The 55,286-nt window shown below is 39.1% G+C and carries 66 protein-coding genes, 1 rRNA gene and 1 riboswitch; of the genes, 44 read left to right on the top strand and 23 right to left on the bottom strand.

Annotated elements, in window-relative coordinates; genetic code table 11:
* Window positions 1-136: 136 nt before the first annotated feature.
* The 4 genes from ACFPA1_RS13020 to ACFPA1_RS13005 all read left to right on the top strand — a co-directional run bounded on the left by ACFPA1_RS13020 (window position 137) and on the right by ACFPA1_RS13005 (window position 4,113).
* Complete coding sequence (locus ACFPA1_RS13020; protein ID WP_213145216.1) at window positions 137-814, top strand: M50 family metallopeptidase; 678 nt, start codon at window positions 137-139, stop codon at window positions 812-814.
* 113 nt (window positions 815-927) lie between these two features.
* On the top strand, window positions 928-2,181 hold the full coding sequence (locus ACFPA1_RS13015; RefSeq protein WP_213145217.1) for a DHH family phosphoesterase: 1,254 nt from the start codon (window positions 928-930) through the stop codon (window positions 2,179-2,181).
* A gap of 258 nt (window positions 2,182-2,439) precedes the next feature.
* The gene (locus ACFPA1_RS13010) at window positions 2,440-3,447 is read left to right on the top strand and encodes an acyltransferase family protein (protein WP_378583542.1); all 1,008 of its coding nucleotides are present in this window, start codon (window positions 2,440-2,442) and stop codon (window positions 3,445-3,447) included.
* Window positions 3,448-3,642: 195 nt separating this feature from the next.
* Entirely contained in the window at window positions 3,643-4,113 is a 471-nt protein-coding gene (locus tag ACFPA1_RS13005) for a GreA/GreB family elongation factor (protein ID WP_378583540.1), read from the top strand.
* 78 nt (window positions 4,114-4,191) lie between these two features.
* Here the strand turns inward: ACFPA1_RS13005 and ACFPA1_RS13000 are convergent, their stop codons facing one another.
* Together ACFPA1_RS13000 and ACFPA1_RS12995 are read right to left on the bottom strand one after the other, a co-directional pair.
* Window positions 4,192-4,713 carry a MerR family transcriptional regulator gene (locus ACFPA1_RS13000; RefSeq protein ID WP_213145220.1) on the bottom strand — a complete coding sequence of 174 codons (522 nt, stop codon included), beginning with the start codon at window positions 4,711-4,713 and terminating at the stop codon, window positions 4,192-4,194.
* Window positions 4,714-4,800: 87 nt separating this feature from the next.
* Window positions 4,801-5,718, bottom strand: a complete 918-nt coding sequence (locus ACFPA1_RS12995) for a MerR family transcriptional regulator (protein ID WP_213145221.1) — start codon at window positions 5,716-5,718, stop codon at window positions 4,801-4,803.
* Window positions 5,719-5,945: 227 nt separating this feature from the next.
* Here ACFPA1_RS12995 and ACFPA1_RS12990 point away from each other — a divergent pair, with 227 nt between their 5' ends.
* The 3 genes from ACFPA1_RS12990 to ACFPA1_RS12980 all read left to right on the top strand — a co-directional run bounded on the left by ACFPA1_RS12990 (window position 5,946) and on the right by ACFPA1_RS12980 (window position 9,412).
* Complete coding sequence (locus ACFPA1_RS12990; protein ID WP_213145222.1) at window positions 5,946-6,680, top strand: polysaccharide deacetylase family protein; 735 nt, start codon at window positions 5,946-5,948, stop codon at window positions 6,678-6,680.
* A gap of 127 nt (window positions 6,681-6,807) precedes the next feature.
* Complete coding sequence (locus ACFPA1_RS12985) at window positions 6,808-7,155, top strand: hypothetical protein (RefSeq protein ID WP_213120585.1); 348 nt, start codon at window positions 6,808-6,810, stop codon at window positions 7,153-7,155.
* Window positions 7,156-7,909: 754 nt separating this feature from the next.
* On the top strand, window positions 7,910-9,412 hold the full coding sequence (locus ACFPA1_RS12980) for an aminotransferase class V-fold PLP-dependent enzyme (RefSeq protein ID WP_378583536.1): 1,503 nt from the start codon (window positions 7,910-7,912) through the stop codon (window positions 9,410-9,412).
* Between the two features lie 60 nt (window positions 9,413-9,472).
* Here the strand turns inward: ACFPA1_RS12980 and ACFPA1_RS12975 are convergent, their stop codons facing one another.
* Window positions 9,473-10,006: a YceI family protein gene (locus ACFPA1_RS12975; protein ID WP_213120587.1), complete on the bottom strand. Its 534-nt coding sequence runs from the start codon at window positions 10,004-10,006 to the stop codon at window positions 9,473-9,475.
* A 373-nt stretch (window positions 10,007-10,379) separates the two neighbouring features.
* On the opposite strand from ACFPA1_RS12975, the gene helD reads away from it, so the two are divergent.
* A complete protein-coding gene (helD, locus tag ACFPA1_RS12970; RefSeq protein WP_378583533.1) occupies window positions 10,380-12,701 on the top strand; it encodes an RNA polymerase recycling motor HelD in 2,322 nt (773 codons plus the stop codon).
* A gap of 31 nt (window positions 12,702-12,732) precedes the next feature.
* Here helD and ACFPA1_RS12965 read toward each other — a convergent pair whose 3' ends face one another.
* Window positions 12,733-12,873: a BA3454 family stress response protein gene (locus ACFPA1_RS12965; RefSeq protein ID WP_378583530.1), complete on the bottom strand. Its 141-nt coding sequence runs from the start codon at window positions 12,871-12,873 to the stop codon at window positions 12,733-12,735.
* 162 nt (window positions 12,874-13,035) lie between these two features.
* Here ACFPA1_RS12965 and ACFPA1_RS12960 point away from each other — a divergent pair, with 162 nt between their 5' ends.
* Entirely contained in the window at window positions 13,036-13,503 is a 468-nt protein-coding gene (locus ACFPA1_RS12960; protein WP_378583528.1) for a GNAT family N-acetyltransferase, read from the top strand.
* 23 nt (window positions 13,504-13,526) lie between these two features.
* Here ACFPA1_RS12960 and ACFPA1_RS12955 read toward each other — a convergent pair whose 3' ends face one another.
* The gene (locus ACFPA1_RS12955) at window positions 13,527-13,757 is read right to left on the bottom strand and encodes a hypothetical protein (RefSeq protein WP_213120591.1); all 231 of its coding nucleotides are present in this window, start codon (window positions 13,755-13,757) and stop codon (window positions 13,527-13,529) included.
* Window positions 13,758-14,085: 328 nt separating this feature from the next.
* Here ACFPA1_RS12955 and asnS point away from each other — a divergent pair, with 328 nt between their 5' ends.
* Window positions 14,086-15,477 carry an asparagine--tRNA ligase gene (gene asnS / locus ACFPA1_RS12950; protein WP_378583524.1) on the top strand — a complete coding sequence of 464 codons (1,392 nt, stop codon included), beginning with the start codon at window positions 14,086-14,088 and terminating at the stop codon, window positions 15,475-15,477.
* Window positions 15,478-15,535: 58 nt separating this feature from the next.
* On the opposite strand, the gene ACFPA1_RS12945 is transcribed toward asnS, so the two are convergent.
* Window positions 15,536-15,709: a hypothetical protein gene (locus ACFPA1_RS12945; RefSeq protein ID WP_213145338.1), complete on the bottom strand. Its 174-nt coding sequence runs from the start codon at window positions 15,707-15,709 to the stop codon at window positions 15,536-15,538.
* A 222-nt stretch (window positions 15,710-15,931) separates the two neighbouring features.
* Between ACFPA1_RS12945 and ACFPA1_RS12940 the strand changes: the two genes are divergently transcribed.
* Genes ACFPA1_RS12940 through ACFPA1_RS12930 form a run of 3 tightly spaced genes read left to right on the top strand, consistent with a single transcriptional unit; the run spans window position 15,932 to window position 16,962 of the window.
* Complete coding sequence (locus ACFPA1_RS12940) at window positions 15,932-16,303, top strand: DUF2089 domain-containing protein (RefSeq protein ID WP_378583522.1); 372 nt, start codon at window positions 15,932-15,934, stop codon at window positions 16,301-16,303.
* On the top strand, window positions 16,304-16,690 hold the full coding sequence (locus ACFPA1_RS12935) for an SHOCT-like domain-containing protein (protein ID WP_378583519.1): 387 nt from the start codon (window positions 16,304-16,306) through the stop codon (window positions 16,688-16,690). It begins immediately after the preceding gene.
* Between the two features lie 2 nt (window positions 16,691-16,692).
* On the top strand, window positions 16,693-16,962 hold the full coding sequence (locus ACFPA1_RS12930) for a hypothetical protein (RefSeq protein ID WP_213145230.1): 270 nt from the start codon (window positions 16,693-16,695) through the stop codon (window positions 16,960-16,962).
* 30 nt (window positions 16,963-16,992) lie between these two features.
* Here ACFPA1_RS12930 and ACFPA1_RS12925 read toward each other — a convergent pair whose 3' ends face one another.
* On the bottom strand, window positions 16,993-18,474 hold the full coding sequence (locus ACFPA1_RS12925) for an amino acid permease (RefSeq protein WP_378583517.1): 1,482 nt from the start codon (window positions 18,472-18,474) through the stop codon (window positions 16,993-16,995).
* Window positions 18,475-18,575: 101 nt separating this feature from the next.
* A riboswitch (Lysine riboswitch) is annotated at window positions 18,576-18,765 on the bottom strand.
* Between the two features lie 270 nt (window positions 18,766-19,035).
* On the opposite strand from ACFPA1_RS12925, the gene ACFPA1_RS12920 reads away from it, so the two are divergent.
* The gene (locus ACFPA1_RS12920; protein ID WP_213145232.1) at window positions 19,036-19,851 is read left to right on the top strand and encodes a YitT family protein; all 816 of its coding nucleotides are present in this window, start codon (window positions 19,036-19,038) and stop codon (window positions 19,849-19,851) included.
* A gap of 76 nt (window positions 19,852-19,927) precedes the next feature.
* Here the strand turns inward: ACFPA1_RS12920 and ACFPA1_RS12915 are convergent, their stop codons facing one another.
* Entirely contained in the window at window positions 19,928-20,542 is a 615-nt protein-coding gene (locus tag ACFPA1_RS12915; protein WP_213145233.1) for a PH domain-containing protein, read from the bottom strand.
* A gap of 220 nt (window positions 20,543-20,762) precedes the next feature.
* On the opposite strand from ACFPA1_RS12915, the gene ACFPA1_RS12910 reads away from it, so the two are divergent.
* Window positions 20,763-21,731, top strand: a complete 969-nt coding sequence (locus ACFPA1_RS12910) for a multidrug resistance efflux transporter family protein (RefSeq protein ID WP_378583513.1) — start codon at window positions 20,763-20,765, stop codon at window positions 21,729-21,731.
* Between the two features lie 38 nt (window positions 21,732-21,769).
* Here ACFPA1_RS12910 and ACFPA1_RS12905 read toward each other — a convergent pair whose 3' ends face one another.
* From ACFPA1_RS12905 to ACFPA1_RS12895, 3 genes are read right to left on the bottom strand one after another with little or no spacing between them, the layout of a single operon-like run.
* Window positions 21,770-22,630, bottom strand: coding sequence for a DUF421 domain-containing protein (locus tag ACFPA1_RS12905; protein ID WP_213145235.1), 861 nt, complete (start codon window positions 22,628-22,630; stop codon window positions 21,770-21,772).
* Between the two features lie 16 nt (window positions 22,631-22,646).
* The gene (locus tag ACFPA1_RS12900; protein ID WP_213145236.1) at window positions 22,647-22,853 is read right to left on the bottom strand and encodes a DUF1657 domain-containing protein; all 207 of its coding nucleotides are present in this window, start codon (window positions 22,851-22,853) and stop codon (window positions 22,647-22,649) included.
* Between the two features lie 58 nt (window positions 22,854-22,911).
* Entirely contained in the window at window positions 22,912-23,115 is a 204-nt protein-coding gene (locus tag ACFPA1_RS12895; protein ID WP_213145237.1) for a DUF1657 domain-containing protein, read from the bottom strand.
* Between the two features lie 170 nt (window positions 23,116-23,285).
* Here ACFPA1_RS12895 and ACFPA1_RS12890 point away from each other — a divergent pair, with 170 nt between their 5' ends.
* Window positions 23,286-23,624 (top strand): YmaF family protein, encoded by a 339-nt coding sequence (locus ACFPA1_RS12890; RefSeq protein ID WP_213145331.1) that lies wholly within the window; start codon window positions 23,286-23,288, stop codon window positions 23,622-23,624.
* 112 nt (window positions 23,625-23,736) lie between these two features.
* Window positions 23,737-24,339: a hypothetical protein gene (locus tag ACFPA1_RS12885; RefSeq protein WP_213145238.1), complete on the top strand. Its 603-nt coding sequence runs from the start codon at window positions 23,737-23,739 to the stop codon at window positions 24,337-24,339.
* A gap of 142 nt (window positions 24,340-24,481) precedes the next feature.
* Here ACFPA1_RS12885 and ACFPA1_RS12880 read toward each other — a convergent pair whose 3' ends face one another.
* On the bottom strand, window positions 24,482-24,751 hold the full coding sequence (locus ACFPA1_RS12880) for a hypothetical protein (protein WP_378583508.1): 270 nt from the start codon (window positions 24,749-24,751) through the stop codon (window positions 24,482-24,484).
* Window positions 24,752-24,904: 153 nt separating this feature from the next.
* Between ACFPA1_RS12880 and ACFPA1_RS12875 the strand changes: the two genes are divergently transcribed.
* Window positions 24,905-25,831, top strand: coding sequence for a YitT family protein (locus tag ACFPA1_RS12875; protein ID WP_213145240.1), 927 nt, complete (start codon window positions 24,905-24,907; stop codon window positions 25,829-25,831).
* A 1,004-nt stretch (window positions 25,832-26,835) separates the two neighbouring features.
* Here the strand turns inward: ACFPA1_RS12875 and ACFPA1_RS12870 are convergent.
* From ACFPA1_RS12870 to ACFPA1_RS12860, 3 genes are all read right to left on the bottom strand, one after another.
* Window positions 26,836-27,087 (bottom strand): sigma-G-dependent sporulation-specific acid-soluble spore protein CsgA, encoded by a 252-nt coding sequence (locus ACFPA1_RS12870; protein ID WP_213120607.1) that lies wholly within the window; start codon window positions 27,085-27,087, stop codon window positions 26,836-26,838.
* A gap of 124 nt (window positions 27,088-27,211) precedes the next feature.
* Window positions 27,212-27,460, bottom strand: coding sequence for a hypothetical protein (locus tag ACFPA1_RS12865; protein ID WP_213145241.1), 249 nt, complete (start codon window positions 27,458-27,460; stop codon window positions 27,212-27,214).
* A 148-nt stretch (window positions 27,461-27,608) separates the two neighbouring features.
* Window positions 27,609-28,319: a class I SAM-dependent methyltransferase gene (locus ACFPA1_RS12860; RefSeq protein WP_378583504.1), complete on the bottom strand. Its 711-nt coding sequence runs from the start codon at window positions 28,317-28,319 to the stop codon at window positions 27,609-27,611.
* Between the two features lie 118 nt (window positions 28,320-28,437).
* Here ACFPA1_RS12860 and ACFPA1_RS12855 point away from each other — a divergent pair, with 118 nt between their 5' ends.
* Together ACFPA1_RS12855 and ACFPA1_RS12850 are read left to right on the top strand one after the other, a co-directional pair.
* Window positions 28,438-29,010 (top strand): YkoP family protein, encoded by a 573-nt coding sequence (locus tag ACFPA1_RS12855; RefSeq protein ID WP_378583502.1) that lies wholly within the window; start codon window positions 28,438-28,440, stop codon window positions 29,008-29,010.
* 106 nt (window positions 29,011-29,116) lie between these two features.
* Complete coding sequence (locus ACFPA1_RS12850; protein WP_213145244.1) at window positions 29,117-29,482, top strand: hypothetical protein; 366 nt, start codon at window positions 29,117-29,119, stop codon at window positions 29,480-29,482.
* A 39-nt stretch (window positions 29,483-29,521) separates the two neighbouring features.
* On the opposite strand, the gene ACFPA1_RS12845 is transcribed toward ACFPA1_RS12850, so the two are convergent.
* A complete protein-coding gene (locus ACFPA1_RS12845; RefSeq protein ID WP_378583500.1) occupies window positions 29,522-30,403 on the bottom strand; it encodes a VanW family protein in 882 nt (293 codons plus the stop codon).
* A gap of 171 nt (window positions 30,404-30,574) precedes the next feature.
* Here ACFPA1_RS12845 and ACFPA1_RS12840 point away from each other — a divergent pair, with 171 nt between their 5' ends.
* The 18 genes from ACFPA1_RS12840 to ACFPA1_RS12755 all read left to right on the top strand — a co-directional run bounded on the left by ACFPA1_RS12840 (window position 30,575) and on the right by ACFPA1_RS12755 (window position 46,282).
* Window positions 30,575-31,111, top strand: a complete 537-nt coding sequence (locus ACFPA1_RS12840) for a helix-turn-helix domain-containing protein (protein WP_213145246.1) — start codon at window positions 30,575-30,577, stop codon at window positions 31,109-31,111.
* Window positions 31,112-31,245: 134 nt separating this feature from the next.
* Window positions 31,246-31,440, top strand: a complete 195-nt coding sequence (locus ACFPA1_RS12835) for a hypothetical protein (protein ID WP_213120614.1) — start codon at window positions 31,246-31,248, stop codon at window positions 31,438-31,440.
* A gap of 244 nt (window positions 31,441-31,684) precedes the next feature.
* A complete protein-coding gene (locus ACFPA1_RS12830) occupies window positions 31,685-32,437 on the top strand; it encodes an SDR family NAD(P)-dependent oxidoreductase (protein ID WP_378583496.1) in 753 nt (250 codons plus the stop codon).
* Between the two features lie 78 nt (window positions 32,438-32,515).
* Window positions 32,516-34,129, top strand: a complete 1,614-nt coding sequence (locus tag ACFPA1_RS12825; protein WP_378583495.1) for a long-chain-fatty-acid--CoA ligase — start codon at window positions 32,516-32,518, stop codon at window positions 34,127-34,129.
* 109 nt (window positions 34,130-34,238) lie between these two features.
* Window positions 34,239-34,808, top strand: coding sequence for a TetR/AcrR family transcriptional regulator (locus tag ACFPA1_RS12820; RefSeq protein ID WP_213145249.1), 570 nt, complete (start codon window positions 34,239-34,241; stop codon window positions 34,806-34,808).
* A gap of 184 nt (window positions 34,809-34,992) precedes the next feature.
* Window positions 34,993-35,394, top strand: coding sequence for an acyl-CoA thioesterase (locus tag ACFPA1_RS12815; protein WP_213145250.1), 402 nt, complete (start codon window positions 34,993-34,995; stop codon window positions 35,392-35,394).
* Between the two features lie 55 nt (window positions 35,395-35,449).
* Window positions 35,450-36,526: a phosphotransferase family protein gene (locus ACFPA1_RS12810; protein ID WP_378583491.1), complete on the top strand. Its 1,077-nt coding sequence runs from the start codon at window positions 35,450-35,452 to the stop codon at window positions 36,524-36,526.
* A 17-nt stretch (window positions 36,527-36,543) separates the two neighbouring features.
* Entirely contained in the window at window positions 36,544-37,284 is a 741-nt protein-coding gene (locus tag ACFPA1_RS12805; protein WP_378583488.1) for a 2-phosphosulfolactate phosphatase, read from the top strand.
* Between the two features lie 30 nt (window positions 37,285-37,314).
* Window positions 37,315-38,085: an SDR family NAD(P)-dependent oxidoreductase gene (locus tag ACFPA1_RS12800; protein ID WP_213145253.1), complete on the top strand. Its 771-nt coding sequence runs from the start codon at window positions 37,315-37,317 to the stop codon at window positions 38,083-38,085.
* 42 nt (window positions 38,086-38,127) lie between these two features.
* On the top strand, window positions 38,128-38,910 hold the full coding sequence (locus ACFPA1_RS12795) for an enoyl-CoA hydratase/isomerase family protein (protein ID WP_213145254.1): 783 nt from the start codon (window positions 38,128-38,130) through the stop codon (window positions 38,908-38,910).
* A 175-nt stretch (window positions 38,911-39,085) separates the two neighbouring features.
* Window positions 39,086-39,781 carry a winged helix-turn-helix domain-containing protein gene (locus ACFPA1_RS12790; RefSeq protein WP_213145255.1) on the top strand — a complete coding sequence of 232 codons (696 nt, stop codon included), beginning with the start codon at window positions 39,086-39,088 and terminating at the stop codon, window positions 39,779-39,781.
* Window positions 39,759-41,183 carry a sensor histidine kinase gene (locus ACFPA1_RS12785; RefSeq protein ID WP_213145256.1) on the top strand — a complete coding sequence of 475 codons (1,425 nt, stop codon included), beginning with the start codon at window positions 39,759-39,761 and terminating at the stop codon, window positions 41,181-41,183. Before ACFPA1_RS12790 ends, ACFPA1_RS12785 begins: the two co-directional genes overlap by 23 nt.
* A 223-nt stretch (window positions 41,184-41,406) precedes the next feature.
* Window positions 41,407-42,621 carry a S1C family serine protease gene (locus tag ACFPA1_RS12780; protein WP_378583624.1) on the top strand — a complete coding sequence of 405 codons (1,215 nt, stop codon included), beginning with the start codon at window positions 41,407-41,409 and terminating at the stop codon, window positions 42,619-42,621.
* A gap of 42 nt (window positions 42,622-42,663) precedes the next feature.
* Entirely contained in the window at window positions 42,664-43,080 is a 417-nt protein-coding gene (locus tag ACFPA1_RS12775; protein ID WP_378583483.1) for a hypothetical protein, read from the top strand.
* Window positions 43,081-43,159: 79 nt separating this feature from the next.
* The gene (locus tag ACFPA1_RS12770) at window positions 43,160-43,588 is read left to right on the top strand and encodes a cell wall hydrolase (protein ID WP_378583482.1); all 429 of its coding nucleotides are present in this window, start codon (window positions 43,160-43,162) and stop codon (window positions 43,586-43,588) included.
* A 117-nt stretch (window positions 43,589-43,705) separates the two neighbouring features.
* Window positions 43,706-44,290 (top strand): YitT family protein, encoded by a 585-nt coding sequence (locus tag ACFPA1_RS12765; protein ID WP_378583479.1) that lies wholly within the window; start codon window positions 43,706-43,708, stop codon window positions 44,288-44,290.
* A gap of 98 nt (window positions 44,291-44,388) precedes the next feature.
* A complete protein-coding gene (locus ACFPA1_RS12760; protein ID WP_213145260.1) occupies window positions 44,389-45,066 on the top strand; it encodes a response regulator transcription factor in 678 nt (225 codons plus the stop codon).
* Window positions 45,059-46,282 carry a sensor histidine kinase gene (locus ACFPA1_RS12755; protein WP_213145261.1) on the top strand — a complete coding sequence of 408 codons (1,224 nt, stop codon included), beginning with the start codon at window positions 45,059-45,061 and terminating at the stop codon, window positions 46,280-46,282. The genes ACFPA1_RS12760 and ACFPA1_RS12755 overlap by 8 nt, the downstream gene beginning before the upstream one ends.
* 22 nt (window positions 46,283-46,304) lie before the next feature.
* Here the strand turns inward: ACFPA1_RS12755 and ACFPA1_RS12750 are convergent, their stop codons facing one another.
* Genes ACFPA1_RS12750 through ACFPA1_RS12730 form a run of 5 tightly spaced genes read right to left on the bottom strand, consistent with a single transcriptional unit; the run spans window position 46,305 to window position 48,686 of the window.
* Window positions 46,305-46,466 (bottom strand): hypothetical protein, encoded by a 162-nt coding sequence (locus ACFPA1_RS12750; RefSeq protein ID WP_378583476.1) that lies wholly within the window; start codon window positions 46,464-46,466, stop codon window positions 46,305-46,307.
* A 39-nt stretch (window positions 46,467-46,505) separates the two neighbouring features.
* Window positions 46,506-46,871, bottom strand: a complete 366-nt coding sequence (locus ACFPA1_RS12745; protein ID WP_378583473.1) for a hypothetical protein — start codon at window positions 46,869-46,871, stop codon at window positions 46,506-46,508.
* Window positions 46,872-46,875: 4 nt separating this feature from the next.
* Window positions 46,876-47,808: an FAD:protein FMN transferase gene (locus tag ACFPA1_RS12740; protein ID WP_241113992.1), complete on the bottom strand. Its 933-nt coding sequence runs from the start codon at window positions 47,806-47,808 to the stop codon at window positions 46,876-46,878.
* The gene (locus tag ACFPA1_RS12735; RefSeq protein ID WP_213145262.1) at window positions 47,783-48,031 is read right to left on the bottom strand and encodes a hypothetical protein; all 249 of its coding nucleotides are present in this window, start codon (window positions 48,029-48,031) and stop codon (window positions 47,783-47,785) included. The genes ACFPA1_RS12740 and ACFPA1_RS12735 overlap by 26 nt, the downstream gene beginning before the upstream one ends.
* A 16-nt stretch (window positions 48,032-48,047) precedes the next feature.
* Complete coding sequence (locus ACFPA1_RS12730) at window positions 48,048-48,686, bottom strand: copper amine oxidase N-terminal domain-containing protein (protein WP_213145263.1); 639 nt, start codon at window positions 48,684-48,686, stop codon at window positions 48,048-48,050.
* Between the two features lie 116 nt (window positions 48,687-48,802).
* Between ACFPA1_RS12730 and mug the strand changes: the two genes are divergently transcribed.
* Window positions 48,803-49,309, top strand: a complete 507-nt coding sequence (gene mug, locus ACFPA1_RS12725) for a G/U mismatch-specific DNA glycosylase (protein ID WP_213145264.1) — start codon at window positions 48,803-48,805, stop codon at window positions 49,307-49,309.
* A gap of 31 nt (window positions 49,310-49,340) precedes the next feature.
* Here the strand turns inward: mug and shc are convergent, their stop codons facing one another.
* Window positions 49,341-51,188 carry a squalene--hopene cyclase gene (shc, locus tag ACFPA1_RS12720; protein ID WP_378583469.1) on the bottom strand — a complete coding sequence of 616 codons (1,848 nt, stop codon included), beginning with the start codon at window positions 51,186-51,188 and terminating at the stop codon, window positions 49,341-49,343.
* A gap of 99 nt (window positions 51,189-51,287) precedes the next feature.
* Here shc and ACFPA1_RS12715 point away from each other — a divergent pair, with 99 nt between their 5' ends.
* The 4 genes from ACFPA1_RS12715 (at window position 51,288) to ACFPA1_RS12700 (ending at window position 54,552) form a co-directional block, all read left to right on the top strand.
* Window positions 51,288-52,406 carry a DUF2515 family protein gene (locus ACFPA1_RS12715; RefSeq protein WP_213145335.1) on the top strand — a complete coding sequence of 373 codons (1,119 nt, stop codon included), beginning with the start codon at window positions 51,288-51,290 and terminating at the stop codon, window positions 52,404-52,406.
* Entirely contained in the window at window positions 52,339-52,785 is a 447-nt protein-coding gene (locus ACFPA1_RS12710; protein WP_241114194.1) for a CBO0543 family protein, read from the top strand. The genes ACFPA1_RS12715 and ACFPA1_RS12710 overlap by 68 nt, the downstream gene beginning before the upstream one ends.
* A gap of 199 nt (window positions 52,786-52,984) precedes the next feature.
* Window positions 52,985-53,425, top strand: a complete 441-nt coding sequence (locus tag ACFPA1_RS12705) for a peptidylprolyl isomerase (RefSeq protein ID WP_378583465.1) — start codon at window positions 52,985-52,987, stop codon at window positions 53,423-53,425.
* A gap of 374 nt (window positions 53,426-53,799) precedes the next feature.
* Window positions 53,800-54,552, top strand: a complete 753-nt coding sequence (locus tag ACFPA1_RS12700) for an exodeoxyribonuclease III (protein WP_213145266.1) — start codon at window positions 53,800-53,802, stop codon at window positions 54,550-54,552.
* Between the two features lie 59 nt (window positions 54,553-54,611).
* Here the strand turns inward: ACFPA1_RS12700 and ACFPA1_RS12695 are convergent, their stop codons facing one another.
* Window positions 54,612-54,749 carry a hypothetical protein gene (locus ACFPA1_RS12695; RefSeq protein ID WP_213145267.1) on the bottom strand — a complete coding sequence of 46 codons (138 nt, stop codon included), beginning with the start codon at window positions 54,747-54,749 and terminating at the stop codon, window positions 54,612-54,614.
* A gap of 263 nt (window positions 54,750-55,012) precedes the next feature.
* On the opposite strand from ACFPA1_RS12695, the gene ACFPA1_RS12690 reads away from it, so the two are divergent.
* Window positions 55,013-55,286, top strand: a 16S ribosomal RNA gene (locus ACFPA1_RS12690); the annotation flags it as partial.

The following is a 55,286-nucleotide window of genomic DNA, read 5'->3' as shown; positions in this document are numbered from 1 at the left end:
TGGTTGTCGAATCCTTTCAAAAATTGTCCAAAAGATATGCGGCTTCAAAATGGCGTGGTTATTGTTATTCTTTTTTAATTAATAGTGGTAAAATATAGAAAATAATGAAAACTTTTAAAACAGAGGAGAATGCCAATTGAGCTTTGTTCGTGAAAAATTCAGTGCGAAGTTTTTTCTTTTCCTCGTGACTAGCGTTCTGTTAATTCATATTCCGTTTATGGGGAATTATTTTCGGATGATAAATACATTAATTCATGAGTCCGGACATGCATTCGTGGCTTTACTGAGCGGTAATGTAGAAAGAATTTCGTTATTTATGAATTCTGAAGGTGCCACGTATAGTAATCAGTCCACTTGGATTGGCAGTTTTTTTACCAGTTTGGCGGGTTATACATTTGCATCATTTTCAGCCTTCCTTTTCTTTTTATTACTTGGAAGGAAAAAGCAGATACTATTGATCGATATCATATTGGGATTCATTTTTATTAATCTCCTTTTCTGGGTACGTAACCCATATGGAATCTTTTGGCTCAGTTCATTTGCTGCGGGGTTCCTGTTCCTGCTCATTAAAGGGAGCCAAGGATTTAGAGATCATTTATTGATGCTAATCGCCTCCATATTACTGGTGGATTCGGTTCAAAGTGCATATGAAATATTTTATATAAGTTTACTAAGCCCGCAATCTGCGGGAGATGCGGCGAATTTGGCGAATTTGACGATAATTATTCCCGCCCCATTTTGGGGAGCACTCTTTTTCTTTCAGGCACTCTGGTTTTGTTATTACGGTCAAAAAAGAGGATATTACAAAACGTAAGCTTATACTGGGGAATGGAGCTGGCTCTAATCGGGTCAGCTTTTCTAATGAATAAGAAGATAAAATAAAAACCAAAATATACCTTATGGAAAAAATATAGGATGGTGTATGGAATGGTCAAACTTTTTACTGATGTTGATTTAGATGGCCTTGGCAGCGGGGTGTTGGCAAAGCTCGCTTTTGGGGAACAGGCAAAAGTATCCTATTGCTCTTATCGTAATTTAAATCAGCGGGTCGAAGCTTTTATAACTAACCAAGAAAATAATAATGAAGAAACGTTCATTACCGATTTAGCTGTAAATGAAGAAACTGAGAAAAAATTAGCCGAAAGATTTCAGGCTGGAAAACATATTCAGGTGATTGATCATCATGTGACAGCGTTGCATTTTAATAACTACAAATGGGGTAGTGTCAAAACAGAATATGAATCTGGAAAAAAAACCTGTGCCACATCGCTGTTTTACGACTATCTAATTGAGAAGGGAAGACTGGATAAAAGCAAAGCGCTCGATGAATTTGTAGACTTAATCAGGCAGTACGATACCTGGGAATGGGATGAAAATAACAATATCAAGGCCAAACGCTTAAATGATTTGTTCCATATTATGAACCGGGAACAGTTTGAAGAGGAAATGATAAAAAGGTTAACGGAGAACAGGGAATCATTTGATTTTACCGAAACAGAAAACATAATTTTGGATATCGAGGAACAAAAAATTAACCGATATATCCATTCTAAAAGCAGGCAAATGGTCCAAACCTTTGTGGAAGATTATTGTGTCGGTATCGTCCCTGCTGAACAAAACATGTCAGAGCTGGGGAATGCATTAAACACGCAAAATCCACATTTGGATATGATCGTCCTTCTTAATTTGGGTGGGAAAAAGATGGGCTTTAGGACCATTCATGATGAAGTGAATGTCGCGGAGTTTGCTAAAAGGTATGGAGGAGGGGGACATCCGAAAGCTTCAGGGGCAGATTTGACCAGAGCGGCCTTTGAAACATTTGTTATTAATGTATTTGATATCTTACCGCTTAAACCCGATGCTGACCGCAATGAATTTAATCTGAAGGAGTCGGAAACAGGGAGCAGCTACCAGAATCATAAAGGGGAGATTTCTTATATATTCCCTTCTGGTGACGGGGAGTTTTATGTCTTTCATAACGGTGAAAAGGTCCCGCCGATGTTCTCGACCTTTATGGAAGCTGAGCGATTTGTTAAAAGAAGCTTTTCCTCATGGCTGCGGTATGACCGGGAGTACCTTGTAGAACTTTCCAAATACTTAAAGATATCAGAGAATGAATTAAAGGAAAACTATGCAGAAATTATCAGCAATCGGTTGGTGGATATCGTTGGAGGAAAATGAGAGCTGGACGTCCAGCTCTTTTTTCGCGTGGAGTAAATTATAGGAAAATCAGCGCAGGAGTATTTTATCATTATCTTGAAATTGTAATTTTATTGAAAATGAAAAGTAAATTTATAAACATGTTCCTGTAATGAAAAAATGGTAAGTTTATAAAAAGGTATTTTTTATACACCAAATGGATATTTAATTTTTTAAGCAAAAGTTAATTTTACAATATTAATATACCTTTTGATTGAATCCATATGATGAGGTGATATTATGGCTAAATCAAAAAGGAGTAAGTATTTTGATAATGCAAAGTTTATCTTAATGTTCTTGGTCGTTTTTGGGCATTTAATCAGCCCGTTAAAGGATCAAGATGGGTTTCTCTTCACGTTGTATACAGTTATTTACTTGTTTCATATGCCAGCGTTCATTTTAATCTCTGGTTATTTTTCTAAGGGATTCCAAAAGCCGGGCTACTTTAAAAAACTGACCATAAAGCTATTAATCCCTTATCTCTTTTTTCAGACCATCTATTCTGTGTACTACTATATGAATGGCAAAGAAGCTGCCTTTCATGTTGATTTTTTCCATCCCCACTGGTCGCTTTGGTTTTTATTAAGCCTATTATTTTGGAACATCTTGCTGATTCCTTTTTCTAGAATGAAATGGCTGGGCTTGGTCCTTGCTATTGTTCTCGGTGTGGCCATTGGTTATTTTAATGAAGCCGGCAGCTATTTAAGCTTGTCGAGAACATTTGTCTTTTTTCCATATTTCTTGCTCGGCTTTCTATTAAACGAGGGGCATTTAAAAAGGATTCTGAGAGGGAAGTATTCACTGCCGACGGCAATGGTCGTCCTCCTGGCTGCTGTCATTTTCTTTGGCCATTCCTTTCCTCAAGATGCTGTTTCCTGGCTTTTGGGTGACAGTTCCTATGCAGCAATGGGGGTAGAACACATTTCAGCCGGAGTATATCGGACTTTGCAATATCTCTTAACCTTTCTAATGGTGTTTAGCTTTTTAACATTTATTCCATCGGCACAGTTCAAATTTACTGAAATTGGAGAAAGAACGCTTTATATTTATTTGTTCCACGGTTTTCTCATTAAACCGGTCCAATCCGTTTTTCCGGACCAAGGGTTTAGTTCCATCTCGGGAGTCTATTTATTTCTTATTGGTTTTTCATTTATTGTCTGCTTGCTATTGGGCAGCTTTTTGGTTAAAAAATATACAAAACCGCTTGTTGAACCCAAGCTGCCGCTTACAAATGCTGGCGGCAAATAGGCTTCAAAGCTAAAAAGGCTATTCTCCATGAATGGCCTTTTTATATTGCGACTTTCAAGTTGAAATATGGTAATATAGTGCTAAGATCTTCCAAAAATATTTTGGAGGGTTCATTTTTTATGTGGGAGGAAGATAACATGAAAAACGCAACAAAATTTTGCAGGAAGTTTAATCCGAGTATGGGGGCTATCTACTATGAACCATAGTGGTCAGGCCGACAAGCAGTACTTCCAAAGACAGCTAGAGTATATTGAGGAAAATATCAAGGATTTAACTAATCTTTACATTTCCTCGACGCCTATTCAGGAAAGACTGAAACATTTTTTCAGCCTTTATGTTTTGGAGTTGGAGGAGATATTAAAACAAAACCAAAAAAATAGCTTTATAGCATCAATTCCAAAGGTTTATATTGGGACAAAGGTTACCGTTATGTATCTCGATGATCAGGAAACAGAGGAATATGTTATTTGCTTTCCGGAGGAGTCTGACCCTGACAAAGGCTTTATATCCTTTTTATCCCCAGTCGGCAGACAGCTTCTTTTAAAAAATATCGGGGAAGAATTATCCTTGAAAATTCCGACAGGAGAACTTGGTGTCAGCATTAAGGAAATCTCGTACTTTGGGGGTCTGCTGGAATTCGATACACAGCAAACAAAAGAGGCTTAAACATGCATGCTTTTGAAAACGTTTTATAAGAGAACGACCGAACGTTTGAGGACCGCGTTCGGTCAGTTTAATTGATAATCAAAAGCCAAATAGGGAACTAACAAAATTCTTCTTTTTTCTTTTTACCTTACTGTTTTCTAAAACTAACGGTTTTTCGGCAGGTGCCGGTCCTTTTAATTTGGTTACCTCGTTTTGAAGCTGTGCAACCTGTTTCTCCAAGCTACTCACAAGATTTTGCAGTTCTTCAATCTCCCTGCGATGCTGGAGGAGTTGATAGGAGGCAACAGAATCCGCCTTCGAATGTAAACCAAGCTCTAATTCCTTTACCTTGGCATACAGCTTTTCCAATGCCTCACCGTTTTCGACCGCTTTCACTGTCCCTTTGCGTGGACTTTTCTTTTCCTTTTCTTGGCTGATATCTTGCAATAAGGTTCCGTTCTGGAGCTGTTCGTGGATATTTTTAAACAGTTCAATATCCTCATCTTTAAAATGATAGTGGCCACGCTCATTTCGTTCCATTGGCAGTTCAAGCTGTTTTACCCAGCGCTGAATTGTGCTAATTGAAACACCCAATAATTTTGCAGCCTCTGCTGTATTCATGACAATCCCTCCATTTTTAAAAATGACCGAAAACCTTGATATCCAACGAAAAGAATCAGCGTTAATGAAGATTCCCGTATCTTAAATTTAACTCCAAAATTTCCACCACTTTTTTTCCTTTGCCGCGGCAACCTCTCGATAGTTTGCCAGCATTTGTTGAAACGCGGCTTCCCTTTGCTGGACTTCATGACGGTATTGCTCACGGTCATCCATAAGGAATTCACGTTCCTTTGCGATTTCGTCAGCCAAATTGGAAATTTCATTATTGGTTTGGTCGATGTAATTTGATAGCTTATCTGAGGTTTCGACAACCTGTTTTGTGAGGGAATAAACTTCATCAGCAGTTTCGATGGTGACATTCTTGATGTTGGATGATAAATATCTCAACTTATCTGAGGTTTCCTCCGAAGCTTTCGAAATGGTCTCGGAGAGTTCCTGAATTTGCTCTTTTGTGTTTTCTGAAGATTTATAAATGGAATCCTGCACGGATTTAACGGTTCTAAGCGTACCGTTTGAAATCTCCTTTTTTACCTCAGTTAATATTTCTTTTCGTACAACACTTCTAATTTCCTCTTTAACCTCATTTAAGAAGTTTTTCTTATAGGCATCCATCACCTCGAAAAATAAATCAGCATTCGATAAGCTGTTTTCGTTATCAGGGATAGAAGGCTGTTTGGTTAAATGGGTAACCATTTCGAATGTGACTGGCTCCGGGGGAGATATAAACTCAATATCAGCATCAGCGGCTGTTTCCTCGGGCTCCGTATCATGATTGGCGATGGATTGTTTTAGCAGCGCATCCCGAACTGCTTCTTTCCCGATCTTTTTAGCAAATAGTTCCTTTACTTCGGTTAATTGGTTAATCTCAACATCTGTATAAATTCTTGCCCCTTGTTTTGATCTGGAAATATGGAGTATTCCTGTTAATTCCTTCTCCCATTGCCGGATGATGCCAGGTGCAGTATTTATTTTTTTGGAAACTTCTTTAAGTGTATAAGACTTCATGAGAATCATTCCTTTCTATTTATCTCGGAAAGAATTTTATGAGTTCGATACTAAGATATTCACCATCAGATATGGTTTTTTCCTGCCGCTTGACAAAAGCTATCAAAACAAGACGAAAATCTTGAAATAGTAACATATTATTGCAAATTGAGCGGTTTGATGAGAAAAGGATGAAGGAAGAAATGTGTGGAATAATAGTGAATAAACATTTTTTGAAGAGGGATTGTATGAAAAAATTTCTGTTAGCAGTTTCCTATTTATTACTATTAGTTTTTCCTGACCGGGCAATGGCAGCAAAAAAAGTGCCAATCCTAATTTATCACTCCATTGAGGAATATAGCGGTCATGGGCAAAAGGAGCTTTATGTAAGACCAGAGAATTTTGAAAAACAAATGACATATTTGAGAGATCACGGTTTTACATTGCTGACCTTTGAAAGATGGGCTGATCAGGAGAAGGTTGACAAGCCAATCTTTATCACCTTTGATGACGGCTATAAAAATAATCTTAATGTTTATTACATTTTCCAAAAATTGGAAACAGAAAGATTTAACCCAACAGGTACATTCTTTATTATTTCTGATTTTATTGAGCGTCCCAATCGATTATCCCCATCGGATTTAAAGATGCTAGCCAGTTCAGGGCTCATTTCTATTCAATCACATACAGCAACACATCCTGAATTATCTAAAATAGCTGATTACGAGTATGAATTAAACCACTCAAAGAAAAAAATCGAAAAAATTACGGGTAAATCGGTTATTGCTCTCTCATATCCATTTGGAGATTTCGATGAAAAAGTAGTGGAGGAAACAAAGAAGTATTACACCTATGGACTAACCACTACTCCAGGGCCTTATACAAAAACCGGAATAAAAAATGAACTATATCTACTGCCAAGGACGTATATTAAATATTCAACCACGCTAGAAGAGTTTGCGAAAATCGTGGAGGCTAAATAAACGGTTACGTGATTTCCTAGTAATCGTTTTTTTTTACGCTTGAAAAGGGTTTGTAATTTTTCCGAAACTTCCATGTAAACTAACATCGCTATAATAAATTAAATAAGGTAATAGAGAAGGTGTGTTTATGGAAGAGACAATGGTCAAGTCCTATCTGCAGAAATCATTGGAAGAGTGGAAGCAAGATATTTTAGTGGTGCTAGAAGAAATTGAAAAGGAATATGAGGAAGTATCTCAGGAATTAAAAGTCTATACCTATAAATACGGAATAACCAAGCAAGTGATTCAATCCACAGTAAACGAGGAGTTAATTGATAAAATCCGTGAAATGTATCATAAGCCGTTTGAAGAAAGCTATAATCAACTAAAAGAATACATACGTGACCTAGAGGAGAAAAAACGTGTCTTTCAAATGTTTACCCAAAAAATTGACGAAGTCAATCGGAAGGAATCCACAAAGGTCACTACTTATTAACAATAAACAAAGTAGCAAATACAGGCTGTTCAGATTGTCGAGAAAGGGTATTTTTCTCGGCAATTTTTTATGTTCTAACACCTATATTTTCGATTGTCCCTGCTAATGGGCCTGTTGATTTCCGCTCCGGGCACTCGCTTTCCGCGGGGAGGTCCTGAAGCCTCCTCGGCGCTGATAGCGCCTGTGGGGTCTCCAGTGACCTCTTTTTCCCGCAGGAGTCGAGTGCCCTCCGCTCCAATCAACAGGGAGGCAATTAACCTAAAGTATTGCAACAAACTATTTCTAACTTTGAAATTTGTACTTTAATCTTTAATAAATTTTGGCAAGTTGTAGAAAGGAGTTTGTTCATATGCAATAACATAACTAGACCCATTTGGTTTTAATAATTTATTCACCTTTTATTTTTATTTGCATTGTGAGTTGAAGGTCTGTATTGAATACACCTGTTGATTGGCGCGGAAGGCACGAAGACTCCTGCGGGAGTACGGGACAGGGGAGACCCCGCAGGAGCTTTAGCGACGAGGAGGCTTCCCGGCACGCCCGCGGAAAGCGAAGTGCATAGAGCGCCAATCAACAGACTTGTTGAAATAACGAAGTTGTTAAAAATCGTGAATAAGATAAAAATTTATCGATAGTTATTAGACAGCCTGAGCAGCCAAAATAGGCTGCTTTTAATATAGAACGAAACCAAGACCCATGAAAAAGCTTCTCGCATATACTGGTTATCAAGACTTTGTGTTGAGGTGGAATTGACATGATTACCGGTAAAATTGGCAGCAAAACCTTTCGCATTCCTGATAACCTCGAAACCTATTTTCAAAGCTTCCGTGACCACGTAATTGGAATTGATCATGAATTTGACTCTCCATATGGCAAAAAGAAGATTATTTATGGTGACTGGACAGCAAGTGGACGTCTTTACCGGAAAATTGAGGAGAAAATTACAGAAGTTTTTGGTCCTTATATGGCCAATACCCATACAGAATCAAACATAACTAGTTTAATGATGACAGGGATGTATAAACAAGCAAAGAAAATCATCAAGGAGCATGTCCGTGCTGATAAATATGATGTGGTTCTCTTAGACGGTTTTGGGATGACCTCTGTGATTAATAAATTTCAAAGAATGCTGGGGCTGCGAATACATGAACAGTGGAAAAAACGCTTAAACCTGCCTGAAAAAGAGAGGCCGATTATTTTTCTAACCCATATGGAGCATCATTCGAATCAAACGTCTTGGCTTGAAACAATTGCGGATGTTGTCATGATACAGCCTGACAGAAATGGAAATGTTGATATTTCCCATTTAGAACAGCTTCTAAAGCGATATGAAGACCGTCCGTTAAAAATTGGTTCGTTTTCAGCCTGCTCCAATGTAACGGGTATTCAAACGCCGTTTCATCAATTAGCCAAAATCATGCACGAACATGGCGGCCTATGTTTTGTTGATTTTGCCGCATCTGCCCCTTATGTCTTTATTAACATGCATCCAACTGATCCAATGGAAAAATTAGATGCTGTTTTTTTCTCGCCACATAAGTTTTTAGGAGGGCCGGGAACAAGCGGTGTGATAATATTTGATTCAAGGTTATATAAGAACAGGATTCCCGACCATCCTGGCGGAGGGACAGTTACATGGACTAACCCATGGGGAGAACATCACTATTATGATGACATTGAAACAAAGGAGGATGGAGGTACGCCCGGAATTCTTCAAGGTATTCGAACGGCTTTATGCATAAATCTAAAAGAACAGATGGGGATTGAAAATATTTTAAAGAGAGAGAAAGAAATGCTGCAGCTGCTGCTGCCGCGGTTAGAGGAAATCCCTGGGCTCCATATTTTAGAAGGTCATGTGAAAGACCGGTTAGGAATCGTTTCCTTTTACGTCGAAAATGTTCATTATAATTTAATTGTCCGCCTCCTAAATGACCGTTTTGGGGTTCAGGTTCGCGGCGGCTGTTCCTGTGCAGGAACATATGGGCATTACTTGTTTAATATTGACAAAAAATCCTCACAGCAAATAACGGACAAAATAGACCAAGGAAATTTATCAACAAAGCCTGGCTGGGTGCGATTTTCATTGCATCCGATTATGTCTAATGAAGAAATTCTAACGTTTGTTGCGGCAATGCAGGAGATTGTTGCCAATATAGAAATGTGGAAACAAGATTATTTATATGATGCAGCCAGTAATGATTATTTTTATATGGATTTTATTCGCGAAGATTTGTCGCCGCTTTTTGATATGGAATGATGATAATAAACAGGTAAAAAAAGCTCTCCCAATACCAGGAGAGCTTTTTTTGCGGCTAGATTATTCAGCTTTTGCTGCTTGAATTTGCAGATTGATTTTTACTTTATCGCCAACAAGCACCCCGCCAGTTTCAAGTGCCGCATTCCAAACCAAACCATAATCAGAGCGGTTTAAAGTGCCTGCTGCACTGAAACCAACTTTTTCATTTCCCCAAGGATCTTTGCCTTGACCTTCAAAGGAAACAGCGAAAGTTTCTTGTTTTGTCACGCCACGAAGCGTTAAATCGCCGGTTACATTGTACTCGCCATCATCAGTTTTTTCAATATTTGTTGCTTTGAAAGTCATAGCAGGATAATTGGCAGCATCGAAGAAATCCGCAGAAACTAAGTGGCCATCACGATCTTGGTTGCGTGTATCCACACTTGAAGTTTCAACCGAGAACTCGATGTTTGCGGTTGTTAAATCTGCAGGATCTGCTTCGATATTGGCACTGAAGCTGTTGAATGTTCCTTTTACGTTTGCAATCATCATGTGACGAACAGAAAAGTCTACACTGCTGTGTGCAGGGTCTAATGCCCATTTAGTTTTAGTCATGTTAAAATCTCTCCCTTTTTAGTTTGAAATAATTTATCTTGATTTTGAAATAACTTAATTCAAGATAAATTATATGATTAGGTCATGCTGATTGTCAATTGTTTTTTTATAAATTATTTATAGGATTTTTCAAATACTACAAAGGGATTTAAATGGAGTTTGATATTGAGGAAAAGAGCGTCATAAAATGAAAAAAACGCCAAAGCGGCGTTTTAAAAAAATATACTTGAAAATAGACAAAAATACATGTTAAAATGGATTTTGGCAAGAAAATCTAATTGTAATTAGGATTAAAAATATCCTATTATAACATTACCACATTCGTTCGCTGTTGTCAACTAATGCAGCCAAAATTTATTTGGGGAGTGGTTGAATGAAGGCTTTACAAGATAATGACTGGGAATTGGAGCAGGAAAGAGTTAATTCGGTAGTGCATGAAGTGGATAAAAAGATAGCCAAATTACAAAAAAATACCGGCAGGGTTAGCTCTGATGTTCTGGAAATCCGCAAGACTTTTTGGGAGGATGTTACAGTTAATCTGGATGAACCGGATGACGTCATCGAAACAGCGGCTAGTATTAAACAGCAGGCAGAACTTCTCTCAGAACGGGAACGGACACACAGTCAGCTGGACAGAACCCTCAAAACCTTGGATAAATTAAAATTTTCTCCTTACTTTGGTCGTATCGATTTTTGGGAGGATGGTGAAAAGTCGACCGATCAAGTATATTTGGGAATTGCTTCATTAATGGATGAGCAGGATGAAAACTTCTTAATTTATGACTGGCGTGCCCCTATTTCAAGTCTTTATTATGATTATTCACCCGGCCCGGCACATTATCAAACCCCAGAAGGGACCATCTACGGTGAAATGGAGTTAAAAAGACAATTTATCATCCGGTTTTCGGAAATTAAAGGAATGTTCGATACAGGTGTCACCATTGGTGATGAAATGCTGCAGGAGGTTCTGGGGAACAATGCCAGTACACAAATGAAAAGCATTGTCGCAACGATTCAGCGCGAGCAAAATGCGATTATCCGCAATGAACGAAGCAAATTGCTGATTGTCCAAGGTGTGGCAGGGAGCGGCAAGACCTCAGCGGCGATGCAGCGGGTGGCTTATCTTTTGTATCGATATCGTGGTACGTTGAAATCGGAAAATATTTTGTTGTTTTCTCCAAATCCTTTATTCAACAGCTATGTCGCAACAGTATTGCCTGAGCTGGGAGAAGAGAATATGCAGCAATCTACCTTCCAGGAATACTTAAATCAAAGATTAGGACGGGAATTTGACGTTGAGGATCCTTTTAACCAGATTGAATACCTGCTGAGTGCAAAGGATAATGAACATTATCAATCAAGGTTGAATGGTATTCGCTTTAAGGCTAGTCTCGAGTTTAAGCGATTAATAGATGAATATGCAGCGAGGTTATCAAATCAAGGTTTAATTTTTAAGGATATAAGCTTTAGAGGAAATGTTTTAATCTCGAAAAAAGAAATTCACGATTATTTTTATACCTTAAATACCAATTTTTCAATTCCAAACAGGATGCAGCTTCTCATGGGGTGGCTTAAAAAAGAATTAAAGAAATGGGTCAAACGGGAACAGTCCCGAAGCTGGGTTGAGGAAGAGATTCAATATTTGGAGAAAGAGGATTATTTAGAGGTTTATAAAAAACTCCAGGAAAAGAAACGGTTTATGGAGAATTCCTTTGATGATTTCGAACAGGAACAGAAGCTGTTAGCAGAAATGGTTGTGAAAGAAAAATTCAAGCCAATATTTGCGGCCGTTAAAAATCTAAAATTTATCAATCTGCCGTTAATTTATCTTGGGTTATTTAACAAGGAAAATAATCCTGAGGAACTGCCGTTAATGTGGGATACAATCTGCTCTCAAACAAAGGCACAATTAAGCAGTATGGTAATTCCTTATGAAGATGCCACGCCATATGTGTACTTGCAGGATTTAATTGAGGGGAGAAAGTCAAATTCCTCCATTCGTCATATATTTATTGACGAGGCCCAGGATTACACTCCTTTTCAGTTCGCTTTTATAAAAATGTTGTTTCCTTACAGTAAGGTGACCTTACTTGGAGACTTTAACCAAGCTATTTTCTCAGGGGCGACGGGAATGCAATCAGTTTTCGCTGATTTCCAGTCAGAAGAGGGAGAGGTTGAAACATTTGTTTTAACGAAAACATATCGTTCGACTAAGGAGATTGTTGAATTCACAAGGGAGTTTATTGAGAATGGCGACAAAATTGAGCCTTTTAACCGGAGCGGTATCAAGCCTTCGCTGAATGTAGTTGAAAGTAATTTGCTCAATAAACAGGTTTTGGAGAAAATTAAAGAACTTCAAACAAGGCATCGAACGATTGCGGTTATTTGCAGAACTGGCGAGGAAAGCAAACGGGTAAATGATGCTTTAAAAGAAGATGTTCCCCTTCATTTTATTGAAAAAGGAACAACTTCCTATGAAAGCGGGGTGTCGGTGATTCCCTCATATCTATCAAAAGGAATTGAATTTGATGCAGTCATCCTTTATGATAGTTCCCAATATCAAAAAGAAAGCGACCGGAAGTTATTCTATACAGTCTGTACCAGGGCGATGCACGAATTGCATTTATTTGCAACAGATGGAATAAGTCCCCTTATGGTTGATGTTCCAAAAAACACATATGAAATAAATGGCTAAAAAACAAAAAGGCAGCGAATTTGCTGCCTTTTCAAACTTTATTTTTCCATTGCTTTTGAACCTGTTCAAAAGCAAGGCGGAGTATTTCTTCATCAGATGTATTTTGGTCGGCAATGACATTTGTCCAATAGTTTCTTCCTTCGAAAGAAATATTTACCTCGATTTGTACCATATTAAATCACCTTTCTTTACAAAAATATTTGAGTAGAAAATCTAATTTTTCACAACGGTTTAAGCTTATTCGAAGAACTGATTTTTATGACATAATTTTAAAATGTTAATAACTGATTATTTGATAAAATATCCTAAGTATGAATAAAAAAGGAGAAAAACGATGTCGATACAATTTGAAGAGATTAGGAAAGAAACACTCTATATTGCGCTTGAGATTGTGAATTCGAATCCCGAATACAATGTTTTGGAAAATGACTTGGCGGCAAGGGAGCTTGCCGATTTGGAAAAGGAATTTTTAAACCCTAAAACGATCAGTGTTTTTATCAAACTTGATGATACTTATATTGGTGTTATGGATTACGTGTTGGAAAATCCCAACGATCATTTTCCTTGGCTTGGACTGCTGATGATTCATGCTGACTATCAAGGATATGGTTTTGGTGCACAAGCTTATGCACACATTGAAAATGAGATGGACAAGCGGGGTTTGGACAGAGTCCGAATTGGTGTTATAAAAGAAAATGCAAAAGCAAGACATTTTTGGGAATTATTAGGGTTTAAATATTATAACACGGTTGGCTGGGAAAACGGAAGAGTTATTTTTTGTTATGAAAAACTTATTGGATAAAAAGCCTCCGGTTTGGAAGCTTTTTATACTTCAACGCTCAGGAACTCCTCGGCGAACTGCTGGACAAGATTTTTGTCTAGATTATTTTTCTTTAATGTGGATTCTGCTAGAACTAAATGGGCTTGTATGGAAACATTTCTTTTTAAATCGCGGATTGATACATCCCCATTTAATAATTGAATAGCTTTCTCACGGATGTCTTGATTCTTAGATGAATTGTAAAGAAGATAGGCAATACAAGTGATTTTGTCCATAACCAACACTCCTAACCAATCAAGAATCGAACATTTGTTTACTAATTCGACCTCGATTTTTATTTTCCTGCTATTTTTTCAGAAAATTATTGAAAATCCTGTCATGGATTAGGCTAACTTAACAAAAACGAAGGCTTAATTATCGATTTTGTTGAATATTGCTTATTTGTGAGGTTTTTAATATAATATGGAAGGGATAAACACTAACGGTAACAACAGGGGAAATTACCTTTCTTCCCAACTTGGGATGGGAGGTTTTTTATTTAAATGGTCACTCCTGCCTCTGGTTGTTCAATAACTTATACATATAAATTAGGAGGAAATTCAAGTGAAACAGGTCTTAATTAAAGATTTGTACAGAAATACTGAAAGCTTCATTGACAAAAAAGTTGAATTATCTGGCTGGATCCGGACGATTCGTGATTCTAAAACCTTTGGATTTATTGAATTAAATGATGGAAGCTTTTTTAAGAGTGTTCAGATTGTATTCGATGACAAGCTAGAGAACTATAAGGATATTGCCAAGCTGCCAATTAGTTCATCTATTAAAGTAGAGGGAGAATTTATCCATACCCCTCAGGCGAAGCAGCCGTTTGAAATCAAAGCAACAGTTATTGCGATTGAAGGGACTTCAAACGTAGATTATCCGCTGCAGAAGAAAAGACACACATTTGAATATTTAAGAACGATTGCTCATTTAAGACCAAGAACCAATACTTTCTCAGCTGTTTTTCGTGTGAGATCAATAGCTGCGTATGCCATGCATAAATTTTTTAACGAAAAAGGCTTCGTTTATGTTCACTCGCCGATTATAACAGGGAGTGATACTGAAGGTGCGGGTGAAATGTTTAGAGTAACCTCGCTGGATTTAAATAACCTGCCGAAAAATGAAGAGGGCAAAACAGACGATACAAAGGATTTCTTTGGAAAAGAAACTAATTTAACAGTAAGCGGCCAGCTTTCTGCCGAGTCCTTTGCTCTTGCATTCCGCAATGTCTATACATTTGGTCCAACATTTAGAGCGGAAAATTCCAACACGGCAAGACATGCGGCTGAATTCTGGATGATTGAACCTGAAGTGGCGTTTGCGGAGCTTCCGGATATTATGGATCTAGCTGAAGAAATGGTGAAATATGTAATCGGATATGTGTTAGAACAAGCTCCGGAGGAAATGGACTTCTTTAACAGTTTTGTGGAGAAGGGATTATTGGATCGCTTAAACAATGCATATACAGCCGACTTTGGCCGAGTCACTTACACAGAGGCTATAGAACTTTTGAAAAAATCAGGTGAGAATTTTGCTTATCCAGTTGAATGGGGCCTTGACCTGCAAACTGAACATGAGCGCTATTTATGCGAAAAGGTATACCAAAAGCCGGTGTTTGTCACAGACTATCCAAAAGAAATCAAAGCCTTTTATATGCGCTTAAATGAAGACGACAAAACGGTGGCAGCGACTGACCTTCTTGTACCGGGAATCGGGGAATTGATTGGCGGCAGCCAGCGTGAAGAACGTGAAGAGGTTCTTGCTGCGAAAATCAAAGAACTTGGCATGAACGAAGAAGACTATTGGTGGTACTTGGAATTAAGAAAATACGGCGGCACCAAGCATTCCGGCTATGGCCTTGGTTTCGAACGACTGATCATGTACCTTACCGGAATGACCAATATCAGAGACGTGATTCCATTCCCAAGAACCCCAGGAAATGCAGATTTTTAATTTAATTAACAAAATGAGAAGACCAACCGAGTGGTTGGTCTTCTCATTTTGTCTGTATCTAAAGTTCTTCTAATTCTTCCTCGAAATAAAATAAACTCGGCTGTTCTTTGACGATATAGGAATATCGCTTCATATTTTTTATATATTGCCACTTTAAAATCGTAACTGTCTCTCCGGTTGTTTTAATGTTCACCATTTGTCCATTTTGGTATCGATTATTGGTGTTTTTCAAATTAAACACTCCTTCTGTTATCTAATTAAGTATACCACATATTAACAAAACTGTTTGGTTGTTCAGGAGGTGTTTTTTTGTTGTATTGAATCTAATGTATTTTTTAATATTAGTTTTAACAAATTTAATTTTTTAAATAAATTAAATTAAAAATATTAATTTATACTTTAAATTTTTATGAAAGTAATGTATGATATGGATAATAAAGGAAAGGGGAATAAAATGGCTTACCCGTTAATTACCAATTGTCCTGTTTGCAACAAACAATTAAACATTACCAAACTGCAGTGTAAACATTGCCACACGACGGTGGAAAATGAATTCGAATTATCAAAGCTTGCCTCACTTGGACAGGAACAGCTTCATTTTATTGAAATTTTCCTGAAGTGCCGCGGAAGTATTAAAGAAGTCGAAAAAGAACTTGGAATTTCTTATCCAACAGTAAGAGGAAAATTAGACGACATCATTTCGGCCATGGGCTACTCGGCAAACCGAAAGGCGGAGGTTGATAAGAAGAAGGTCGTATCCATGCTGGAAAAAGGGGAAATCACTGCCGAAGAGGCTATTGCCTTATTAAAAGAGGGGGATATGTAAATGAAAGATGAAATCACTAGAGTGTTAACTTTGGTCGAGGAAGGCAAGCTTGATAAAGAAAAAGCGACTGAACTGATTAACGTCCTTCAAGGGAAGGAACCAACTGTTGAATTAAAGAAAGAAGCCTCATCATATGGCAGCAAAATGCTTAAAATCCGTGTTAATTCCCATGAAGGTGATAATGTTAATGTCAATCTTCCCATTAATCTTGTGAAAGCAGTGTTGAAGGTGGGCACCAGCATTGCCGAAAGAATTCCGCAAGCGGAAAAGTATGTGAAAGATATCAATGTAGATTTGTTAATAGAAGCGATTGAAAACGAACTAGATGGCCAAATTGTGGATGTTACTTCCGCAAATGGCGATAAAGTGTTTGTGGCGATTGAATAAGCATGTTAAAAGTGGGCTTAAAGATAAAACAGAGAAACTTCAATGTACCCGTTCCTTATGTTGTCTTAAATCTTCTAAGTTCGGTAATAACGTCAAGACGATTTATTGGCTTTATCAATAAATCGATTGAAAAAGGCGGGGAAAAGTTCGTCCTTCCACAAATAGAAAAAAGCGATTTAAAGCCTTTATTGGATGGTCTGACCAAGCATAAAGGCCTGTTGTTAGTGGAAACGAAATTAAAAGATGGGACAGAAGTTACCATTAAATTATAAAAAAATGGCTCCTTGGGAGCCATTTTTATTTTAATTATTTAAATCACACTTCTCCAAAGGAATTACCTTTGTTTTCTTTGTGAATTTATAGCCTAACCAAAGGATAAGGAATAATGGCAGACCGATATAGGATACTAATACACCGTTCCAATCAATATGGGCGCCCATAAATGCTGAATAGTTTTGCCCAATTACGACAATGGCGCAAACAACAAAAGCAAAGATTGGGCCAAATGGGAACAACTTTGATTTATATGGCAATAAGTTTAAGTCTTTGCCTTGTGCCACATAAGCTCTGCGGAAGCGATAATGACAAATCGCAATTCCTAACCACGCGATAAAGCCGGACATACCTGAAGCATTTAAAAGCCATACATAAACTGTACCATCGCCAAAAAGGGATGCCAGAAAAGCAAGTGTTCCGACTAATGCTGTTACAATTAAAGCATTAACTGGCACACCATTTTTGTTCAATTTACCAAGAAATTTTGGTGCTTTTCCTTGACGTGCCAAATCCCAAAGCATCCGAGTCGATGCATACATTCCTGAATTACCTGCTGATAAAACAGCTGTTAAAATGACTGCATTCATGACAGAAGCAGCAAATGCGATTCCGGCTTTTTGGAAAACAAGCGTAAATGGACTTACAGCAACATCTCCATTAGCAAGGTTTTCATTTGTATAAGGAATAATAAGACCGATAACAAGAATAGCTAACACATAGAATAAAAGAATTCGCCAAAAAACTTGCTTTACTGCACGTGGGATTGATTTTTCTGGGTTATCTGTTTCACCTGCTGCAACACCTAAAAGTTCAGTTCCTTGGAAGGAAAATCCAGCTGCCATAAAGATTCCAAGCATGGCCATGAATCCGCCATGGAATGGTGCATCTCCAACTGTAAAGTTTTTAAAGCCAATTGCTTCATTTCCCATAATTCCAAAAATCATTAACGTACCAGCAATGATAAAGATCACAACAGTTACAACTTTAATTAATGAGAACCAATATTCCGCCTCGCCAAATCCCTTAACAGAAAGATAATTTAACAAGAACATGATAACTAAAAAGATGCTGCTCCACAATAGTGAAGGAGAATCTGGAAACCAAAATTTCATAATCATTGTTACTGCAGAAAGTTCTGCTGCAATCGTAATGGCCCAGTTGTACCAATAGTTCCAGCCTAGGGCAAAACCAAGGGATGGATCCACGAATTTCGTAGCATAGGTACTAAAGCTTCCTGCTACCGGCATGTAGGCACCCATTTCAGCTAAACTTTGCATTAAGAAATAAACCATAATGCCAATAACAAGATATGAAAGAATCGCTCCGCCAGGTCCCGCGCTATGGATAGCACCGCCGCTGGCAAGAAATAATCCGGTCCCGATAGTTCCGCCAAGAGAAATCATTGTAAGATGGCGGGACTTTAAGCTCCGTCTTAATTCATTTTTATCATTTTTTGGACCCGTGGGCCTAGTGTATATTTCGTCTTTTCTTACCTGCGCTGTTTGCATGTTTATGACTCCTTTAAATTTTTTTATTGGAAGGAGTTTGGAATAAAAAATGCCCTCGAAGCAGATTCGACGGCATTTGTATATACCCCGCATCATACCTTCCGAAAGATAGCTCAACACGTAAAGCTGGTAAGTCTATACGTGACAGTTCTGTTCCTGTTCGGAGACAGCCCCAGCATGTTTCTCCAGAGAGAAAAACACACTTCGGCAGCTTTTCCTTTCAAACGGAGTCAAAAACATCTCTGCGTTTCGTCCATTTTACTAATAAAAACCGCGACCTCTACCTCATCGGTTTTGATGAGGATTTAATATTAAGAATGATATATTACTAGAGTATATACGTTTTAATAAATTTGTCAATATTATATATTGGAAACGAGGGATTAGGGGTTTTTGTAAGATGAATATTAATGTAATATGCTTTTATAATTATTCAACTTAATTTTCGGGTGCTATTTCCAGATAATTAATTGTTTTTTAAATATATTAATTAGTTTACATCCTAGCTATGAATCGTTATCATTTTTTTAAATAAATAGTGGAAAGACAGGAGAAATATTCATGCAGATGGTTGGAATTATTATCGGCTCTTTTATAATTGTAGCTGCATTCAATCTTTTCCTCATCCCTCACGAGGTTTTAAGTAGCGGGATGAGCGGTATTTCGATGATAATAGGAATGATTACCCCCATAAACACAGGAGTGGCTAATCTTTTGTTGAACCTTCCCCTTTTAATCATTGGCTATAAAATGCTGGGAAAAAGATTTATCTTTAATTCAATCTTTTCAGTGTTCGTTATTTCTTTAGGACTTTATTTAGTGCCAGTATTTCCTGTCGCGAAAGATACCATCCTCTCATCAATATTTGGCGGAGCTTTGACCGGCCTAGGGGTTGGAATCGTATTTCGAAGCTCGGGTTCAACGGGTGGATTTGATATCATCGGAATGATTGTTTCCCGAAAGAAAGACTTCCCAATCGGAGTGCTCCTCTCCGGAATGAACGCGGTTGTCATTGTAATTAGCGGATTTTTATTCAATTGGGATGCGGCCCTCAATACGTTGGTTTCGATTTTTGTTACAGGAAAAGTAGTTGACGCTATTTATACGGACCATGTCAAATTAACTTTAATGATAATAACAGAAAAGGGCGAAGAAATGAGAAATCATTTGGTGGCCAACTTATACCGTGGACTCACTATTATGGATGGGGTTGGAGGATATACAAATGGCAGCCGAAAGATTTTAATCTCGGTCATTTCAAGATATGAGTTAAACGAGGTAAAATCTCTTATTTCTGAAGTCGATCCGACAGCTTTTGTGAATATTACAGAAACGATAGAAGTAATGGGGTTGTTTCATCGGCCTAGCCCGCATTAATGTTTTTAAAAAAATAGGCCGTCTCAATACTATGGGAGTTTAGTTCCCTTTATGAGACGGCCTCTATTTTGTATTTTTAATTGTTTATATATTTTTCAAAAACAAAGCCAAAATCTTTGACACAATATTGTTTTTTACTTTCCTCGAGCCACTGGAATGCTGCCTGATTCAACATTTTAAATTGAACAACCAAATTGCTGTCAGGAGTGGAGACGCGCCCTAATGTTGTGGAAGCGACATCGAGACTTTGCTTGGCAAACTGAAGGGAAATTTCATTTTCATGGGTAATCTCGGAAATTTTAATAAGTGCCTTGTATAAATCTTTCACTTCCTCGATATGCTTTTTATGAATGTCAATGGAGAAAGGCTGAGAGCCGATTTTGAATTTGATTTCTACGTCTAGGTCGACTGTACCGGCAGTTTCCAACATAACACCTGATATTTTATTTGTGGCATAGCTGTACCGATGAAGCATCCGCTTTTTGCTTGTAGCACTAGTACCATCAAGATGGATGAGAGCGTTGTTTGTAAAGCAATACTCATCAGATTTTGATTTAATTAAGAAATAAATCTTTTCATTATCCTCATGCATCACGTAATCATCGGCATCCACTTTATCATAATCGGAAGGCTTAATCACCGACCCTACATCACTTAATCCCAACAAATCTGAAGCCACTTTTCCAAACATTGTGTCAACCTCTCTCTACTTATAATATTTGCCATTCTTATGTACGAATAGGAGGCACAGAGGTTTCGTTATTTGAATGCCAATTTTAAATTTATTTCCAACATTTTTAGAATATGTATTTTATTTTAAGGGAAATTCAGTATTAACAAATTATTCAGACATCTGTTATACTTTAGAGTATTGAACTATTCAAAGCTGACAAGAGTTAAAGGGGAATACAATGCGTCCTATCATTTTAGGCATCTTTGCCGCTTTCTTTTTTGCATTTACATTTATTTTAAACAGGGCAATGGACCTTGCTGGCGGAAGCTGGGTTTGGAGTGCATCACTAAGATATTTCTTTATGATTCCATTTCTATTGCTTATTGTAATGGGGAGGAAAAATTTTAAGCCGCTCTTGAAAGAGCTGAAAACGTCATCAGGAAGATGGATTTTGTGGAGTAGTATTGGTTTCGGTTTGTTTTATGCACCGCTTTGTTTTTCTGCTTCCTATGCCCCGGGTTGGCTAATTGCTGCAACCTGGCAAATAACCATTATTTCAGGCTCTCTTTTAGCTCCGCTTTTTTATGAAAAGGTTATGACCATTAACGGCCCTATTATAGTGAGAGGGAAAATTCCCTTTAAAGGGCTGGCAATGTCATTAATCATTCTGTTGGGAATCGTTTTAATGCAGCTTGAGCAGGCCGATACCCTTTCAGTGACGGCCATCGTATTAGGAGTAATGCCTGTTGTAATTGCTTCGTTTGCTTACCCGCTTGGAAATCGTAAAATGATGGATATTTGCGGTGGAAGACTTGATGTTTTCCAGCGTGTTCTTGGAATGACTTTGGCAAGCATGCCTTTTTGGCTGATTCTGTCCATATATGGCCTAGTTACTGTGGGACCACCAAGTATAGAGCAAACATTTCAATCCGGGTTAGTGGCTATTTCCTCCGGGGTAATAGCAACCATCCTGTTTTTTCAGGCTACTGATTTGGTAAGAGGAAATATGCAAAAGCTAGCCGCTATAGAAGCAACACAGGCAATGGAGGTTTTATTTGCTCTAATTGGGGAAGTATGGCTCCTAAATACCCCTTTGCCAAATGCCGTTTCTTGGCTGGGAATGCTGCTTGTAATGGGTGGTATGGTTCTCCACAGCTATGCAACTCATAAAAAGGCACCGCTCAGTGCCAGCAAGGAAAGTGCTTAGCATTTAAAAAAGAGGCTATAGAGACAGCCTCTTTTTCGTTATCCATTTAAGTATGGCTCGAGTTTGTCTATTAATCCTTGCATTAAAGCTGCATTTTCCTTATACATGTCTTTAGATTTTTCGCAATCTGTTGATAATGAGAAAATTTCCAAATCCGCCTGAGCCTTTTTTAGACTGGCCATTAAAAGAGGCCTCTGAGTTGGGGCTGGTACTTTAAGTTTATCATCATAAAGATCAACCGTTATCTCTCCAAAGGAATCGATTTGCCCGAGAAAAACATTGTCAAGGGTAACTTCAAGCTTTTCTAATTCTGTGTACAACCAGGCTCTGTTTTTTCCCGAGGCACGCAAACCTTCTTCGATGATATTGCCATCCATAATAATCGTATTTGGTTCCTTCTCATTTGCCATTTTCATTTGTAAATCTTTAGGGGTTAATGGCCGATTTTCCCTTTTTAATAGAGCTGTTAATTTTCCACGAGGCTCTAGGATTGCAAACTCCACATCTGCCACTTTAAAAATATTTTTTTCTCGAAGAAGAGTGGAAATCTCATCGATGGTAAACCTTTCCTTTTTCAAATTATCCTCAAGTATTTTTCCATCTTTAATAATTACTGTTCCTTTGCCTTCCGCAAAATCACGAAAATATTTACTCTTTAAGGATAAGTAGTCCACTAAAATTGCCACAATTCCAAATAAAATAATGGCCGCGGCCCCGTGCAAATAATTCTTTTCCAGCCCCGTAATGGCTTCGCCCGCGATACTTCCAATGGTGATTCCAGAAACATATTCAAAAAAGGTAAGCTGGGATATTTGCTTCTTTCCAACCAATTTTGTGGTTAGGAATAAGAGTCCAATAAAAAGAAAAGAGCGGAGGATAATTTCAACAAATCCGTTCACTTTAGTTCACCCCAAATCATGAGCCCCTATATTGCGGTTCTAGTCTTTCAAGTTCTAAAACACGATATTGAAGATCTTTTTTTATTTTTCCTATCGTAAACATTGATTCATGAAATGCTTCTTTCGCGCTTTGATCCAAAGAATTTAAAGCCAAGGATGATAGCTGCGATTCAATCCCTTTTAGAGAGGCAAGACATTGTTTAACATTTGATGCAACTGTCATAAATCGCTCCTCCTAGTTAAAACACAAAATGGGGTTGGCGAAATCGCCAACCGCTCTTTTACTGATTGTATTGCGGTTCTTCGGTCACAATTTCCTGAAGGCGCGGTTCTACACTGTCAATAATGGTCTGCGTTTGCTGGGCTGCCTGCTGATAAATTTGCTTAGCACTTTGGTTTTGAGTCTGCAAAGCAAAGGTTTCAAAACTAGCCTGAGCCGACTTTAAACCTGCCAAAGTCTGCTTTACTTGTGTACCTACAGTCATTCCATTTCCCTTCTTTCTTGAAGAAATAATTCTTACTCTGATAGTTTGCGTATGATAATTCGACTTATGTATAGCCAATATGTTGAAAATCTGGGAATGGTCATTTATAAATTTAAATTTTGGTGCATATAGATGGAATGAAAAAAGGACTATTTTTGGGGGTGGAGGAATTGTCGAAAATAGGAAAGGATGATTTTACAGCGGGGTTTGTCCCACATCATAACCATGGTTCTGTTGATTATACCGGGATGAGTGCCGGGCATGTACACCAGTGCCTGGATGTAACTTCGCCGCCGATTCCAACTCAGGACGGAGGGCATATTCATTATACGGAGGGATATGTATTATTTGAAGATGGGCATACCCATCATTACCGTGCCTACTCAGGTCCAGCGATACCGGTTGGAAACGGAATGCATGTTCATTATTACGATTTCCATACGAGTGAAGATAATGGCCATACACATCATGTCAAAGGTGTCGACCACCCAGCACCGGGAACAAAATAAATCTAAAAGGGCCTGTCCTTCATAAAAGGGCGGCTCTTTTTTTGGTTTTGAATATTCAAAAGTTGTTATTTTTTGTAAATATAAGGTAAAATTGGTTAGAGGGGGGTTAAATGTGTTATTGAAAAGAAATAGTTCAACAGATGAAAACTCAGTTAAATTAGCAGCTTATACAATTATTTTGTACATAAGCAGTTTGTTTGTACCATTTGTTGTTGTGGCGTCCTATCAGAGCCTTGTATATTATTCACGTTCCCAATGGCTTTTTGCAACACCTTTTTCTGCTTATATCACCTTTATGGCAGGAATGCTTTACGCAGCATTGGTATTAACAGTTTACCTCATATTTAGACAACGGTGGGAAGGACCGAAATTTAAATGGATGACAGTTTTCCTTCTTATAATTTCCATTCCTGCATTTATCTTAAGTTTAACTACTTATTACTACATAGATGAAAAAGGAATCCATAATAATTCTTTAACAAGTTTAACGGAAAAAGAGTATGGGTGGGAGGATATTGCAAAAGTAAAGATTGTCTATAGAAACCACCAAGGGACGACTCAATATTACCAATATCAATTCGAAAAAAAAGATGGCAGCGTGATTACTATTCCATATGATGTTAAATTTAGGGAAAACATAAGAAGAATAGAAGATAAAATTAATAAATATAACATCCTCGTTACGGATAATTTTAAGAATCCGATTGTCGATTAGAAAAATTAAGGGTCTGACTCACTCTCGTTAGGGGCAGCCCTTTTTTAATAATTTTTTCCAAATGTTCACAGAACTGCCACAAGAAATGCGTTTACGATCATTTTTGGGTGCTATAATAAAAGTGTAAAGAAAATACACAAACCTAACAACTTAGGAGGCTCAACCATACGTGTTCGTTCCGTTTGTGAACGAAGTAGTAAGGTAAAACTATTCCAGCAAAAACGGAATAAAGAGTCAACGGTCCAATACCGAAAATGATGTTTGTTTTAAAAGGGATTTGAATTCCATTTAACATGTGAATTAATTCCTTCAACGGAACAAACACAAAATCGGCTAATTTTTCATAGTTTCCAGTTAGATATAAAAAAGCTAATTGGAAATGAAAATTGAAAAAGTAATTGGCTGATTTCATGGTTGGGTCTCCTAAGTTGTTAATTAAAAAAGGAGCTGCTTTAAAAATAAAGCAGCTCTTTTTTTTATTTGTGAATAAAGATGCATAGTATTATACATAGGCGCCATTATTCGGTATTCTATTTATAGGAATTAAAATGAAAGGGGCAGGATAATGACAGGAATTCAAGATCTTAACCTAAAGGAGCAGCAGGAAACACTTGCTGCAGAACTAGAAAAAATCCACCACCGAAAATTGACAAAAAAGAAAATTCTCCAAAGGATTTTATTAATCACCCTTGGTGCCACCCTAATGGGGGTCGGACTAGAAATCTTTCTCGTTCCGAATAATGTTATTGATGGCGGAATTACCGGAATTTCCATTATGCTATCATATCTAACAGGCTGGAATTTGGGAATATTCCTTTTTATTCTAAATATCCCTTTTTTCTTTATCGGCTATAAACAAATCGGAAAAACGTTTGCTCTCTCTACACTATATGGTATTATCATTCTTTCCATCGCTACTACATTACTCCATCCAGTTCCAGCCTTTACACAAGATATTCTCCTTGCGACCATATTTGGGGGAGTTGTCCTCGGAATAGGGGTCGGTATAGTTATTCGTTATGGAGGATCTTTAGATGGTACAGAGATATTAGCCATTCTTTTTAATAATAAACTCCCGTTTTCGGTCGGGGAGATTATTATGTTCTTTAACCTCTTTATTCTTGGAAGTGCAGGCTTTGTTTTTACATGGGATCGCGCTATGTATTCTTTAATAGCCTATTTTGTTGCCTACAAAACGATTGATATTACGATTACCGGCCTTGATGAATCCAAATCAGTTTGGATTATCAGTGACAATGCCAGACAAATAGGCGATGCCATTCTGCATCGACTTGGACGTGGTGTCACATATCTAAATGGAGAAGGGGCTTTTTCCGGAGATGACAAAAAAGTGATTTTTTGCGTCATCAATCGTCTTGAGGAAGCGAAATTGAAGGAAATCGTCACCGATTATGATGATAATGCCTTTTTAGCTGTTGCAGATATTGCCGAAGTAAGGGGCGGAAGATTCAAAAAAAGAGATATCCATTAATAAGAAAAATGATGGAAATTCTAGTTTATTGCCGAAAAAGGTAATTTGTCGTTTCTGGTCTCAATACCAAGAAAGCGACGCGAACAAATTGTAAATTCTGAAAATTAATTGTCGATTTATGATGAAAATGAATCTAAAGTAACTGCATGTTTTGTCGCACTATGCGCTTACCTAGGAAATAAAGAGTGCAAAAAAAGCAGTATTTCCAAAAAAGATGGCAGGGTACTCTGCCATCTAGATTGTCGTGAAAAGGTAATTTCTCGGCAATTTTTTATGTTTTTTCAGAAACTAACACCGATATTTTTGATTGTCCCTGCTAATGGGCCTGTTGATTTCCACTCCGGGCACTCGCTTTCCGCGGGGAGGTCCTGGAGCCTCCTCGGCGCTGAAAACGCCTGCGGGGTCTCCAGTGACCTCTATATCCCGCAGGAGTCGAGTGCCCTCCGCTCCAATCAACAGGGAGGCAAATCAATCTAAGTATTGCAACACACATTTTCCATCCTTGATAAGTTTGTTGTAATTTTTTTGTATTTTGGCAGGATGCAGTAAGAAAGAGCCTAACGGCTTTTTCTAGACTTTATTCTATCCTCTTCTATAGCTTTAAAGAAGGTGGTCATCAGGACTAATTCATCAATAGAAACAAATTCAAATTCACTTTGGCTATAATCTTTTGACTTAAATATTTAACTCACCACTTATTTTATTGAAGTTGAAGGACTTTATTGAATACACCTGTTGATTGGTGCGGAAGGCACGAAGACTCCTGCGGGAGTACGGGGCAGGGGAGACCCCACAGGCGCTTAAGCGCCGAGGAGGCTCCCCGTACCGCCCGCGGAAAGCGAAGTGCCTGGAGCGCCAATCAACAGACTTGTTTAAAAAGCCTTTTATTAATATTATTATAAAAAATTAACACTGTGAATCAGCAAAGAAAGTGGATAAAATAAATGGCTGTCGATAGTTTTTCGACAGCCTGGATGGCAGAATGCTCTGCCATCTTTACTTGCTTATAGTAATAGTTCATAAACTTCGTTCAGTTGGTAAGCTCTCTTCTCATCTTGTTCCTCACGGGCATATTTAATTTCATCAGGCAGGATTTTATTTAAAAAGTCCATTTCTTTACTGCTCAAATCCCGGACAAAATCCCCTTCAGAATGATAATGCCCTTTTACGAGCTTTTGATATACTTGTTTGCCATCTGTATGGTTATCAGTATAATTAGATAAAATTTCGCGAAGATATCCTAAGGTTTTATCCATGATTTCACCCATCCTTTCACGCCCTTATTTTTCATCGAAAGGCTAATAATATTCACTATAACGGGGTCTGGAAATTATTTTTGGTGAAATCAAGAAAAAAAAGCAAGTACATGTCGTACTTGCATTAAAAGAATAATGGAAAACCGATGCCGAACCCAACAAATGGGAAGAAGATTGGCGGTCTAAAAAACGGAGGTCCAAAGAAAGGGAAGCCATAGCCTTCACCTGAGTCTGAAGAGTTAGATAATTCCTCAATCTCAAGTCCATCTTTTCTTACCTTGCTAACTTTTCCAATTGACCATTCGCCCTTTTTATTTTTAAAACGAATCATTTGACCTTCCAACCGACGCGCTTGTTCATAACTCAATTGCACTCGATAATTCCTCCAATCACCTGTACTTGCTATAAAATATGAGGGAAGTCCTATTTCTGTAAGGGCAAACAACCAAATCTCGTCCCATTTTTAATAAAAAGAAAACAAGCCCTTCATTCAATTTTGAATTTAAGGGCTGTTTTCTTTATTACTTCGTACAAGTAATAATTCGGTGGCTCAAGATATCATGGTACTTAACGAGAATGTTTCCGTGCTGATTTAGAATACCAAAAAGCTCGGGCTCAAAATTTGCGGAGAAATTAAATTCCTGTCCTGTATTGCCATTAACGAAATCAAGGGGATGCACACTTAGCTTAGTATCGTGAAAGCCGGTTTCTTTTAAAAGCTTTCTCCAATCCTCCTCTAGGAGCAGGGAATCGACTGCGTAAAACTCTTTAATTTCTATTTCTTCCTGGGCAGTAAGCTTTTTGTTTATGGTCATCTCATTAGCCAGAAAACGGCCGCCTTTTTTTAATACCCTAAACAGCTCCTTTAAGGCCTTTGGTTTATTAACAAAGGCTAAAACAGACTCTGAAAGGACAAAATCAAAGGTTTCATCTTTAAATGGAATTTGTTCTATAGAACCTTGAACTAATTGAATGGGAAGCTGATTGCTTTGGAAACGGTTCTGAGCTTTTTCAATCATAATAGGGTTAAGTTCCAATCCAAACACGTTTGCCTTGTATTGCTCATACAAATAGGCAGATGTCTGTCCAGTTCCGCATCCTGCATCTAATATATAAGAATTCTGTGTAATTTTTTCTTGCAAAAGCATATTTTTTGTTAATCCAAATCCTCCGGGATGGGCACCACCAATGCCAAACTTGGCAAGGAAATCAATGTACGTTAGGCCTCCCATAGACACACCACCCTATTTCTTTTTTGCATCTTATGAAAAAGGGCTATAATAGGTTCTCTTTTCACAGGTTATTTATAAAATATAAACATGAGCCAGGGTAAGGAATGGAGTGAAGGATATGGGGATACGCAGCACATTATTATGGGTTTGGAAATTATTTGATCCACTTTTTTATCTTTTCTCCCGATTACATTATATAGGGGATGTGAATAATAAACCTTCTGTATTCAGGGTTAGGTTAACTAAATATAAGGGAAAAAAATATATTCTCTCTGACGGGACAAAAATTGATAAAAATGATCTTCTGTTAAAAATTCATTTACATAATGTCCGTATAATTGCAGAAATAGGCAAGATTAAAAACGATTTAAAAAGAGCAAAACTTACGTATAGGCTCGTTTTACATTCCATGCCGGCACTAGCAAGTTATCTCAAGGAACATCCTGATGAGAAAAAAATAATAGGAATAATTGGCATTACATCTCTCGACCGCGGTGTTAAAGCTCTAGGATTTGAATGTTTTAGACCGAAAAGCCGCATTTACCGCTTTTTTAAGAAGCTTGGACAGTTGCCCATTTATGTTCTCTCCAATTCCTCTTTAAGAAATTTTCAAAAGTATCATCTAACGTATTTATTTTTGTCCAAGGAAACGCTTTATTCGAGATATGGTCAGGATTCTTCCGAGAAATAACAAATTATCTATGGATTCCTTCTCATACTCCTTTAAAAACTGTACAAATTAAGCAAATGGAAGGGTGTAAGACATTCTTCACATTTAGCGTTAAGGGGTGCATAGCATGAGAAATCTAAGCAGAATGCCGTTTTTAAATATGTTTAGGCCGAAAAGAAGGAGTAATGGAGCCATGTGGGCATCTCTTTTAGGACTCGGTGTAAGTGCAGTTGTTTATGGGGTAACTAGAGGAAAACGAAACAATCTCGGGCTTCCTTTCAAAGCTGCGGTAAAAAACATGGCACCAAATATGAATTTCACAGGAATGAATAATGCAGTTAAAAACATGGCACCAAATATGAATCTCGAAGGTATGAATAATGCCGTGAAAAATTTGGTGCCAAATATGAACCTCGATAGGATGGATAATGCAGCTTTAACTGAGTTCTCTGAAGAGTTATTAAAGAGTGCCTTAAATAATGAACGGCACTAATATGCAAACGAAGAGGCTGTCTAAAATGTCAGCCTCTTTTTAATAGCGGGGATTTGGAATTTTTCTTGGTATGTAATTGCTTGTTTCGGAAGTGAAAACCTTTATAATCAGCAAACCGCCAAGTGTTCTAGCTCGGATTAAAACAGGCTGGCTGTATTTGTTTTTAAAAACAAAATCAGGTCCATACCAACTGACCGTAGCATCTCTGCCTGGAGGGATATATGGAACTTTACGACTGTGGGAAAATCGCTCAACAATCTCAAGTCCAGCGTTATCGACGGCATTAAAAAGGGTCGAGGAAACTTGGCAAATTCCGCCACCAATATCTTCTGAATATTCGCCTCTTACAATTACCTTTGCCGTTAAGTAGCCCTTGGCTTTTGTCCGTTTTCCGACCACCTTGTTAAACGAAAACGTCTCACCTGGAAAGACAACATAATTATTAATAGCATCGGCTGCTAATTTAATATTTGTGGTTCGGTTTTTATTAAACGAATTAAATGAAGTCACGTAACGGCCAATTCTTACAGTACTAATCTCATTTAGAAGCTCACTGTCTACCTTTGGATAAACGGTGAGCATCGGAATTTCCATGCTGTTCGGAGTATTGTTATAAAAATAAGAATAAAACCGCTCCGTGAAGGCTTGGCGATGGATTTGAAAGCCTGCCTTTTCAGGTATGATATTTCCATTATGGTCAAAGCTTGCATTTTCAGGCTGGACGGAAACTTTTTTATCCAATTGATCTAAAAATTGGTTATATTTTTTAGTATTAATGATTGGTAAATCTGTATAGGGTGAGAAAAAGTCCACTCTGCTAATCTTTGTTATGGTGCTGCCGTCTTTAGTTATTGTCAAGTAATCAAGCTGATAGACCGGTTGAACAGCCAGCCAAAAGCCGAGAACCCACGATAATACCATATTACAAAACCTCCTCATTATAATATGGGTTGAAATTTTATCTTTCATGTAGCTAAAAAAGGAATTCTTTACAGGCATATTAAAAAAAATGGGAAATAAGGGTTTACAAAATTAATAAAATGTAATATTATCATTATTGATAATGATAATAAAATTTAGGAGTAATTATTTATGAAGGATTCCAAAGTTGATGTTATATTACACCCGGTCAGAATGAGAATCATTCAACAATTAATTAACCAAGAGCTGACGGCGCAGCAATTAAAAGAATTGCTTCCAGACATTCCTCAAGCATCTCTTTATCGAAATATCAAAAAATTGGCGGATGCTGAGGTGATTCAAGTTGTTGCAGAAGTGCCGATCCGCGGGACGGTTGAGAAGGTTTATTCCATTCATCAAACAGGAATGGCAGTTAGTCCAGAAGAAATGAATAACATGTCTAAGGACGAACATATGGGCTTCTTTATCAAATTTTTGGCCAATTTGATGGGGGAATTTGAGCGCTATTTAAACCAGGAAAACATTGATTTAGTTGCTGATGGAGTAAGCTTTCGGCAAGGGACTTTTTATTTAAATGATGAAGAATTTAGGGAATTTATCAAGCAACTTACAGCTGTATATGCGAACATATCACAAAATAAGCCTGAGAAAGGAAGAAGAAGTAGGATAATATCGAATATTTTCATACCTGGGGAGAAAATGGAGTAATGGGGACTAGGTCACTAGTCTCTTTTTTATAGAAAAAATGAAAAAATTGTAGAAATATGCTATATTAGCATTAGATAACAAAAGAATAGGAGAATGCTAGCAAACTGCTAACATAAGAAACGGGAGTGTCTGTTTTGGAGCAAAATGACAGAATTCAATTGAATGTAAGAATTTCGAAGGACACCGCGGCGAAACTTGATGAGATTGTCGAGTATTACCAGCAAGGATTAAAGCTTGGTAGAATCTATAAGGGTGATGTTCTGACAGATATTATTGAAAAATCGTATGAAGTGATGAACAAACAGAAAAAAATGCAAAAAAGATTTTAATATGGAGGGGCTGTCAAATGGGACAGCCTCTTTCCATTTTCAGTGCGAAAATTGTAAAAATTTATTAGAATATTTAGAAAAGAATTTGAATTTTTACTTTACCAATAGTATAATTATAGTTATTACATACCAACCGGTTAGTATAAGAATCGCGAACAATTTTTATGGGGGCATCTAAGATGATAATGTAAGCGTGTTCAAACTAACTATATCAAAATTTGAGAAAAGTGAGGTTTGATAGTTTATGAGATTTTTAGGTAAAACAGCCATTGTAACCGGCGGAGGAAGCGGGATTGGGCGCGCAGCGGCCATCCGATTTGCACAGGAAGGGGCAGCGGTAGCAGTAGCGGACGTTGATTCCCTTGGTGGTGAGGAAACGGTCAGCATCATAGAAAACGCAGGAGGAAAAGCAATCTTCGTAAAGACAGACGTTGCAGACTCAAACCAAATAAAAGAATTGATCAGTACAACAACGAATACCTTCGGCTCTTTAAATATCATGTTCAACAACGCTGGAATTGGCAATTCCGAGGTGAAAAGCACGGATTTATCAGAAGATGAATGGGACAAAGTCGTTGATATTAATTTAAAAGGAGTTTTCCTTGGCATTAAGTACGCGGTTCCTGAGCTAATTAAAGCAGGCGGAGGGGCAATTGTTAACACGGCAAGTCTATTGGGATTAAAAGGGCAAAAGTACATGTCAGCCTATAATGCATCTAAAGGCGGAGTGGTGATTTTGACGAAAAACGCCGCACTTGAATATGGAAAAAAGAATATCCGTGTAAATGCGATTGCACCTGGTGTCATTGATACTAAAATCATTGAAAACTGGAGACAAAGCGAGTGGAAATGGCCGATCATCTCAAAGGCAAATGCCCTTGGCCGAATTGGCAATCCTGAAGAGGTAGCAAATGCTGTTTTATTTTTGGCATCAGATGAAGCCTCTTTTATAACAGGTGCAACACTTTCAGTTGATGGCGGAGGTCTGACGTTCTAATTGGAAACGAGGAACTGCTGCAGCTAGACAAGAGCGAAAGAGAACTGTGATCTATAAATATCAATCGGAGGTATATCGATGAGTTATCAAAAAGCATGGCTAGCAAATTATCCCGAGTCTATTGCAAAGACGATTGAAATTCCTAATATACCGTTAGGTCAGATTTTAAAAGAAACTACTGAAAAGTTTCCGGAACATAATGCTCTATCATTCTATGGAAAAAAAATAAGCTATAAAGAGCTATCCTCCCTAGCGTTTGCATTTACTTCGGCCATCCAGCAAAACCAAGTCCAAAAAGGCGATCGGGTTGCCATCATGCTGCCAAACTGTCCGCAATATGTGGTTGCCTATTATGGCATCCTAAACGCCGGCGGCATTATCACACAGGTCAACCCGATGTCTGTTGAAAGAGAACTCATTCATATTCTAAACGATTCCGGTGCGGAAACGATGGTTGTACTTGACGCCCTCTACCCTAGGGTGAAAAGCGTGCAGGCGCAAACTCCATTAAAAAATATTATTGTTGTCAGCCTGCAGCCTTCAGGACAGGATTTTGCTCCGGACCGCAGCTTTGAAAGCTTCCTTAAGGAGGGCAATGGAACTGTGGTTCCGGTAGAATTTGAACCTGAACACGATGTTGCTGTTCTTCAGTATACAGGCGGAACAACAGGCCGTTCCAAAGGCGCCATGCTGACACACCGCAATATTTTGGCTAACGTACTTCAATGCCAGGAATTTTTCAAACATGAAATGGAATTTGGCAAAGAGAAGTGCTTAACGGTCATCCCTCTTTTTCATGTGTTTGGGATGACTTCATGTATGAATCTTTCAATCTATACAGGCGCTGAGTCCATAATGCTTCCCCGTTTTGACCTAGAGGAGGTGTTGAATACAATCAAAACAGAACAGCCAACGACCTTCCCTGGTGTTCCAACCATGTACGTTGCTCTAACTAACCATCCGAAGGCAGAAGAGTATGGCTTAAATTGTATTCGGACATGTAATAGCGGAAGCGCGCCAATGCCGGTTGAATTACTTCGTGAGTTTGAAGGTAAAACAGGAGCGCAAATTTTGGAAGGTTACGGATTATCGGAAGCATCACCGACAACACACTGCAACCCGCCATTTGCTGCGAGAAAAACGGGCAGCGTCGGTATTGGAGTACCTTCAACAGAATATAAAATTGTCGACTTATCAACAGGAACGGAAGAAGTGCCGACAGGCGAGCTAGGAGAAGTAATTATTAAAGGGCCGCAGGTTATGAAAGGGTACTGGAACATGCCGGAGGAAACGGCCAATACCTTAAAGGATGGCTGGTTGTATACAGGCGATATTGCCAAAGTGGATGAAGATGGCTATTTATATATTGTTGACCGGAAAAAAGACATGATCATCGCAGGAGGATTCAATATTTATCCTCGTGATATCGAAGAGGTTTTGTATGAGCATCCTTCTGTCCAAGAGGCTGTTGTCATCGGGGTGCCGGACCCTTACAGAGGAGAAACAGTAAAGGCGTATGTCGTCTTAAAAGCTGGAAAAACGGCAACAGAGGATGAGATTATTCAATATTGCAGAGAAAATCTTGCAGCCTATAAGGCGCCTCGCAATGTGGAATTCCGTGAACAGCTGCCAAAAACCGGAGTTGGGAAAATCCTTCGCCGCAGCTTGAGAGAAGAAGCTTTAAAACAGTAGGGGGCACTTATGAAAATTTTTAAAAAGTTCACGCAATCAATATTATAGAAGAGATAAAGTTTATGGTATAATCTCGAATAGATATTTACATGATTGTGAGGATATTAAGGTGAAGGAAAAAATAACGGAACAAAGCATCCGCTTATTTGAAGAAAAAGGATTTAGTGAAACGTCCATTCAAGACATCGTCGATACACTAGGGGTGACAAAAGGGACCTTTTACTATTATTTTTCAAGTAAAGAAGAACTGCTTATGGATATCCATCTTGGATATATTAGCGAAATATTGAGCCGCCAAGAGCAAATCTTAGGGGATGATTCAAAAAGCTTTAAGCAAAAATTATTTGACATTATTTTAATGTTAATTTCCGATATTAAGATTCGCGGCCGTGCTGCAAAAATCTTTTTTAGAGAAATGAAAAATTTAAGTCCGGAACATGCTGCATTAATTGTGCCGAAACGGGATCAATTCCGTTTAAATACTGAGGAGCTGATTCAAGCTGGAATGAAAAATGGCGAATTTCGGCCAGATTTAAATGCATCCATTGTATCTTTTGCGATTCTTGGGATCGTCAACTGGAGTTATCAATGGTTTAACCCAAAGGGAGCTTATACGGACCAAGAGGTAAGCGAGATATTTGTCGATATGATTTTAAAGGGAATTCAATTACGCGGATAGAAATAAAAAGAGGGATATTAATGCCGATTATATCCCTCTTTTTAAGTCAAGAACATACCAACCGGTTAGTATTGGTGAATAACTCCAAAATTAATAGGTATAAATCAAAAGAATGGTGCATTTCATTTAGTTGGAAAGCTTGTTTTTCAAAACGAATGTAGAGACGGAGGTATAAAAGAAGAATATGCACGAAATACAGATAACTGTTCGTTTCGGCGAAACAGATGCATTAGGCCATATCAATAATACAAGTTATTTCATTTACCTTGAAGAAGCAAGGATTCGCTTTTTTGAAGCAATTGGCTACCAGGTTGATGCACGGGATTGGAATTTTATCCTTGCTTCTACGAAATGTGATTTTATTAGCCAAGGGTATTTCAATCAACAATTAATAATTAAAACAAGCGTCTCCAAAATTGGGTCAAAAAGCTTTCACTTGGACCATGAAATCATTTGTTCGCATACAAAGAAACTGATTGCCCAAGGGAATGCGGTGATGGTCTGCTTTGATTTTGAAAAACAACAAAGTGAGCTACTGCCGGAAGTTTTATTAGATAAACTGAAAAGTCATCTGGTGTATTCATAGGGTTATCCACAATAATAAAAGTCTGAATTTTTTGAATTGAAAGGAGGATGAAAACATGCCTTATCAAGTGAATAAGGATACGATTCCTGTTCGTATAGGAGAGGAGTTAAATCTAGCTATTTTAGAAACGTTTTTGCGTGAGAATATTAAGTCATTGCCGAGTGCCCCGCTGGAAATTTTACAGTTTTCTGCAGGAGCCTCGAATTTAACCTATCAAATAAGGATGGGAGACTGGGAGGCAGTGTTAAGACGTCCTCCTCTTGGTCCAGTGGCACCAAAAGCACATGATATGGAACGGGAATTTAAGATTCTGACAGAATTAAATCCCATCTTCCCGGCCGCACCTAAGCCATTTCTGTTCTCCGATAATCATGAGATTGTCGGCAGCCCATTTTTTATCATGGAGCGAAAGCATGGTTTTGTCTTGGACACTTCATTTCCTGCTGGAGTACATGTGACACCTGAGCTTTGTCAACAGATTTCTGAACTAATGGTTGAAAACCTGGCGAAACTGCATGCTCTTCCCTACAAGGAAACAGGACTTATGCAAATAAGCAAGCCTGATGGCTTTATGGAGCGGCAGGTTCACGGCTGGATTGGCCGTTATGAACGGGCCAAAACGGATGAAATTTCCGAGGTGGAATCCCTGAAGAAGTGGCTTGTGAGCAATATTCCTAACCATTCTGAGGCAGCTGTGATTCATTATGATTACAAGCTGAATAATGCGATGTTAAATGATGATTTTACCGAGATGGTCGGTTTGTTTGATTGGGAAATGACTACCGTAGGTGACCCCCTTGCTGATTTGGGGGCTGCGATGAGTTACTGGAGTCTCCCTGAGGACCCGCAAAACATGAAAAAAGGGATGGGCAGAGATCCGGTTACCGCTGTCCACGAAGGTTTTTTCACAAGGAAGGAATTTATTGAGTGCTATGCCAGAAAAAGCGGCAGGGATGTCTCTAACTTGCATTTCTATTTGACGTTTGCTTATTTCAAACTCGCTGTCATCTGCCAGCAAATCTATTATCGGTATAAGAAGGGTCAAACAAGCGATACAAGATTTGCAACCCTAAACAATTATGTTAAGGGATTAATCCAGCATGCGACATTTACAGCCAATGAAAAGCTTTAGCAGGGGGATGGAATGAAATGGCCAAAATTCACCTTCTTGTGAAGAAGGAAGATATCAGTGAGGAGAAAATTTTAGAAGGAAATAAAGTGGCAGTTGTTTTAGACATTCTTTTAGCCACGACAACCATTGTATCAGCTTTAAAGGACGGAGCAAAGGAAGTTATACCTGTTCTTAACAGTTCCGAAGCTAGTGATTTAGCTGAAAATTTCATGCCCGGTACCTGCCTTCTTGCTGGTGAACTGGATGCGAAACCAATTGACGGCTTTTTATATCCCAGTCCAACCTTAATCAGGGAGAACGTCAAAGGAAAGACGCTCATTTTATCTACCACAAATGGAACAGTTGCTTTAAGAAAGGCTGCTTCCGCCAAGAAGGTTTATGTAGCCTCGATTTTAAATAATCCTGCGGTTGCCGAAACGCTGGCGAATGTTGAGGAAGAGCAAACCGTTCTTATCATTTGTTCCGGAAATTCCGGAGAGCTCAGCTTAGAAGACTTTTATGGTTCAGGGCATCTAATTGATTGTTTGGTAAAAGCAGGCCAACACGAGCTAACAGACGCAGCAAAGGCTGCCATGTATTTTTACCGCGGTCAGGAACATGCTGGGTATGAAATATTCGTAAACTCCTATGTTGGCAGGCTATTAGAAAAATATGATCAACATCCAGATTTGAAACTCGCGGTTTCTAAAGGGATTACATCTATCGTACCGATTTTGAAAAATGGAAAAGTAGTAATCGAGACAGCTTGCACTGTCTAGAAAATTTAAGGAGATCAGGGGGGATAACGGATGAGGTTTTTAGATACCGTTGCGTTAGTGACCGGGGCCGGAAGCGGAATAGGAAAAGCCGCTGCCATTAGGCTTGCAAGTGAAGGGGCAAAGGTCATTTTGGTGGGCAGGACAAAAAGAAAATTGGAAGAAACGGCTGAAGAAATAAATCGCCAAAGTAAAATTCCAAGGGCTGAAATTTTTCCAGCGGATTGTACGGATGCCGAAGATGTCGAGGAGCTGGCAGAATATGTCCAGCAGCATTATGGTGATCTCCACATTCTTGTTAATAATGCAGGAGGGTCACGACACAACAAAATATTAGACATGTCGGAAGCAGATTGGGACTATGTTCAAAATGTGAATTTAAAGAGCGTATTCCTTGTCTCAAAAGCAATGGGGAAAATCATGATTGAGGGCGCACAGCGTTCCGAGCACAATCGTGCGATTGTCAATATTGCCTCATTATCGGGACACCAGGCTGGGGCGGAAATTCCTCACTATAGTGCAGCTAAAGCGGCAGTGATTAATTTTACAAGATCATTGGCGTTGGACTTTTCTAAATACGGAATCCGTGTGAACTCCGTTTCGCCAGGGTTTGTCGAGACCCCGTTAACCGAACGAGGCCTGCAAAATGAACGTTTTGTCCGTGCCATTGAAAAAAATACGGCAATGTCGAGAGTGGGAACTCCTGAGGAAATTGCAAGCGTCATAGCGTTTGCAGCATCCAGCGATGCCTCCTATATGACCGGTTCTGATTTACTAGTGGATGGCGGCTGGCTGATTAAATAATTTTAAAAACCATAAAATTTTTAAATGGAAAGGGAGATCATAATGGCGCAAGAACATTTATTAGTAGAAAAATTAGGACCTGTTTTATCACTGACCTTGAACCGCCCGGAAAGTCTCAATGCCTTTAGCCCGGAAATGATTTTAGGATTGAAGGATGCTCTCAGAAACGCGCAGAATGATGACGATATCCAAGCCATCGTGCTATCTGGATCCGGCCGTTCCTTCTGTGCCGGCGGTGACGTGAAAGGGATGGGACAGGGAAGGTCAGGCGTTCAAGTTTATGAACATATTGGCAAACTGAATGAGCTTATTTTATTAATGAAGGATGTTGAAAAGCCGATAATTGCCGCGGTTCACGGCTTTGCTGCGGGTGCAGGCTTTAATTTGGTTCTAGCCTGTGACTTAATAGTCGCAGCCGAGGACAGTAAATATGCGCTAAGCTTTTCCCAGGTTGGGCTGATTTCTGATGGAGGAGGTTCTTATTTCCTTCCTAGGTTGGTTGGTCCGCATTTAGCCAAGCAATTCTTCTTTACAGCAGAGCCTATTCCGGCCGAACGTCTTTATCAATTAGGTGTCATCAATTATCTTGTTCCGGCTGAGAAGCTTCAAGAAGAAACAACTAAATTAGCTTTAAAATTAGCGAATGGTCCAGGATTGTCATATGGAAAACAGAAGAAACTGGTTGATAAATCGTTTACTTCATCGCTGGAAGAGATTCTTGAGCTAGAGCGTTTAACCCAAATGATTATGGTTGAATCAGAGGACCATAAAGAAGGAACTACAGCCTTTAAAGAAAAGAGAAAACCGGTATTTAGAGGCAAATAGGAGTTTATGAAGGAGGCCCCCTGAGTCCACTCAAGGCCTCTTTTTCTATGAGAATATTAACAGAATATGAACAATGTATTAATTAATAGGGAAGAATAATACTGAAGGTTTGCTATGTTTGCAAATTTGTTTACACTAATAGTATCAAGTTTCTAACTCTGGGAGTTGAGCATTAGTGAAAATATTAGTGATCGAGGATAATAAAAGTGTTTGTTCAATGATTGAAATGTTTTTTGCAAAAGAGGGGATTGAAGGAGTATTTGTCAATGACGGATTCGAGGGCTACAACCAATTCAAGAATGGCACATGGGATGCTTTGATTGTTGATTGGATGCTGCCCGGCATGGATGGGGTCACCATATGCCGAAAAATCAGAGAAGAAAAAAATACTGTCCCCATCATTATGCTAACAGCAAAGGACAGCGAGTCAGACCAGGTTCTTGGCCTTGAAATGGGAGCGGATGACTATGTAACGAAGCCGTTCAGCCCGCTGACCCTGATGGCCCGGATTAAGGCAGTAACCCGACGTGTTCAGGTCCAGGCACCAAAAGATAACGAAGGGGCATTGGAAACAGACCATTTTAAAATCAACAAAACAACTAGAGAAGTAATGGTTGACGGGACTCCGATAACCAATTTGACCCCCAAGGAGTTTGATTTGCTTTTCTATATGGCGGAGCATCCTCGCCAGGTTTTCTCACGGGAGCAGCTGCTTGAAAGGGTCTGGGGCTATCAGTTTTATGGAGATGAACGAACCGTTGATGTGCATATCAAAAGGTTGCGGAAAAAGGTGGAGACTTCGGAGCAGCCATTCTTCCATACTGTTTGGGGAGTAGGGTATAAGTTCGATGACGCGCTTAAAACAGACTAAGTTCCGTTACTTTTATCAACAGTTTAGCAGCCATATCAGCATTATTATTGTAGCGTTTTTACTATTAAGTTTATTATTTGCCCATTATCTTGAAAACCTTGTTTATAGGAACAAGGCGGATGAACTAATTTCCTATGGCAAAGCTATTTTGTCGGATATTAAAGAAAATCCGTATGCAACCGAAATCGTGCTTAATAAATATAGTTCTGTTTTACCAGCTCGTAAAATAAGCTTTAGTTTATTTGATCGGGATGGCAAATTGTATTTAGTTTCTAATCGAGGGCCAGAAATTAAATACCTGCCCCGGGAGGATTGGGAAAGCTTAAAAAAGGGTAAGACGATTATTGTTCAAAGCGATTATAAAAGATTTGACCAGGATGGCGTAACATTTGTCGTTTTACCCTATTTGGAAAATGGAAAATTCTATGGGGGAATTCTGCTCACCTCACCGATTAGCGGTTCCCTCGAAATGATTCAAGAAATTAATCAGATTTTATTGTATACTATTTTGATTGCTTTTGGTGTTTCTTTCCTTCAGAGCTGGTACTTATCAAGAATTCATGTGAAAAGGATTAGAAGGCTTCGGGAGGCAACCTCCCAAGTATCTAAAGGGGATTATAATGTTCATGTTCAATCCTCAAATTATGATGAAATCGGAGAATTAGCAAATGATTTTAATCACATGGTTGATAAAATCAATACCTCTATGGCCGAGATTGAAAGCTTGGAAAACCGCCGTCGTCAATTTATGGCCGATGTTTCTCATGAAATGAGGACACCGCTTACGACCATAAGCGGAGTGATTGAAGGGCTAAAAAACAATATGATTTCTGAAGAAGATAAAGAAAGAGGCATAAACCTAGTCAGCCAAGAGGCAAAAAGACTGATTCGTCTCGTCAATGAAAATCTTGATTTTGAAAAAATCCGTTCCAACCAGATACAGTTAATGAAGGAAGAAATTGAGCTTTTGGATGTTCTTGAGATAATACAGGAGCAATTAAGTCTTCAGGCGGAAGAAAAAAACAATCAAATCATTGTTGAGGCAGCACCGGAAGTTTACGTAAAAGCCGATTACGATCGGCTTATTCAAATCTTAATTAATATAACGAAAAATAGCATTCAATTTACAAGAGAGGGAACCATCTGGCTTCGCGGAAGGGAAGAGCCGGACAGCGTCATCATTGAAGTGGAGGATACCGGAATTGGGATTGATCCTGCTGAAGTAGAAAAAATCTGGCGCCGCTTTTATAAAGCTGATATTTCCAGAACCAGTAACCCTTATGGTGAGTTTGGTCTAGGACTTTCTATTGTGAAACAGCTAGTGCTTCTCCATAGTGGGGATATAAATGTTGTGAGTGAAAAAGGGAAAGGGACAAAATTTATTATTCGTTTTCCAAAATAACGTCGCGGGAAAATTGCTCCCGCGGCTTTTTTCATAATAATTTCTAAAAGCCGTTAAAGTTTGTTAATAATTTCTTAAAATTTGTCAGGTATAGTAAAGACAAGATAAGAAGTTAACATACTTAAAGGAGAAGATTACGATGGAATTCAGAGATCCGAATGAAATCAATCAAACTCAAAACGATTCGTATGAAGTGACAAGAATCCAGCCCGGAACAGAGCAGATGAGGACCGCTCCTCCTGTTAAAAGTAAACCCAAAAAAGGGTTTGTAAAAGGATTTGTTTCGACGGTAGCGGCAGGAGTGGTCGGATCTGCATTGACATTAGCAGTCCTGCCGCATACTGATTACTTCCAGAACTATTATCCTGCAGCGGCAAATCAAGACACAAGCAGTTCACAGGCAGCCAAGAGTACGGCTTCAACGGTTAGACCGGTGTCAACAAAGTCCACTTCAGATTCTGCTTCTATTGCTGATACAGTGGAGCAGGTTTCAAAGGCGATTGTCGGTATTGTCAATTACCAGCAGCAAAATGATCCGTTTTTCCGTAGTTCAAATTCATCCCAAAGTGTAGAATCTGGATCGGGCTCTGGGGTTCTTTTTCAAAAAAAGGGTGATTTTGCCTACATCGTTACCAATAACCATGTAGTAGAGGGTGCTTCGAAGCTGGAGGTTTCCTTATACAATGGTGAAAAAACGACAGCAGAAGTTGTCGGCACAGATGCCTTGACTGACCTTGCAGTTTTAAAAATTGATGCTAAAAATGTTACGACAACAGTTCAATTTGGCGATTCATCAACCCTTCGTCCCGGCGATCAGGTTTACGCAATCGGAAATCCATTGGGGCTAGAGCTTTCCAGGACAGTAACCCAGGGAATTGTCAGTGCCACGAATAGAAGCATTCCAGTTTCGACATCAGCAGGGAACTGGGAAACCAATGTCATCCAGACAGATGCAGCGATTAATCCAGGAAACAGCGGAGGAGCGCTAATCAATTCTCAGGGGCTTGTCGTTGGCATTAATAGCATGAAAATTTCCGAAAATGGTGTGGAAGGTCTGGGATTTGCCATCCCAAGCAATGATGTTATTCCAATCGTTAATCAACTAATCCAAAACGGAAAAATTGTGCGTCCCTATTTAGGGGTTGGACTGGCAGACTTAAATCAAGTTTCGCAAATGTATTGGCAAAGCCTTCCTGAAAATATCACCAAAGGGGTTTTGGTCATGAATATTGACCCGAATTCCGCCGCCGCCAAAGCAGGCTTCGAGCCAAAGGATGTGATTGTTTCTATGAACGGAACAGCAATTGCTAATTCATCGGATTTAAGAAAATATCTATACTCTAAGGTTAAAGTTGGCGATGAGATTAAATTTGAAATATATCGTGATGGAAAACAAAAAACGTTAACTGCCAAGTTGACGAATAATAATAGCGAATAGATTTAGAAAAGATAAAACCATTAACTTCAAATTTGAGGTGATATGGTGAACCGAATTGGAAAATATGCAACAAGCGATTTTGTGGATGATATTGAGCTGCTGACTATGCTTTTTGAACTCCCTGAGAAGGATAAAATGCTAATGTGGTCTGAAGGCTATATTGACCTTGTGATTGAAAAATTACCTGTATATGCCCGTGACATTTTGGAGAAAAGGATCGAAAAGTGGGAGGATACAAAATCTTATTTTGAAATTCAGCTGAATGAAATTAAACAGGACCAAGAGTTTTTAGCAAAATTAAAGGGCGAACGGAAGGAGTTCGCTCTTTTTGTCATGAAACGGTATCCAGAGTTTCAATCACTGCTGTTTTTGATATATGATGGAAACCTTAAAGAAAGGGATTTAAGGAAGTTTGTTTATCGGCGAAGATTTAATTCTGGTAAAAAGTATCTCCATTAAAAAGCTTTCAATTGTTGCAGCTGTCAACACCCATACCTCTTGGAATATGATATAGGGCAGCAACTTTGGAGGTGGTGTTATGGCAGTTGTAAAAGCCAGGAAATCAGACATCGATTTATTGGCACGATTACTAAGAGCAGAAGGCGAAGCAGAAGGGGAGATGGGAATGCTCCTGATTGGAAATGTGGGCATAAACCGGATTCGCGCCAATTGCTCAGATTTTAAGGGGCTTCGAACTATTCCGCAAATGATTTATCAGCCTCACGCATTTGAGGCAACGACCCATGGCTATTTTTATCAAGCCCCAAGGGAGTCTGAAAGAAGACTTGCCCGAAAGGTGGTAAACGGAGAAAGATTTTGGCCGGCAAAATTTTCACTTTGGTATTTCAAGCCGCAAGGTAATTGCCCGCCAACATGGTATGATCAGCCGTTTGTTTCAAGATATAAGGCCCATTGTTTTTATCAGCCATCCGCGGAAGAATGTGAAAGTGTATATACAACGTTTTAAATGTAAGAGCCATTAGGAATAGCGGCTCTTGTTTTTTTGTATACGGAATCCCTATGAATGAAGTCCATTTTTATTACATATAAGTGGTAATAAAGAACTTGGACAAGGGATGACGAGATGCTGAAAAAATGGGTCATAATTGGCTTTGGAACGTCGATGATTGGAATTGGCATTAACGGGTTTATCCTCCCCTTTCACCTAATAAATGGCGGATTTTTTGGGATTAGTCTGTTGGCCAATTATCTTTGGGACTTAAACCCGGGAATTATATTTATTCTATTGAATATCCCGGTTTACTTGTTTGCGATTAAATATGAACCAAACCTTTTTATAGATGGCTTAATAGGTGCTATTGTTTCAGGGGTAATGATTCAATTTTGGCTGCCGCTCGGCGGTGTTTTTCATATGCCTATCTTAAACAGTATCATAATTGGTGCCATTATAATTGGAATCGGTGTTGGCGTGATGTTAAGAAATCATATCAGTCCCGGCGGAATCGACTTGCTAGCACTGATTATTTCCAAATGGTCCAAAGTGAATGTGGGGTTGGTTGCCTTAACCATCGATGGAATGATCATAATTTTAGGTCTGCTGCTGCTAAAAGATCCAAAATTCTTGTATTCATTAGTCATAGTTACGATTATCGGATTGTTGATCAGCATTATTACCTCGATTGGCAGGATAGAAATTTCAAAAAATTAATAAGCAAAGAGATCATGTTCACCGTTTATTCACTCCTTTTTCAGAATTGATTGCTATGATAATACTAAAAGGAAATTTCTTGAAATGGAGTGTTTAAGGTGAATATTTTACTGGCTGAAGATGATGTCCGGCTGGGGAAAATAATGACACACTTGTTAAAAAAAGAATTTCATCTTGTCGATTGGGTGACCAGTGGCAAAGAGGCATATGACAATGCCCGCATCTATAACTATGATGTTATTATTCTGGACTGGATGCTGCCCGGGGAAAGTGGGCTTTCAGTCTGCAAACGGCTGCGCGAGAAGGAGATCCAAAGTGGCATTTTATTTGTTACGGCTAAAGATGCCAATGAAGACATCATCACAGGTTTAGATTCAGGCGCGGACGATTACATTGTAAAACCATTTGAGTTTAATGAGCTTTCCGCACGGATTCGGGCAATTTGCCGCCGGAAGGAGAAACCTGTTGAAGAATTAATCACGATCAAAGATTTCTCCTTGAATCTGAATACCCATGAATGTAAAAGAAATGGGTATATAATCGATTTAACGAAAAAGGAATATCAACTATTGGAATTGTTAATGCGAAACGCAAATCAAGTTTTGACAAGAGAAATTCTGTTCGAAAAGCTTTGGGGCTATGATTCAGAAGTTTCGGATAATGCGCTTGATGCTTTAGTGAAATTGGTGCGCAAAAAGGTTGATGTCCCTGACAAGCCTTCTTTGATTCAAAATGTCCGTGGAATTGGCTATAAAGTGAGAAATTCTAATGTTTAATCAAGTGAAAAGACGTTTAACAGTTGTTTATACCTTATCGCTGGTCAGTTTGCTTGTTTTGTTTATCGGAATCCTGTACTTCCTTATTTCGCATGAAATCAGTGCAAAGGAAGAGGAACAGCTAATCGGGTATTTTGTTAAAGAAAAGTCTGATTTCCTCGAGGACCTTTATGAGAGGGAACACCATGGAATTGAGTATGATCCGAACAAGTCGATATTTTATTATATATTTAATCAACAGAAAGAGTTTGTGTATGGTGAGGAAAACGTTCAGGGATTTTACCGATGGGTGGAAAATGTACCGATTACAAGTGCTGCCAAGACGGAGAGGATACAGTGGGGAGAAAAACATTTACTTGTGATGATCCTGCCGCTTGAGTCTAGTGGCTTTGCCGTCCTAGGAATGAATATTACAGCAGAAAAACACTTGATTCAAAAAATCACCTGGACGTTGATAACTTTAACGGTATTTTTTAGTTTGATTTTTGCCTATTTAGGTTATTATTTTGCGGGACAAGCAATGAAGCCTATTAAAACAGCTTATCACAAACAGGAAAAATTTGTTTCCGATGCCTCGCATGAACTTAGGACACCATTAAGTATTTTTTACAGTTCGATTGACCTGTTAAATCGCGAAGAGAGTCAGAATATGAGTCCACTTGGAAAGGAAATCCTTCAGGATTTACAAACTGAAGCACAATTAATGAATAGACTAGTCAATGATTTACTCCAATTGGCCAGAAGTGATAAGAAACAATTAACTATGGAGATGAAAGAGGTTAATTTATCTGAATTGTTAACATCCATATACAAGCGGTTCTTACGGAAGAAACCAGCCACTATCATATTTGCACAAAAAATTGAGCCTGAGATTTTTTTGGTTTGCGATGAAACAAGGATACAGGAATTGGTTTATATATTGTTAGATAATGCATTCAAGTATACAAATGAAGGAGAAGTTAAGCTTACATTAAGATTAAACTCTTCTGAAAAAATTATTACTGTTGAAGATTCAGGGTGCGGCATTGCGCAAGAAAATCTTCCTTTTATATTTGACCGTTTTTACCGGACAGATGCCTCAAGAGCAAAAGGAGGCTCCGGTTTAGGTCTATCAATTGCCAAGTCGATTGTGGAGGCCCACGGTGGAAAAATATCCGTGCAAAGCATGCTGGGTAAAGGCAGTGTTTTTACGGTCACAATAAAAGACAAAAATTAAAACGGCAGGATTGGCTGCCGTTTTAATTTTTCAGTTTGCCTTGCTTAGCCTCAGACCCATGCATGATGGTTTCGATATATTTTAGAATTGATAGAACAAAAATGAGGGAAATACTGCCGGCGTATAAAACCAATGCCCACCGCTCTGTTGAATCTGTTCCAATCAATAGCCCGTGCAGAACCATTAGCACCCATGCCGGAAAAACTGCAAGATGGAGTTTTTTTCAATTTTTTATCCCTAATTTTTTTATGAAAAAATCTGAAGAAATCATCACAATGAAAAATAGATAAAATGATAATGTGCCAAGAGCAGAATATATAGGTTGATTGTTTGCAAGTAAAGGGACAAAAAGTTCTGGAATGGAATACGGAACATATTGATCGCGCCAAATTAACATGAGATGAAAAATAATCGTCAACAAACCATACCAGCCGCTGATTTGATGCAGGGAAAGAAGATAGGCTTTCTTTTTCTTCATCACCGTAAAGGAACTGACCAACCCGATTGCAAGGGAAATGGTCATGAAAAAATAGGCCAAAAAACCAGAGCTGCGAATCAATGTCCAAATCGAAATATAGTGGTTTATCAAGTTATCACCTTCCTTTAAAGGTAGTAATTGTTTCATCTTCATGAACGAGAAGCACTGAATAGTGGGGGTTAATGCCCGCTAATGCCTCCATTAATGTGCTATCTTTTTCCATAAAGCAAAGCTTAGCCATTACCTCTGCATCCTGGCAGTTTTCTGTAATGACAGTTGCTTGAAGGATTTCTGATTCAACTGGCAGACCTGTTTTCCCGTTTAATAGGTGGTGTTTTATCCCCTTCTCCTGTACCCAACTGCGATAGACGATATTAGAGGTAGCAATGCTTCCGTTTTTTAATGAAATGTTAGCCATTTCTTGCTTTTCTTCAAAAGGGTGGGCTACACCGATTTTCCATTCCTTCTTTCCATCGGACCAGCATGTAATATCGCCGCCGCCGTCAACAATCCCTGACTTGGCCCCACCGATATTTTTTAGCCATCGTGCTGCAGCTTCAACGGCATAGCCTTTACCTATACCGCCTAAATCTATTTGATTTTCACTGCGTTTTTTTATCGTAAAGGTCTCAAAGTTGAAATCATATGGCGTGTGTTCATCAGTACAAATGACTGGCACTTCGTTCCCAACTTTCAAACTAGACTGGAATGGAAAGGAGTTTGTATAGCCGTGGTATTGCATCTGGGCAAGTAAATAGGGTGAGAAGTATCCTTTCGTCTTCTCGCGATATTGTTCTGCCTGATAGAGTACGTCAAAGAGCGGAGGGGAGACCTTAGCGGTTTCTCCCGGCGCCAACCTATTCAATAATCCAAGTTCATTGTTGGGATTAAAACGAGACCATTCCTTTTCAACATACCGAATCCATCCGGTCATAATCTCCTTCCAATTTGAAATGTGAGTATTGGAGACGGCAATATAAAATGACGTGTTCATTGCCTCTAGGACCAAAAAATCAAAATCATCATGATCTTCGGGTTTGGCGGTCACTTTGTCTTACACCTCCCGAGACAGATTCTCCGTTTATGACAAAGTTAGACCAATCAAGTTTGGCATATTCCCTTTCTTCCTTGCTCATTGATTTTGTTACAGAAAGGTCATTCACAATAGACCCCTTATTTCCCGGATTTGTCCCAATTTGTGTGATGACAAAAGCTGTAAGAGCGGTTCCAGTTACGCCTAGCAGCCATTTTGATTTCGTTGATTTTGCCATTTTCCTCACCTTTCCTTTATAGTGGTTTTAAAGTGAATGCTGAATTTGTTTCATCCCACGAGACGCGAAAGCCCAGCCCGTTTGCTGCTACTGAGATTGGTAGGAACACGGAATTTTCCATGTAGACAGCTTTTGTCGGCATCGGAGTTTTCAGTTGATTTTCATAGATTGCATTCGAGCCTGCTCGAACAATTAATTCCTTATTACCCTTTGTGAGGATACAAATTCTACTCTTAGGGTAAAAAACTGCTTCTGCTCCCACAGCATCAGCAAATGCCTTTGCTGAAATAAGCAGCTGCCCATTCTGCGGAATGACATAAAGGCGAGATTCTTGGTTACCATTGTTGACTGCCATTTCGGACGGAGTATCTACTGGTAAATCGTTATTGGCATTAGTTCGCGGTTCCCGTGTCCAAATATTCCAAAATTCTTGTGATTGGGCTTGCGGGATGGGACTTTGGACTTGATTTTCCCACCCCTCGAAGTCGTCATCATGATCTTCCATTTCATAGTCCTCATCATCATCTTCATCGTAAGACTGAAAATACTCACGCTTCTCGTGATCGTCATCATCCGCTATAACAGCAGTTGTTCCAATTGAGAAAATCACAAATAAGCTGGCAAGTATGGTAAATAATTTTTTCTGTTTCATCATCCATCGGACACCTCCATTTATCTTATTAACTGAAGTTTAGCCCCCTTGTCTGAAAGGAAACTGAAAAGACTATGCTAAAATTAAAAAAGTTCAGTTTATATGAAAGGGATATGATCATGAAACCAGTTAGAGATCGAATAAAGGAGAATTTAGCTGTTTTATTCGTCGGCTTTAATCCCGGGGTCCGCTCAAGTGAAACAGGCCATCATTTTGCAGGGCCAAGCAACCGTTTTTGGAAGATCCTTCATGAAGCAGGCTTGACACCAAGAAAATTGGACCCATCGGAAGGTGATTTATTGCTGGAATTAGGAATGGGGATTACAAATATAGTGGAAAGGCCGACAAAAGCGGCTGCTGAAATCACGAAGGAAGAATTCAAAGAAGGAAGGGAAATTTTAAAACAAAAGATTGAAAAACTGAAGCCTCAAATTGTTTGTTATGTTGGAAAAGGCGTATATCTGGAATACTGCGGTCGTAAAACAGCGCCATGGGGGATACAGGAGGAGGCAATTGTGCCGGGGACGGTAGACTTTGTTGCCCCGAACACAAGCGGATTGGTCAGAATGAAGTTCGATGAGATGGCGGAGATTTATCGGGAGCTTGCCAGGTTAGTCGCAAAATAAAACGACGGCTCAAGGAGTCCGTCGATTCTTATCATTGGTATTTCTTTTGATAGTGCGTTAAGGCGATAAGCGGGAAGATGTACCGGTAGCTGTGGTAATGGATATAGAAGGCTCCGCCCATTCCCTGTCCTTTTGGATATTCTGTTGTCCAGTCGTCTTTATCTAACGATTCTAATAGATATTCAATCCCTTTTTGAATCACGGGAATCGGTTTATCGGCAAGTGTAATCAAGGCATCAAGTGCCCATGCGGTATGGGTAAGAGTACTGAACCGGAGCGGAACGTAGGTCTTTTGGTAATCGCTGTGACAGGACTCTCCCCAGCCGCCATCCGGATTTTGAATGTTTTTTAACCAGTCCGCTGCTTTTTGTATACGTTGGTCCCTTTCTGGTATGTCTACTGCCAGTAATCCGGTGATAGCTGCCCAGGTTCCGTACGTATAGCAAATTCCCCAGCGGCCATACCAGGAGCCGTCGCGCCTTTGGTCTTTCCAAAGCCAGTTGATGCCATTTTTTATGACAGTATGGTTTTTGGGCAGATTTGTATAATTACCAAAGAACTCTAATGTTCTTCCAGTGAGATCGGCACATGTCGGGTCCTTTAGTAAAAACTCGCCTTTTTCTAACGGCAATAATTTCAACAAATTTGAATCGGCTTTTCTCTCAAAGGCTGGCCAGCCGCCGTCGTCATTTTGCATCGACAAGGTCCAACTGATTCCTCTCTCCCAAGCCGCTTTTTCAGAGGAGGCAATTCTTGAAAGTGATCTAAGGGAGGCGGTCGTGTCATCCACATCCGGCAGGATTGTATTTATATTCGAAAAGCCCCAGCCTCCAGGCAAGCTGTTGGGATTATGAATCACCCAATCGCCAAATTTATGCTGCTGGCGAGTTAAAAGGTAACGATTTGCTTCTGCAACCATGGTGTCTTCCGGAGATAATCCAGCTGATTGCAAGGCAAAACTTATTAAGGATGTATTCCAAACAGTTGCTGTTGTGTATTGCATATGGGGAAAACCGTTTATTTCACATTTCATGGACTTTAGTCCCTCAATCGCTTTGGTAATAACCGGGTCCGTTTTTTTATAGCCAAGTGAGAGCAGGGCAAAAATCATTAAGAAGGTACTGCTGTAGTAACTTAAAAATGTTCCGTCCGGTTCAATTCTGTCCAGCATGTATTTTTTTGCTCGTTCAAGTGCTAAGTTTCTGAGCTCTTCCGGGATGCCAATTAAATTCTCCACTCCATTTTCAATCAAGGATAACAACGAGCGCCATTCATCCGAACGAATCCATTGTTCGTCTGCCTCCCGGTGGATGTGCAGGTCGGTTAAGTCGGGAGCATTTTTAGCTTTTATCGATAACTTCTTGGAGGCAAGAATCATTATTGGTGTCAAATTAGCCCGCCCAAACACAGAAAAGGAATAGAAATTGATCGGGAAGTTAGTCGGCAAAAGAATAACTTCAATCGGCAGTGGTGAAAACGAAGGCCACCTGTATTGGCCAGTTAGGGCTAGCATGATTTTCGTATACGTACTAACCTCTTTTAGACCTCCATGGGCTAAAATAAATTTCTTTGCCTCCTGTAAATTCTTGTCTTCTTGTGAGTAATATCCGGAGAAAAGGAGGGCATAGTACGCCTCCAGTGTAGATGATGCATTTCCATTTCCCTCATCATAAAAAAGCTTCCAAGCCCCGTTTTTTTCCTGCTTACTTAAAATACGCCTGCAAAGACCTTCGATTAATTCTTCATCATGTATCTCCAATGTGCGTAATAAAATGATGGTATAAGCATCTGTTGAAATTCCTGTATCAAAAGGATAATCCCAGGAGCCGTCGGGAGATTGGTCTTTTCTAAGCCTGTCAATAATCCAATCGATACCCATTTGTATATCCACCTGCAGGTCACTCCTTTCTTAGGCAAAACTCCTTAGGCTATACATATTCCTATTGTGCAAGGACCATTCGTATTGGGGGTATTTGCCTTGTTTTTTTGGAGGAATCGTGACAAACCGCCGCTAGAAATCATCCGGGCAGAATTAAGAAAAAAAAATAAAGGGGCAGCTGTGGTCCAGATCCCGTTAACAGGGAGAGATCAAGTTCTTTTAGAAAATATAAAAAAGGTAACAGCAAAACATAACCTTAATAATGTCACAAGGACAAAAGCCTACCTTGATTTCTATCTCCAGTACCCAGATATCCAATGGGCGTTTTTGGGTCATATGGTTTCACGAAACGGCGGGTACAACATGACCGATTTAAAAGGGGAATTTTTAACGAAACTGCTATCAAAAAAAGAAAGAGATTCGTTTTTTTCTTTTTTGGAGAGAGGTAATTGGCTGATTTTCCAGGATGTTTATCCGCAATTTCTGCTTTATGAGGAAAGTCTGCGCAGGGGTAAACCAATGTTTTATATGCTTTCGCATTTAAATGTTTCGACCTTTATGGAAACGATTTGGAATCATTTTTGGGAAAATCATGACCGCTATATTCATTGTATTGCAATGGTCATTAACGAACAGAGTTACTTGGAAAAAAGGGTGGTTCAAAATCAGTTTTACCAGAAAGAAGTATTAAATAAGTTTGAATTTTTTCTACAGGACGTGCTTTCCTTCAACCATATTCTATTTCCTTATGGGGATGGCGGGCTGAAGGGGCAGACGCTTCATCAATTTGAATCCCTGCATGAACGGATTTTACTTGGGAAAAGGTTATATTCCGTTCTTTTTAAAAATAAAGATTTTCATATACAAGCTTTGGAATGGGCAAAATTGCATCCGCATACTGGATCGCGAAAGGATTATTGGCCGCATCTATTTAATAATGTGAATGAGGGGACACCCGGTATAACTTATCCGCTGCGTCTGAAATCCTGCAGACTTAGGAAGGGAGCGAGAAAATTTTACAGCCCGAATCTTGAAAATGCCTGGAAAAATGTCACCCAGACGGAAGCGGAGCCTGGGGATTGGTTTGAAGACTGGCGTGTTGCGGATTATTTAGTGGACGATATGGAAATGATGGACGGGGAGATAAGGGATGAACTCTGTAAAACACTTGAACGACTTGAAATCGCAGCTCTTGCCAAAAAGACGATTAACTTTTAAGCATGTGTTGGCTGGCGGTGTGCTCGGCTCATTAATAGGGACTTATTTGGATCTTTATTTTGTAGGGAAGGGAATGTATGAGTTTACGTTTCGCCCGCTAGCGGACGTTTTTTCCATAAATATCGGGTTTACGCTGGTGGTGCTTCCGATATTTATGGCCGTTTTTTTATATGTGATTGCTGGTCTGAATAAATGGGGGAGGATGGGTGTAATCCTGTTTGCCAGCTTATTAATGCCCATTCTAGAAAAATTAGCTGAGGTTCTTGGCTTGTTTAAGCATGCGGTGGAGTGGAAGCATATTTACACTTTTTTTTGGTATCTTTTATTTTTATCAGCGGTAACGACGTTTTTTCAATGGCTGGAAAAAGAAGAAAAATAAAAAAGCCGAGACAAAGTCTCGGCTGCCCCTTCCGTCCGTACAGTGGTTAAGTGTCCCGCAACAAGCGAATGTTCGGAAGGGGTGAGATTATTTTAACACACTCCTGTAAGAAATATAAATGGGCAAATGTGCCAATACTTTCTTTTCTTTGATGAAAAGTGTATGATTAAGATGATTTTTTACATAAGGAGTGTTATATATGGCTAAAAAAGGATACATATTGATGGAAAATGGCGCGAAAATCGAGTTTGATTTATTTCAAAACGAAGCGTCGGGGACAGTTGAAAACTTTGAGAAACTGGCGAACTCAGGTTTTTACAATGGAGTTATTTTTCACCGAGTAATTCCGGGCTTCGTATCTCAGGGGGGTGACCCTACAGGAACAGGAATGGGTGGTCCCGGCTACACTATCAAGTGTGAAACGGAAGGCAATCCACATAAGCATGTACCTGGTTCACTTTCCATGGCTCATGCGGGAAGAGACACTGGCGGCAGCCAATTCTTTATCGTTCATGAATCACAGCCGCACCTAAATGGCGTTCATACTGTTTTTGGGCAAGTAACTTCTGATCTTGAGGCTGTAAGATCAATGAGAAACGGTGACACCATGAAAGAAGTACGCGTTTTTGATGAAGAATAATTTTAACGGGAGAGCTGAATTTTAGCTCTCTTTTTCATTAGGACTAATAACGTGTAACAAGGGGAAAAACCCATTACCGCTGACCTAAAGAAAGGCTATTGCGATCGGCCATGTTGGAGTGACTGGGAAAGTCTGCTCGAATGGAATTTTGCAGTCGATGGACGAGTTTAAAAAGAAGAATATCAAAATTGTTCCTGTATCACAGCTTCTTGACAATCAATTAATTGAAAAGAAATTTATCCCCTAATAAAGGCAGCGATTCGTTGCCTTTTTCCATTTATTTTCTGAACAAAATCCTTTCCGTGTGGCTCCTAAAGCTGATACAATGACCTTTATTAAATAGAATAAGAGTCATAAGGGAGTAGGATCAATAAATGAAACTAGTTTCTTGGAATGTAAACGGTCTTAGAGCTTGTGTGAAAAAAGGCTTTTTGGAATATTTTCATGAAGTGGATGCGGATATCTTTTGTATTCAGGAAACGAAATTGCAAGAAGGGCAAATTAGTCTGGATTTAGAAGGCTATCATCAATACTGGAACTATGCCGTTAAGAAAGGTTATTCAGGTACGGCTGTTTTTACAAAAGCTGAACCGTTATCAGTTAAATATGGAGTGGGACAGGAAGATGATGAAAATGAAGGCCGAATTCTCACCTTAGAATTCCCTGATTTTTTCTTGGTCAATGTATATACACCAAACTCCCAGAGAGACTTAGCAAGGCTAGGGTACCGTTTGGAATGGGAGGTGCGGATTCTTCAGCATCTGCAAGAGCTGGATAAGATAAAGCCTGTTGTCTTTTGCGGCGATTTAAATGTTGCCCACATGGAAATTGATTTAAGGAATCCGAAATCAAATGTAGGGAATTCAGGCTTTACAGACGAAGAACGTGCTAAAATGTCAACCCTTCTGAAGGCAGGATTTGTCGACAGCTTCCGCCATTTCTATCCGGATAAAGAGGGAGCTTATACGTGGTGGTCATATATGAATAAAGTTAGGGAAAGAAATATCGGATGGCGGATTGACTACTTCATCGTCTCGCAAACTTTAAGTGAGCGTTTAAAAAATGCCGATATTCACGCTCATGTTATGGGTAGTGATCATTGTCCAGTAGTGCTGGAAATACATTAAGGATTAAGGTTAAAAAAACCCTTTGCCAGGGAAAGCTTTGGCAAAGGGTTTTTTTAACCTTAAATTTCATTAAGAGGTGTTCCAAGTTCGTCAAATTCAGGATTCTTATCTGAATCGGTTGAATTGCCTAGTTGTTCTTGAGCGCTTGAGTCGACGAAATCTGTATCATTATCTTTTTTCATTGGATTGAAATTCATATTAACAGCCCCTTCCTAGAGAAAAATTACTTAAGTATTTTTTCCTAAGCAGAAGAAAACTAAACGTTTTTAAAAAATAAAAAATACTATTTGAAATGAACTTTTATCATAGTTAAAAATAGCAGTTGACGAACATTCATTTGAGTAGTAATATAATCATTGTCGCTGATGCGAGATAGTTGGAAGAAAAGTTCTGTTTCATCAATTATCTTGATGAAGGTTGACAAAGAGAAGGGCATTATGTTAATATAACAAATGTCGCTAATCGATAGATTAGTNATCCTGGCTCAGGACGAACGCTGGCGGCGTGCCTAATACATGCAAGTCGAGCGAATCACTGGGAGCTTGCTCCCGGTGGTTAGCGGCGGACGGGTGAGTAACACGTGGGCAACCTGCCTGTAAGACTGGGATAACTTCGGGAAACCGGAGCTAATACCGGATAATCTCTTCCCTTGCATGAGGGAAGGTTGAAAGTCGGTTTCGGCTGACACTTACAGATGGGCCCGCGGCGCATTAGCTAGTTGGTGAGGTAACGGC

It is taken from the genome of Neobacillus sp. GCM10023253 (assembly GCF_042653105.1).
In the GTDB taxonomy this organism is placed as follows: domain Bacteria; phylum Bacillota; class Bacilli; order Bacillales; family Cytobacillaceae; genus Neobacillus; species Neobacillus citreus.
The sequence above is the reverse complement of the archived record's forward strand: the minus strand, read 5'-3'. Positions and strand labels throughout refer to the sequence as shown.

Bases quoted from the DNA above. Each gene is read 5' to 3' on its own strand.
- ACFPA1_RS13015 (WP_213145217.1), top strand. From the start codon at position 928: ATGGTCAAACTTTTTACTGATGTTGATTTAGATGGCCTTGGCAGCGGG.
- ACFPA1_RS13010 (WP_378583542.1), top strand. From the start codon at position 2,440: ATGGCTAAATCAAAAAGGAGTAAGTATTTTGATAATGCAAAGTTTATC.
- ACFPA1_RS13005 (WP_378583540.1), top strand. From the start codon at position 3,643: ATGAACCATAGTGGTCAGGCCGACAAGCAGTACTTCCAAAGACAGCTA.
- ACFPA1_RS13000 (WP_213145220.1), bottom strand. From the start codon at position 4,713: ATGAATACAGCAGAGGCTGCAAAATTATTGGGTGTTTCAATTAGCACA.
- ACFPA1_RS12995 (WP_213145221.1), bottom strand. From the start codon at position 5,718: ATGAAGTCTTATACACTTAAAGAAGTTTCCAAAAAAATAAATACTGCA.
- ACFPA1_RS12990 (WP_213145222.1), top strand. From the start codon at position 5,946: ATGAAAAAATTTCTGTTAGCAGTTTCCTATTTATTACTATTAGTTTTT.
- ACFPA1_RS12985 (WP_213120585.1), top strand. From the start codon at position 6,808: ATGGAAGAGACAATGGTCAAGTCCTATCTGCAGAAATCATTGGAAGAG.
- ACFPA1_RS12980 (WP_378583536.1), top strand. From the start codon at position 7,910: ATGATTACCGGTAAAATTGGCAGCAAAACCTTTCGCATTCCTGATAAC.
- ACFPA1_RS12975 (WP_213120587.1), bottom strand. From the start codon at position 10,006: ATGACTAAAACTAAATGGGCATTAGACCCTGCACACAGCAGTGTAGAC.
- helD (WP_378583533.1), top strand. From the start codon at position 10,380: ATGAAGGCTTTACAAGATAATGACTGGGAATTGGAGCAGGAAAGAGTT.
- ACFPA1_RS12965 (WP_378583530.1), bottom strand. From the start codon at position 12,873: ATGGTACAAATCGAGGTAAATATTTCTTTCGAAGGAAGAAACTATTGG.
- ACFPA1_RS12960 (WP_378583528.1), top strand. From the start codon at position 13,036: ATGTCGATACAATTTGAAGAGATTAGGAAAGAAACACTCTATATTGCG.
- ACFPA1_RS12955 (WP_213120591.1), bottom strand. From the start codon at position 13,757: ATGGACAAAATCACTTGTATTGCCTATCTTCTTTACAATTCATCTAAG.
- ACFPA1_RS12940 (WP_378583522.1), top strand. From the start codon at position 15,932: ATGGCTTACCCGTTAATTACCAATTGTCCTGTTTGCAACAAACAATTA.
- ACFPA1_RS12935 (WP_378583519.1), top strand. From the start codon at position 16,304: ATGAAAGATGAAATCACTAGAGTGTTAACTTTGGTCGAGGAAGGCAAG.
- ACFPA1_RS12930 (WP_213145230.1), top strand. From the start codon at position 16,693: ATGTTAAAAGTGGGCTTAAAGATAAAACAGAGAAACTTCAATGTACCC.
- ACFPA1_RS12925 (WP_378583517.1), bottom strand. From the start codon at position 18,474: ATGCAAACAGCGCAGGTAAGAAAAGACGAAATATACACTAGGCCCACG.
- ACFPA1_RS12920 (WP_213145232.1), top strand. From the start codon at position 19,036: ATGCAGATGGTTGGAATTATTATCGGCTCTTTTATAATTGTAGCTGCA.
- ACFPA1_RS12915 (WP_213145233.1), bottom strand. From the start codon at position 20,542: ATGTTTGGAAAAGTGGCTTCAGATTTGTTGGGATTAAGTGATGTAGGG.
- ACFPA1_RS12910 (WP_378583513.1), top strand. From the start codon at position 20,763: ATGCGTCCTATCATTTTAGGCATCTTTGCCGCTTTCTTTTTTGCATTT.
- ACFPA1_RS12900 (WP_213145236.1), bottom strand. From the start codon at position 22,853: ATGACAGTTGCATCAAATGTTAAACAATGTCTTGCCTCTCTAAAAGGG.
- ACFPA1_RS12895 (WP_213145237.1), bottom strand. From the start codon at position 23,115: ATGACTGTAGGTACACAAGTAAAGCAGACTTTGGCAGGTTTAAAGTCG.
- ACFPA1_RS12880 (WP_378583508.1), bottom strand. From the start codon at position 24,751: ATGAAATCAGCCAATTACTTTTTCAATTTTCATTTCCAATTAGCTTTT.
- ACFPA1_RS12875 (WP_213145240.1), top strand. From the start codon at position 24,905: ATGACAGGAATTCAAGATCTTAACCTAAAGGAGCAGCAGGAAACACTT.
- ACFPA1_RS12870 (WP_213120607.1), bottom strand. From the start codon at position 27,087: ATGGATAAAACCTTAGGATATCTTCGCGAAATTTTATCTAATTATACT.
- ACFPA1_RS12860 (WP_378583504.1), bottom strand. From the start codon at position 28,319: ATGGGAGGCCTAACGTACATTGATTTCCTTGCCAAGTTTGGCATTGGT.
- ACFPA1_RS12855 (WP_378583502.1), top strand. From the start codon at position 28,438: ATGGGGATACGCAGCACATTATTATGGGTTTGGAAATTATTTGATCCA.
- ACFPA1_RS12850 (WP_213145244.1), top strand. From the start codon at position 29,117: ATGAGAAATCTAAGCAGAATGCCGTTTTTAAATATGTTTAGGCCGAAA.
- ACFPA1_RS12845 (WP_378583500.1), bottom strand. From the start codon at position 30,403: ATGGTATTATCGTGGGTTCTCGGCTTTTGGCTGGCTGTTCAACCGGTC.
- ACFPA1_RS12840 (WP_213145246.1), top strand. From the start codon at position 30,575: ATGAAGGATTCCAAAGTTGATGTTATATTACACCCGGTCAGAATGAGA.
- ACFPA1_RS12830 (WP_378583496.1), top strand. From the start codon at position 31,685: ATGAGATTTTTAGGTAAAACAGCCATTGTAACCGGCGGAGGAAGCGGG.
- ACFPA1_RS12825 (WP_378583495.1), top strand. From the start codon at position 32,516: ATGAGTTATCAAAAAGCATGGCTAGCAAATTATCCCGAGTCTATTGCA.
- ACFPA1_RS12815 (WP_213145250.1), top strand. From the start codon at position 34,993: ATGCACGAAATACAGATAACTGTTCGTTTCGGCGAAACAGATGCATTA.
- ACFPA1_RS12810 (WP_378583491.1), top strand. From the start codon at position 35,450: ATGCCTTATCAAGTGAATAAGGATACGATTCCTGTTCGTATAGGAGAG.
- ACFPA1_RS12805 (WP_378583488.1), top strand. From the start codon at position 36,544: ATGGCCAAAATTCACCTTCTTGTGAAGAAGGAAGATATCAGTGAGGAG.
- ACFPA1_RS12800 (WP_213145253.1), top strand. From the start codon at position 37,315: ATGAGGTTTTTAGATACCGTTGCGTTAGTGACCGGGGCCGGAAGCGGA.
- ACFPA1_RS12795 (WP_213145254.1), top strand. From the start codon at position 38,128: ATGGCGCAAGAACATTTATTAGTAGAAAAATTAGGACCTGTTTTATCA.
- ACFPA1_RS12785 (WP_213145256.1), top strand. From the start codon at position 39,759: ATGACGCGCTTAAAACAGACTAAGTTCCGTTACTTTTATCAACAGTTT.
- ACFPA1_RS12780 (WP_378583624.1), top strand. From the start codon at position 41,407: ATGAGGACCGCTCCTCCTGTTAAAAGTAAACCCAAAAAAGGGTTTGTA.
- ACFPA1_RS12775 (WP_378583483.1), top strand. From the start codon at position 42,664: ATGGTGAACCGAATTGGAAAATATGCAACAAGCGATTTTGTGGATGAT.
- ACFPA1_RS12770 (WP_378583482.1), top strand. From the start codon at position 43,160: ATGGCAGTTGTAAAAGCCAGGAAATCAGACATCGATTTATTGGCACGA.
- ACFPA1_RS12765 (WP_378583479.1), top strand. From the start codon at position 43,706: ATGCTGAAAAAATGGGTCATAATTGGCTTTGGAACGTCGATGATTGGA.
- ACFPA1_RS12755 (WP_213145261.1), top strand. From the start codon at position 45,059: ATGTTTAATCAAGTGAAAAGACGTTTAACAGTTGTTTATACCTTATCG.
- ACFPA1_RS12750 (WP_378583476.1), bottom strand. From the start codon at position 46,466: ATGGTTCTGCACGGGCTATTGATTGGAACAGATTCAACAGAGCGGTGG.
- ACFPA1_RS12735 (WP_213145262.1), bottom strand. From the start codon at position 48,031: ATGGCAAAATCAACGAAATCAAAATGGCTGCTAGGCGTAACTGGAACC.
- ACFPA1_RS12730 (WP_213145263.1), bottom strand. From the start codon at position 48,686: ATGATGAAACAGAAAAAATTATTTACCATACTTGCCAGCTTATTTGTG.
- mug (WP_213145264.1), top strand. From the start codon at position 48,803: ATGAAACCAGTTAGAGATCGAATAAAGGAGAATTTAGCTGTTTTATTC.
- shc (WP_378583469.1), bottom strand. From the start codon at position 51,188: ATGGGTATCGATTGGATTATTGACAGGCTTAGAAAAGACCAATCTCCC.
- ACFPA1_RS12710 (WP_241114194.1), top strand. From the start codon at position 52,339: ATGAACTCTGTAAAACACTTGAACGACTTGAAATCGCAGCTCTTGCCA.
- ACFPA1_RS12705 (WP_378583465.1), top strand. From the start codon at position 52,985: ATGGCTAAAAAAGGATACATATTGATGGAAAATGGCGCGAAAATCGAG.
- ACFPA1_RS12700 (WP_213145266.1), top strand. From the start codon at position 53,800: ATGAAACTAGTTTCTTGGAATGTAAACGGTCTTAGAGCTTGTGTGAAA.
- ACFPA1_RS12695 (WP_213145267.1), bottom strand. From the start codon at position 54,749: ATGAATTTCAATCCAATGAAAAAAGATAATGATACAGATTTCGTCGAC.